55 protein-coding genes and 1 other RNA gene (1 of these 56 cut by a window edge) are annotated in these 56,896 nt (G+C 65.0%); 25 read left to right on the forward strand and 31 right to left on the reverse strand.

Annotated features, from left to right (window positions below):
• Positions 1-247: 247 nt before the first annotated feature.
• From CH289_RS20485 to CH289_RS20500, 4 genes are read left to right on the forward strand one after another with little or no spacing between them, the layout of a single operon-like run.
• Positions 248-1,141, forward strand: a complete 894-nt coding sequence (locus tag CH289_RS20485) for a LysR family transcriptional regulator (protein ID WP_019666020.1) — start codon at positions 248-250, stop codon at positions 1,139-1,141.
• Positions 1,142-1,163: 22 nt separating this feature from the next.
• Positions 1,164-1,841: a GAP family protein gene (locus CH289_RS20490; RefSeq protein ID WP_020111944.1), complete on the forward strand. Its 678-nt coding sequence runs from the start codon at positions 1,164-1,166 to the stop codon at positions 1,839-1,841.
• 25 nt (positions 1,842-1,866) lie between these two features.
• Positions 1,867-2,289: a hypothetical protein gene (locus tag CH289_RS20495; RefSeq protein ID WP_230594089.1), complete on the forward strand. Its 423-nt coding sequence runs from the start codon at positions 1,867-1,869 to the stop codon at positions 2,287-2,289.
• Between the two features lie 42 nt (positions 2,290-2,331).
• A complete protein-coding gene (locus CH289_RS20500) occupies positions 2,332-2,580 on the forward strand; it encodes a hypothetical protein (RefSeq protein WP_019666017.1) in 249 nt (82 codons plus the stop codon).
• A 4-nt stretch (positions 2,581-2,584) separates the two neighbouring features.
• On the opposite strand, the gene CH289_RS20505 is transcribed toward CH289_RS20500, so the two are convergent.
• Positions 2,585-3,148: a permease gene (locus tag CH289_RS20505; protein WP_094728438.1), complete on the reverse strand. Its 564-nt coding sequence runs from the start codon at positions 3,146-3,148 to the stop codon at positions 2,585-2,587.
• 329 nt (positions 3,149-3,477) lie between these two features.
• Between CH289_RS20505 and CH289_RS20510 the strand changes: the two genes are divergently transcribed.
• Positions 3,478-4,461 carry a cobalamin biosynthesis protein gene (locus tag CH289_RS20510; RefSeq protein ID WP_094723699.1) on the forward strand — a complete coding sequence of 328 codons (984 nt, stop codon included), beginning with the start codon at positions 3,478-3,480 and terminating at the stop codon, positions 4,459-4,461.
• Here the strand turns inward: CH289_RS20510 and CH289_RS20515 are convergent.
• Genes CH289_RS20515 through CH289_RS20525 form a run of 3 tightly spaced genes read right to left on the reverse strand, consistent with a single transcriptional unit; the run spans position 4,402 to position 6,595 of the window.
• The gene (locus tag CH289_RS20515; protein WP_020111948.1) at positions 4,402-5,391 is read right to left on the reverse strand and encodes an SURF1 family cytochrome oxidase biogenesis protein; all 990 of its coding nucleotides are present in this window, start codon (positions 5,389-5,391) and stop codon (positions 4,402-4,404) included. The genes CH289_RS20510 and CH289_RS20515 overlap by 60 nt on opposite strands.
• A gap of 33 nt (positions 5,392-5,424) precedes the next feature.
• Positions 5,425-5,913: a low molecular weight protein-tyrosine-phosphatase gene (locus tag CH289_RS20520; RefSeq protein ID WP_255183008.1), complete on the reverse strand. Its 489-nt coding sequence runs from the start codon at positions 5,911-5,913 to the stop codon at positions 5,425-5,427.
• The gene (locus CH289_RS20525) at positions 5,900-6,595 is read right to left on the reverse strand and encodes an HAD-IA family hydrolase (RefSeq protein WP_019666011.1); all 696 of its coding nucleotides are present in this window, start codon (positions 6,593-6,595) and stop codon (positions 5,900-5,902) included. Before CH289_RS20525 ends, CH289_RS20520 begins: the two co-directional genes overlap by 14 nt.
• Before the next feature lie 103 nt (positions 6,596-6,698).
• On the opposite strand from CH289_RS20525, the gene cobC reads away from it, so the two are divergent.
• The 4 genes from cobC to CH289_RS20545 are packed head-to-tail and all read left to right on the forward strand — an operon-like array spanning position 6,699 to position 10,762.
• Complete coding sequence (gene cobC, locus CH289_RS20530) at positions 6,699-7,757, forward strand: Rv2231c family pyridoxal phosphate-dependent protein CobC (protein ID WP_094728440.1); 1,059 nt, start codon at positions 6,699-6,701, stop codon at positions 7,755-7,757.
• Positions 7,754-8,899, forward strand: coding sequence for a Nif3-like dinuclear metal center hexameric protein (locus CH289_RS20535; RefSeq protein ID WP_094728442.1), 1,146 nt, complete (start codon positions 7,754-7,756; stop codon positions 8,897-8,899). The genes cobC and CH289_RS20535 overlap by 4 nt, the downstream gene beginning before the upstream one ends.
• Before the next feature lie 43 nt (positions 8,900-8,942).
• A complete protein-coding gene (locus tag CH289_RS20540) occupies positions 8,943-9,680 on the forward strand; it encodes a zinc ribbon domain-containing protein (RefSeq protein ID WP_026347932.1) in 738 nt (245 codons plus the stop codon).
• The gene (locus tag CH289_RS20545; protein ID WP_179276850.1) at positions 9,668-10,762 is read left to right on the forward strand and encodes a bifunctional RNase H/acid phosphatase; all 1,095 of its coding nucleotides are present in this window, start codon (positions 9,668-9,670) and stop codon (positions 10,760-10,762) included. Before CH289_RS20540 ends, CH289_RS20545 begins: the two co-directional genes overlap by 13 nt.
• Here CH289_RS20545 and CH289_RS20550 read toward each other — a convergent pair.
• Together CH289_RS20550 and CH289_RS20555 are read right to left on the reverse strand one after the other, a co-directional pair.
• Positions 10,751-11,995 (reverse strand): SLC13 family permease, encoded by a 1,245-nt coding sequence (locus tag CH289_RS20550; protein WP_019666006.1) that lies wholly within the window; start codon positions 11,993-11,995, stop codon positions 10,751-10,753. The genes CH289_RS20545 and CH289_RS20550 overlap by 12 nt on opposite strands.
• Positions 11,992-12,513: a DUF1697 domain-containing protein gene (locus CH289_RS20555; protein ID WP_019666005.1), complete on the reverse strand. Its 522-nt coding sequence runs from the start codon at positions 12,511-12,513 to the stop codon at positions 11,992-11,994. The genes CH289_RS20550 and CH289_RS20555 overlap by 4 nt, the downstream gene beginning before the upstream one ends.
• A 52-nt stretch (positions 12,514-12,565) precedes the next feature.
• Here CH289_RS20555 and rnpB point away from each other — a divergent pair.
• From rnpB to CH289_RS20570, 3 genes are all read left to right on the forward strand, one after another.
• Positions 12,566-13,007: RNase P RNA component class A (rnpB, locus tag CH289_RS20560), an RNA gene on the forward strand.
• A 17-nt stretch (positions 13,008-13,024) separates the two neighbouring features.
• Positions 13,025-13,210, forward strand: coding sequence for a hypothetical protein (locus CH289_RS20565; RefSeq protein ID WP_019666004.1), 186 nt, complete (start codon positions 13,025-13,027; stop codon positions 13,208-13,210).
• Positions 13,211-13,212: 2 nt separating this feature from the next.
• Entirely contained in the window at positions 13,213-14,679 is a 1,467-nt protein-coding gene (locus CH289_RS20570) for an RNB domain-containing ribonuclease (protein WP_037180807.1), read from the forward strand.
• Here CH289_RS20570 and pip read toward each other — a convergent pair.
• The 4 genes from pip to CH289_RS20590 all read right to left on the reverse strand — a co-directional run bounded on the left by pip (position 14,607) and on the right by CH289_RS20590 (position 18,793).
• Positions 14,607-15,641: a prolyl aminopeptidase gene (gene pip, locus CH289_RS20575; protein ID WP_019666002.1), complete on the reverse strand. Its 1,035-nt coding sequence runs from the start codon at positions 15,639-15,641 to the stop codon at positions 14,607-14,609. The two genes, CH289_RS20570 and pip, sit on opposite strands and share 73 nt — an antisense overlap.
• A 1-nt stretch (position 15,642) precedes the next feature.
• A complete protein-coding gene (locus tag CH289_RS20580) occupies positions 15,643-16,086 on the reverse strand; it encodes a hypothetical protein (RefSeq protein ID WP_019666001.1) in 444 nt (147 codons plus the stop codon).
• A gap of 31 nt (positions 16,087-16,117) precedes the next feature.
• Positions 16,118-16,963 carry a 3-methyl-2-oxobutanoate hydroxymethyltransferase gene (panB, locus tag CH289_RS20585; protein WP_019666000.1) on the reverse strand — a complete coding sequence of 282 codons (846 nt, stop codon included), beginning with the start codon at positions 16,961-16,963 and terminating at the stop codon, positions 16,118-16,120.
• A gap of 117 nt (positions 16,964-17,080) precedes the next feature.
• Positions 17,081-18,793 (reverse strand): NAD+ synthase, encoded by a 1,713-nt coding sequence (locus CH289_RS20590; protein ID WP_256977396.1) that lies wholly within the window; start codon positions 18,791-18,793, stop codon positions 17,081-17,083.
• Between the two features lie 58 nt (positions 18,794-18,851).
• Here CH289_RS20590 and CH289_RS20595 point away from each other — a divergent pair, with 58 nt between their 5' ends.
• From CH289_RS20595 to CH289_RS20605, 3 genes are all read left to right on the forward strand, one after another.
• Positions 18,852-20,456, forward strand: coding sequence for an alpha/beta hydrolase (locus CH289_RS20595; RefSeq protein ID WP_179276843.1), 1,605 nt, complete (start codon positions 18,852-18,854; stop codon positions 20,454-20,456).
• Between the two features lie 101 nt (positions 20,457-20,557).
• Positions 20,558-21,898: a type I glutamate--ammonia ligase gene (gene glnA, locus CH289_RS20600; RefSeq protein ID WP_019665997.1), complete on the forward strand. Its 1,341-nt coding sequence runs from the start codon at positions 20,558-20,560 to the stop codon at positions 21,896-21,898.
• Positions 21,899-21,997: 99 nt separating this feature from the next.
• The gene (locus CH289_RS20605; RefSeq protein WP_019665996.1) at positions 21,998-25,033 is read left to right on the forward strand and encodes a bifunctional [glutamine synthetase] adenylyltransferase/[glutamine synthetase]-adenylyl-L-tyrosine phosphorylase; all 3,036 of its coding nucleotides are present in this window, start codon (positions 21,998-22,000) and stop codon (positions 25,031-25,033) included.
• A gap of 15 nt (positions 25,034-25,048) precedes the next feature.
• On the opposite strand, the gene CH289_RS20610 is transcribed toward CH289_RS20605, so the two are convergent.
• The 5 genes from CH289_RS20610 to glnA (CH289_RS20630) all read right to left on the reverse strand — a co-directional run bounded on the left by CH289_RS20610 (position 25,049) and on the right by glnA (CH289_RS20630) (position 30,320).
• On the reverse strand, positions 25,049-26,017 hold the full coding sequence (locus CH289_RS20610) for a glycine betaine ABC transporter substrate-binding protein (RefSeq protein ID WP_037160278.1): 969 nt from the start codon (positions 26,015-26,017) through the stop codon (positions 25,049-25,051).
• Positions 26,018-26,031: 14 nt separating this feature from the next.
• Complete coding sequence (locus CH289_RS20615; RefSeq protein WP_051104930.1) at positions 26,032-26,808, reverse strand: ABC transporter permease; 777 nt, start codon at positions 26,806-26,808, stop codon at positions 26,032-26,034.
• 41 nt (positions 26,809-26,849) lie between these two features.
• Entirely contained in the window at positions 26,850-28,040 is a 1,191-nt protein-coding gene (locus CH289_RS20620) for an ABC transporter ATP-binding protein (protein ID WP_027498843.1), read from the reverse strand.
• The gene (locus tag CH289_RS20625; RefSeq protein ID WP_019665992.1) at positions 28,033-28,683 is read right to left on the reverse strand and encodes an ABC transporter permease; all 651 of its coding nucleotides are present in this window, start codon (positions 28,681-28,683) and stop codon (positions 28,033-28,035) included. The genes CH289_RS20620 and CH289_RS20625 overlap by 8 nt, the downstream gene beginning before the upstream one ends.
• Positions 28,684-28,883: 200 nt before the next feature.
• Positions 28,884-30,320 carry a type I glutamate--ammonia ligase gene (glnA, locus tag CH289_RS20630; protein ID WP_019665991.1) on the reverse strand — a complete coding sequence of 479 codons (1,437 nt, stop codon included), beginning with the start codon at positions 30,318-30,320 and terminating at the stop codon, positions 28,884-28,886.
• Positions 30,321-30,522: 202 nt separating this feature from the next.
• On the opposite strand from glnA (CH289_RS20630), the gene CH289_RS20635 reads away from it, so the two are divergent.
• On the forward strand, positions 30,523-30,993 hold the full coding sequence (locus CH289_RS20635; RefSeq protein ID WP_019665990.1) for an RDD family protein: 471 nt from the start codon (positions 30,523-30,525) through the stop codon (positions 30,991-30,993).
• Positions 30,994-31,028: 35 nt separating this feature from the next.
• On the opposite strand, the gene CH289_RS20640 is transcribed toward CH289_RS20635, so the two are convergent.
• The 5 genes from CH289_RS20640 to sucB all read right to left on the reverse strand — a co-directional run bounded on the left by CH289_RS20640 (position 31,029) and on the right by sucB (position 36,466).
• Positions 31,029-31,784 (reverse strand): DUF4191 domain-containing protein, encoded by a 756-nt coding sequence (locus tag CH289_RS20640; protein ID WP_019665989.1) that lies wholly within the window; start codon positions 31,782-31,784, stop codon positions 31,029-31,031.
• 54 nt (positions 31,785-31,838) lie between these two features.
• Entirely contained in the window at positions 31,839-32,852 is a 1,014-nt protein-coding gene (lipA, locus tag CH289_RS20645; RefSeq protein ID WP_026347929.1) for a lipoyl synthase, read from the reverse strand.
• Between the two features lie 10 nt (positions 32,853-32,862).
• On the reverse strand, positions 32,863-33,627 hold the full coding sequence (gene lipB / locus CH289_RS20650; RefSeq protein WP_094728448.1) for a lipoyl(octanoyl) transferase LipB: 765 nt from the start codon (positions 33,625-33,627) through the stop codon (positions 32,863-32,865).
• 38 nt (positions 33,628-33,665) lie between these two features.
• The gene (locus tag CH289_RS20655; RefSeq protein WP_019665986.1) at positions 33,666-34,556 is read right to left on the reverse strand and encodes a TIGR01777 family oxidoreductase; all 891 of its coding nucleotides are present in this window, start codon (positions 34,554-34,556) and stop codon (positions 33,666-33,668) included.
• A gap of 149 nt (positions 34,557-34,705) precedes the next feature.
• A complete protein-coding gene (sucB, locus tag CH289_RS20660) occupies positions 34,706-36,466 on the reverse strand; it encodes a 2-oxoglutarate dehydrogenase, E2 component, dihydrolipoamide succinyltransferase (RefSeq protein ID WP_094728450.1) in 1,761 nt (586 codons plus the stop codon).
• A gap of 421 nt (positions 36,467-36,887) precedes the next feature.
• On the opposite strand from sucB, the gene CH289_RS20665 reads away from it, so the two are divergent.
• A complete protein-coding gene (locus tag CH289_RS20665; protein ID WP_019665984.1) occupies positions 36,888-37,220 on the forward strand; it encodes a hypothetical protein in 333 nt (110 codons plus the stop codon).
• A 64-nt stretch (positions 37,221-37,284) separates the two neighbouring features.
• Here CH289_RS20665 and CH289_RS20670 read toward each other — a convergent pair whose 3' ends face one another.
• On the reverse strand, positions 37,285-38,802 hold the full coding sequence (locus CH289_RS20670) for a leucyl aminopeptidase (protein WP_019665983.1): 1,518 nt from the start codon (positions 38,800-38,802) through the stop codon (positions 37,285-37,287).
• A gap of 108 nt (positions 38,803-38,910) precedes the next feature.
• On the opposite strand from CH289_RS20670, the gene gcvT reads away from it, so the two are divergent.
• Complete coding sequence (gcvT, locus tag CH289_RS20675; RefSeq protein ID WP_179276844.1) at positions 38,911-40,011, forward strand: glycine cleavage system aminomethyltransferase GcvT; 1,101 nt, start codon at positions 38,911-38,913, stop codon at positions 40,009-40,011.
• Between the two features lie 34 nt (positions 40,012-40,045).
• Complete coding sequence (locus CH289_RS20680) at positions 40,046-41,149, forward strand: branched-chain amino acid aminotransferase (RefSeq protein ID WP_033188543.1); 1,104 nt, start codon at positions 40,046-40,048, stop codon at positions 41,147-41,149.
• Positions 41,150-41,176: 27 nt separating this feature from the next.
• Here CH289_RS20680 and CH289_RS20685 read toward each other — a convergent pair whose 3' ends face one another.
• From CH289_RS20685 to CH289_RS20700, 4 genes are read right to left on the reverse strand one after another with little or no spacing between them, the layout of a single operon-like run.
• Positions 41,177-41,941 carry an adenosylcobinamide-GDP ribazoletransferase gene (locus CH289_RS20685; RefSeq protein WP_037180793.1) on the reverse strand — a complete coding sequence of 255 codons (765 nt, stop codon included), beginning with the start codon at positions 41,939-41,941 and terminating at the stop codon, positions 41,177-41,179.
• A complete protein-coding gene (gene cobT, locus CH289_RS20690; RefSeq protein WP_462052409.1) occupies positions 41,941-43,056 on the reverse strand; it encodes a nicotinate-nucleotide--dimethylbenzimidazole phosphoribosyltransferase in 1,116 nt (371 codons plus the stop codon). The genes CH289_RS20685 and cobT overlap by 1 nt, the downstream gene beginning before the upstream one ends.
• Positions 43,031-43,609, reverse strand: coding sequence for a bifunctional adenosylcobinamide kinase/adenosylcobinamide-phosphate guanylyltransferase (gene cobU / locus CH289_RS20695; protein WP_094628971.1), 579 nt, complete (start codon positions 43,607-43,609; stop codon positions 43,031-43,033). Before cobU ends, cobT begins: the two co-directional genes overlap by 26 nt.
• A gap of 14 nt (positions 43,610-43,623) precedes the next feature.
• Entirely contained in the window at positions 43,624-44,274 is a 651-nt protein-coding gene (locus CH289_RS20700) for a DUF3043 domain-containing protein (RefSeq protein ID WP_019665977.1), read from the reverse strand.
• Positions 44,275-44,451: 177 nt separating this feature from the next.
• Between CH289_RS20700 and CH289_RS20705 the strand changes: the two genes are divergently transcribed.
• On the forward strand, positions 44,452-44,802 hold the full coding sequence (locus CH289_RS20705) for a HesB/IscA family protein (RefSeq protein WP_019665976.1): 351 nt from the start codon (positions 44,452-44,454) through the stop codon (positions 44,800-44,802).
• Between the two features lie 147 nt (positions 44,803-44,949).
• Entirely contained in the window at positions 44,950-45,924 is a 975-nt protein-coding gene (locus CH289_RS20710) for a carbohydrate kinase family protein (protein ID WP_094728456.1), read from the forward strand.
• A 108-nt stretch (positions 45,925-46,032) separates the two neighbouring features.
• Here CH289_RS20710 and asnB read toward each other — a convergent pair whose 3' ends face one another.
• Entirely contained in the window at positions 46,033-47,958 is a 1,926-nt protein-coding gene (asnB, locus tag CH289_RS20715) for an asparagine synthase (glutamine-hydrolyzing) (protein WP_094728505.1), read from the reverse strand.
• Between the two features lie 223 nt (positions 47,959-48,181).
• On the opposite strand from asnB, the gene ctaC reads away from it, so the two are divergent.
• Entirely contained in the window at positions 48,182-49,258 is a 1,077-nt protein-coding gene (gene ctaC / locus CH289_RS20720) for an aa3-type cytochrome oxidase subunit II (protein ID WP_026347926.1), read from the forward strand.
• A gap of 18 nt (positions 49,259-49,276) precedes the next feature.
• A complete protein-coding gene (locus CH289_RS20725) occupies positions 49,277-49,693 on the forward strand; it encodes a cytochrome c oxidase subunit 4 (RefSeq protein ID WP_019665972.1) in 417 nt (138 codons plus the stop codon).
• 133 nt (positions 49,694-49,826) lie between these two features.
• Here CH289_RS20725 and CH289_RS20730 read toward each other — a convergent pair whose 3' ends face one another.
• The 5 genes from CH289_RS20730 to ctaE form a co-directional block, all read right to left on the reverse strand.
• Complete coding sequence (locus CH289_RS20730) at positions 49,827-50,093, reverse strand: helix-turn-helix domain-containing protein (RefSeq protein ID WP_080733917.1); 267 nt, start codon at positions 50,091-50,093, stop codon at positions 49,827-49,829.
• Positions 50,094-50,914: 821 nt separating this feature from the next.
• On the reverse strand, positions 50,915-52,678 hold the full coding sequence (gene qcrB, locus CH289_RS20735) for a cytochrome bc1 complex cytochrome b subunit (protein WP_094728458.1): 1,764 nt from the start codon (positions 52,676-52,678) through the stop codon (positions 50,915-50,917).
• Positions 52,675-53,877, reverse strand: a complete 1,203-nt coding sequence (gene qcrA, locus CH289_RS20740) for a cytochrome bc1 complex Rieske iron-sulfur subunit (RefSeq protein ID WP_371828572.1) — start codon at positions 53,875-53,877, stop codon at positions 52,675-52,677. Before qcrA ends, qcrB begins: the two co-directional genes overlap by 4 nt.
• On the reverse strand, positions 53,874-54,716 hold the full coding sequence (gene qcrC / locus CH289_RS20745) for a cytochrome bc1 complex diheme cytochrome c subunit (protein ID WP_019665968.1): 843 nt from the start codon (positions 54,714-54,716) through the stop codon (positions 53,874-53,876). The genes qcrA and qcrC overlap by 4 nt, the downstream gene beginning before the upstream one ends.
• A 103-nt stretch (positions 54,717-54,819) precedes the next feature.
• Complete coding sequence (ctaE, locus tag CH289_RS20750; protein ID WP_026347923.1) at positions 54,820-55,431, reverse strand: aa3-type cytochrome oxidase subunit III; 612 nt, start codon at positions 55,429-55,431, stop codon at positions 54,820-54,822.
• Positions 55,432-55,582: 151 nt separating this feature from the next.
• Here ctaE and CH289_RS20755 point away from each other — a divergent pair, with 151 nt between their 5' ends.
• Together CH289_RS20755 and trpD are read left to right on the forward strand one after the other, a co-directional pair.
• Positions 55,583-56,065, forward strand: a complete 483-nt coding sequence (locus CH289_RS20755; RefSeq protein WP_179276845.1) for a hypothetical protein — start codon at positions 55,583-55,585, stop codon at positions 56,063-56,065.
• Positions 56,066-56,144: 79 nt separating this feature from the next.
• Positions 56,145-56,896, forward strand: the 5' portion of a protein-coding gene (gene trpD / locus CH289_RS20760) for an anthranilate phosphoribosyltransferase (RefSeq protein WP_026347921.1). The gene runs 322 nt beyond the window's last position; 752 of the gene's 1,074 nt are visible here — the first part of the coding sequence; its start codon is at positions 56,145-56,147; its stop codon lies off the right edge, out of view.

A 56,896-nucleotide genomic window follows, 5' to 3' on the forward strand; every position in this document is an offset into this window, starting at 1 on the left:
TGCGTCGCCGAGGTTGGCGAGTGCGAGCTGGCCGGTGACCTCGCCGGTGGCGGGGTTGGTGACCGGTGCGGTGGTGGTGGAGGTACCAGCGAACGGCTTGTTGTCGTACCAGTGCGAAATTGTGCTCACGAAAAGGTTCCTTCGTCTCGGCGTTGTGACATCCACCTTGTCTCGCAAGTTTGCGCTAGTCAAAGGCCAATATCGCAGTGGCGCGTGCAAAAATGCACGATTCTGATAGCCTCGTCGGGTGTTCACTGCCGACCACCTGCTCTACTTCCTCGAAGTGTCCCGTCACGGCCGCCTCAACGAGGCCGCGAAGGCGCTGGGGGTCGACCACACCACCGTCGGTCGACGGATCACGAGCCTCGAGAAATCGGTCGGTCAGCGACTGTTCGATCGCACTCCTGCGGGATGGCGTCTCACCGAAGCCGGCCGACGACTGGTCGGGTACGCGGAATCCGTCGAGTCGACCTTGATCGCTGCATTCGAGGATCAGACGTCCAGCGTCGGCTCGCTCAGCGGGTCGGTTCGTATCGCCGCACCGGACGGATTCGGTGCGTTCGTGTTGACGCCCAACCTCACCACGCTGCGCCGGAAGCATCCCGACCTCGACGTCGAACTGGTCACGGCGACGGAGCACAACACCTTGAACACAAGGGAATTCGACGTCGCGATCACGTTGGAACAACCGTCGCCGCGGTTCGTCGTGTATCGGAAGCTCGCGACGTACTCGTTGTATCTGTACGCGACCGAGGAGTACCTGCAGTCCCATCCGAGAATCTCCACGAGCGACGATCTGCGAGAGCACACGCTCATCTGGTACGTCGGCGCCCTCCTCGACGTGGCTCCGCTGCGGATACTCGATTCGTTTCTGACCGACGGACGAGCGCAGATTCAGACCAACAACATCACCGGTCACTGGCTCGCCGCGCGCAGCGGTCTCGGGATCGCGCCGTTGCCCAGCTACATCGGAGAACCGGACGACACCCTCGTCCGCGTGGCCGGAGAACAGTTCTCGATCGACCGGACGTACTGGGTCGCAGTACCGCGCGAACTGGCAGGGCTGGCGAGAGTCAAAGCCGTCGACGAACTGCTTCGTGCGGTCGTGGCGGACGCGCCTCATCTCCGATCGGACGGGTGAGCGTGTATAGGCTGAGACCGACATGATCACGTTGTTCGCTGCGCTGACCGGGTTTGCACTTCTCGATTCCCTGGATGTTCTTCTGATCGGTCTGACCGCCGCGATCGCGTACGACGCCCGGATGCACAGGCGTTCACCGCTTCGAACCGGATCGGCTTTTCTCGGCGGAGTCTTCGCCGCCACGACTGCCTTCGGAATACTGGCTGTGCTCGGGATAGATTTTCTCTCCCGCATCGTCGATTTCGAGCTCACCCCGACCGTTCGGTACTGGGGCGAGGCTGCGATCGGTGCCACCTTGATCGTTCTGGCGTGTATGCCACGATCCTCGCGTCCGCCGCCGGCGTGGACGGCTCGCTTCCGGGCGAGTGTGCCGCTCCTGGCGACGACGGGATTTGCCATCGGAATCGTCCAGGCTCCTACTGCCGTACCGTATCTGGCCGGCCTCGCGATGATATCCGCGTCCGACCCGTTGCCGGCCGCGTGGCCCGTCGTCATCGTGCTCTATTGCCTCCTCGCGCTCGGTATTCCGGCGGCGGTCCTCGCATTGTCGATGGGGCGCAGTCCGTCTGCTCGTCGACGCTATCGATCCGTGGTGCGCGCTCTGACGGCCTATGGCCCCGCGACCGTGCGAGTGGTGTTCGCGGTGATCGGCTCGGTCCTCGTGATCGATGCGCTGGTTCATCACACACATCTGTGGTGAGCAGGCGGTCGGTAAGGTGGTTGCAGTGGATATCACGCGGTGGCGCAGCCGACTTCCGGTGAGGCGTCCGTCCGACGGTGAGATCGTGGGCTGGACAGTCTCGGAGAACTACGACGAGAGCTGTGTCGACGCAGTCAATCCCGTCGGCCACCTTCTCGCACAGAGCCTCCCGGTCGACGACGCCGCGGATGTATTGCTGGAGCAAGGCCTTTCGTCGTTGTCGAATCCGGTGTGGGGCCGCGCGCCCGTGCCGGTGCTCGCTCACACCGACCTCCTCGATCCGGCCGAGACCTGGACGTGGCGACGGTTCCTGCTGGTTCAGCTCGACGACACCCGCGTCTGGATTCGCCCCGCGTATCCCAGCTGGGACGAGCGGAGGGTGGAACTGGCGTTGCATCTGCCGATCGACGACGTGCTGGTCACCGATCCTCCACCCGGGCACGAGTGACTTCAGCGGCGCGCACCGCGCCGTTTCGCCTACGGTGTAGGCATGACTGTGGAAGATTTCGGTGGCCGCCGCACACTGTCCGCCGAGGAATTGCTGGTTCTGGTCGGAGATTACGCACTCGTGGACGAAACCGGAGAGCAGCGCGGACGGATCGAGTCCGTAGCGCAGGAGGGCTTGTCGGTGGTGCTCACGGTGACCGAGGAGGCCGGCCCGGCCGTTGTGTCCCTCACTCCCGAAGAGCAGGTCACCGTCGAGCCCTACGACGGTGGAAAAGCGCCCGTGGTGCCCTGACAGATCAGACCTGGGGCGATGCAGCCTGGGCAGCACTTCGCTTCTGCGCGCGACGCCTGCGTCCGCGAACGATCAAGAACCCCAAGGCAGCGAACAGGACGACTGCGATGATCGCGCCGAGTGCGGTGGCTCCACGGAAGCCGGGAGCCTCGGTGTCGAGGGTGCGCTCTCCTGCATGTGCAGCATTGCTGCTTCCGAGCACGATGGACAGTGTCAGCAGGTTCGGCACAGCAGCGGCGACGGCCAGAACTATCGAGACGATCGCGGTGACCTTGCCGCCGCGCTTCTTCCTGACGCGCCACGCCGCGGTGAAGAACAGCAGCGGCACGAGAGTGGACAGGATCCCGAAGACGAGGCCCCAGAAGATGCCTTTGCTGAACGCCTGATCCGACAGGTTGGCAACCCTGATGCTCCACCATCTCGGGAGGAATGCGGACAGGACGAGGTAGGCGATCACGAGCGCGACCACCGCGACCGCGACGACGATTGCCTTGTTGACCCAACTCGGTCGCCCCGTGGTGGTCGCTGCTGGTGTGGACTCGCTCGGGAATCCGCCTTCTACGGTCATGTGGTCGATCCTAGCCTCGGTTCTGGTCGGTGACCGTTGACACATGTGACGGCCCCCTCATCTGCATTTTCTTCTCTCTACCCGTCGGTAACAATCAAGATCATCAGGGCCCGACAGCGGGCTCTCTCGGCGATCCTTGGGGGACTCCATGGCAATGATCTTGATGGCAACGGTCGGTTTCGTCGGCATCGCAGCTGCGATGCTTCACTCGGGTCGCGATCTCGAGTTCAACAATCGCCAGATGGCAAGCGTGTACAGGTCGCGCTGGGCCTGACAATCCACGCACCCGGGCGCGCGGATCAGTCGAGAGCTTCGCTACCGTCGCTTCCATGACCTTCCGCTGGACGCGATGGGACAGTCGCGGTGCCGGCTTGGTGCTCGGGCTCGGTCTCGACCTGGCGCTGGCCGATCCTCGTCGATATCACCCGGTCGCCGGGTTCGGTAGTGCGGCAGCGGCGCTCGAACGGCACACCTACCGTGACGCCCGAGCAGCCGGTGCAGTCCACACAGTCCTCCTTGTGAGTGCCGTCGTCGCCGCCGGGTCGGTGGCGAAGACGGCTGCTGCCCGGCGTGGCGTTCTCGCGGAGGTCGCACTGACGGCCGTGGCGACCTGGACCGCACTGGGTGGAACATCGTTGGCACGGACGGGTTCCGCGATGTCCGAGCACCTCCGCCACGACCGGATCGATCAGGCACGGGCCCTGCTTCCGTCGTTGTGCGGGCGCGATCCCAGTGTCCTCGACGCCGACGGTCTCACACGTGCCTCGGTCGAATCCGTAGCCGAGAACACTTCGGATGCGACTGTGGGAGTGGTGTTCTGGGGTGCGGTCGCCGGAGTCCCCGGAATCCTCGGGTACCGCGCGGTCAACACACTGGACGCGATGATCGGCTATCGCTCGCCGCGGTATCAGCGGTTCGGATGGTTCGCCGCACGCCTCGACGACGTGATCAACCTCGCGCCGGCGCGAGTGACCGGGGTGGTGACGGCCGTTCTCGCCCCGCTCGTCGGCGGACGAACAGCCGACGCCGTGCGGGCCTGGCGGTTTGACGCCTCGCGTCACCCGAGCCCGAACGCGGGCGTGGCGGAAGCCACGGCAGCGGGCGCACTCGGAATCAGTTTGGGCGGGCGAACCGAGTACACGCACGGCGTCGAGATCCGCCCGACCCTCGGCGACGGCAGACATCCGCTACCGGCGGACCTGGACCGCGCGGCGCGCCTGTCTACTCTGGTCCAGATCGGTGCGACGGCTGTGTCAGCGGCCCTTGCCGTAGCGATCGGCAAGGCGGGCATCCTGCGCGGTCCTCGTCGATGACGCGGACTTCGCTCGCGACTTCCGTTCCCGGCGCGTCGGGAGGGTGAACTCGGGCTCCGGATCCGCCACCGTCGGTGCTGAGGAGTCAGGCGCAGGGGAGTCGGGCGCTGGGTAGTCACGCACGGTGGAATCAGGCAGAGGACTGTCCGGTTCGGGAACCAGCCGATCGTCGTCCGTCGGGTCCGCGAGATCACGGTTCGTCGCCTTGCGGCGTTCACGCCACTCGGCTCGGACGAAATAGGCGAGGCCCAGCGGTGCCATGATTCCGAACGCCAGCCATTGGAGGCCGTAGGACAGGTAGGGGCCGGAATCGGTCTGCGGCAGTTCGATCACGCCCAAGCCGCCCGGTTGGGCGTCGTCGAGCTGCAGGTATCCCTGCACGGGAGTGACGGAAAGGGCGGTCCCGATCTGGTCCGGGTTGATGTTGTAGACCTGGATGTGCCCGGCTTCCTCGATGGGCTCACGGGAGGTTCCCTCGGCTCGTCTGATGCGTGCGTCGAGCGTCACCTCACCGGTCGGAGCCGGCTCGATCGTCGGTGGCTGAGTTCCCTGGACCGGCAGCACGTACCCCCGGTTGACGAGGATCGTCTCCCCGCTGTCCAGGCGGAACGGGGTGATCACCTCGTACGCAGGTTGTTCGCGAATGCTGCGCAGTCGGACCAGCACTTCCTTGTCCGATTCGTAGGCGCCGGTGGCGACGACTCGACGCCATTCGTCGTCGTCGGCGAAGCCCGTGGGTGTCAGCAGCTCCTCGAGCGCTACGGGCTCGGCGTCCACGGACTGGTTGATCAGATCGTTTCGGTGCGACGTCGACGTGTTCTTGCCGAGCTGCCACGGCGCCAGCACCGTGAAGCACAGGTAAGCGAACAGGGCGACGACAGCAGCAACCGCCAACCAACCCGGACGCAGCAGAAATCGGAGCCTTCGCACGACAACTACGGTAGCGGCTCGCCCGACATCGATCTACGACGCCTCGTCGGAGACGGCGTTCTCGGTCCAACTCACCAACCCGGGCATGGCCGATTCGATCTGTTCGCGGACGGTGGTGAACGCGTCGTCGGACGAGTAGTACGGGTCTGCGACGGACTCGTCGTCCGCATCGTCGTCGAAGGATCTGAGCAGTGCGATCCGGTCGGCGGGCGCACCGAGACGCAGTAGTTCGCGAACGTGACCGGTGTCGAGGGCGACCAGCAGATCGGCGCCGAGGTGATCGTCGTTGACCTGTGCGGCTTCGTGGTCGCTGTCGTAACCGTGCGCGTCGAGCTCGGCAACGGTGCGCGGGTCGGCGCCCTCGCCCTCGTGCCACCCGTCGATGCCTGCACTCGACACCCGTACCGAATCCAGCCCCGCCTCCCGCAGGTGCTGCTCGAAGATCTTCTCCGCCATCGGTGACCGGCAGATGTTGCCGGTGCAGACGAACGTCACGTGGAGGGTGGGCTTACGTGTTGTCACCGAGCACCTTCGCCAGTTCGTCCATGGTCGTCACGGTGAACGCGGCGTCGTCGTTCTCACCCGCGATTCCGTAACCCCAGTCCACGTAGATCGCCGGAATGCCGAATCGAGCGGCGCCGTGCACGTCGTGATCACGATCCCCGACCATGAGGACGCCCTGGGTCCCGCCGGCCGACGCCTCGGTCGCCGTGATGCCCAGGTTGCGCAGCGAATGCGCGATCACGTCGGGCTTGGCGCGACGGGTGCCGTCGTTGCTCGCCCCTCCGATGAACTCGAAGTACTCGGCCAGTCCGAAGTGATCCAGAATCCGGTGCGCGAACCGCTCGGACTTGGACGTGGCCACTCCGAGTCGAACCCCTCGACTCTTCAACTCTGCCAACACCGGCTCGATACCCTCGAACACCGTGTTCTCCGCCCAGCCCTTGGCGTCGTATCGTTCGAAGTACGCGGCAAGCGCCCTCTGGGCGACGTCGTCGGGAAGCCCCATCGCGCCGAAAGTGTCGATCAACGGTGGCCCGATGACCAGGGCGAGTTGCTCCTCCGTCGGCTCGGGTCCGTCGACCGCGGCGAGTGCGTGCCGGAAGCCCGCGAGGATGCCCGGTGCGGAATCGGTGAGCGTGCCGTCGAGGTCGAACAGCACCACCGTGGCTCGCGGACTGCGCGCGGCGTCGAGATTTGTCATGACAAAACCATATCGGTTGGTGGCCGGGCCTTCGCATGCTCCACTCGCGGCCGGGGCGGGATACGCTCGTCGGTAACGAAAGGACAGGGAAGAATTGGACGCGATGTCGCTTCTCCGTCACCACGGTGACGCCGAAGTGGGAGCTGGACTGATCGATTTCGCAGTCAACGTCCAAGGAACAGGCCCACCTCGCTGGCTCAGCGAACGGCTGAGCCGATCGCTGGATTCGCTCGGCTCCTACCCGTCCGCCGACGCCGACCTGCGCGCGCGGGAAGCCGTCGCGCACAGACACGGCCGAGCCCCGGAAGAAGTCCTTCTGCTCGCCGGAGGTGCGGAGGGGTTCGCGATGCTGCCACAGCTGAAACCACGGCTGGCTGCACTGATTTATCCGTCGTTCACCGAGCCCGAACTCGCGTTGCGCCAAGCAGGCATAGCCGTCCGACACGTCGTGTCGGCTCCGCCGTTCCAGCTGGATCCCAGCGCGGTTCCCGAGGACGCAGACATGGTGGTCGTCGGTAACCCGACCAACCCGACCTCGGTGCTGCACGAGCGACACTCGATTCTGGGTCTGCGTCGCCCCGGACGCATCGTCGTCGTCGACGAAGCCTTCGCCGACGCAGTGCCCGGTGAAGCCGAGTCCGTTGCCTCCGACTCCCTCGACGATGTGCTGGTGCTGCGCAGTCTCACCAAGACATGGGCGCTCGCCGGACTGCGGTGCGGATACGCGCTGGGGCATCCGGACGTCCTCGCCGAACTCACCGTCGGGCGGGCGCACTGGCCGCTCGGAAGTCTGCAGATCGAGGCCATCGAAGCGTGCAGCGAACCGGACGCCGTTGCGTCGGCCGAAGCCAGGGCATCGGTCATCGCAGCCGAACGCGAGGACATGACGCGACGTCTGACCGCGCTCGGGATCGATGTGCACGGGCCCGCGCGCGGACCGTTCCTGCTTCTGTCCGTTCCGGACGCGGAGGGGGTGCGTCGGCGGTTGCGTGACCACGGTGTCGCGGTTCGCCGGTGCGACACCTTCCCGGGACTGGCGCCGGGTCACCTGCGGGTGGCCGTTCGCCCGTCCGCGCAGGTGGATGTCCTCGTCGATGCCCTGACGAAATCTTTGCCGAAGAATTCACCGCCACAGCACGCACGATCGAAAGGTGAACAGTGACAGTCCTTCTCGCCGACGTCATCGCGGTACTCGAGGCGCATTATCCGCCGCGGCTCGCCGAGAGCTGGGATTCGGTCGGATTGGTGTGCGGTGACCCGGCCGATCGCGTCGGCACAGTTCTCTACGCCGTCGACGCGACCGAGGAGGTCGTCGCCGAAGCCATCGACATGGGCGCCGACCTACTGGTGGTGCACCATCCACTCCTGCTCCGCGGCGTGGACACCGTCGCCGCGAACACACCCAAGGGCGCACTCATCCACCGTCTCGTCAAGGCCGGGTGCGCACTGTTCACCGCGCACACCAATGCCGACAGCGCCAACCCAGGCGTGTCCGACGCCCTGGCGGATGCGCTCGGCGTGACCGACACGCGCCCCCTCGATCCGATCGACGGACCGCGAGTGGACAAGTGGGTCGTGTTCACTCCGACGTCGCACAGCGACGCCGTCAGGGACGCGCTGTTCGACGCCGGCGCAGGAGCGATCGGACAGTACAGCCGTTGCAGTTGGAGCACCCGAGGGCTCGGCCAGTTCCTGCCCGGCGTCGGATCGACGCCGACGATCGGCGACCACAGTGTGCTCGAGAAAGTCGACGAGGACCGCATAGAGGTGGTGGCGCCTGCGTCGAAGCGGGCGGACATTCTGGACGCCGTGACGCGAGCACACCCCTACGAGGAACCGGCGATCGACGTGTTCGAGGAAGTCAGGCTCCCGAGCTGCACGGGCCTCGGACGGATCGGGGTGCTGGACAGACCCACCACCTTGCGCGAGTTCACACGAACAGTGCGCGCGGTGTTGCCGGAGACGGTGTGGGGCGTACGGGCGGCAGGCGATCCCGACACCGAGATCCGCACGGTCGCGCTGTGCGGGGGAGCGGGCGACGGTTATCTGAGTGCAGTGACATCCCTCGGAGCCGACGTCTACGTCACCTCGGACCTGCGGCATCACGTCGTCGACGAGCACCTTCGCGCCGGAGGCGCAGCCGTGGTCGACGTCGCGCACTGGGCGTCGGAGTGGCCGTGGTGCGAGCAGGCCCGACACATCGTCGACGCAGAGTTCGGCGACGAGGGGGGATGGAGCAGCCGCGTCAGTACCCGCAGGACCGATCCGTGGACAGTGGGTTCGGTGGACGATCGGAGCCGGTAGGCTTGGCCGAATATTTCTTCCATAGTCGCAGGAGTCATCACGCGTGAATGTCGATCCCCGAGTGCAGGCCTCACTTCTCGAACTGGCCGCAGTGGACACCGAGCTGACGCAGATCTCGCACCGTCGTAAAAGTCTTCCCGAGCAGGCCGAGGTGGAGAAGCTCGAGGCCGAGCGCATCGCCCGCAAGGACGCAGCCGTCACGGTCCAGATGGCGATGGACGACCTCGACCGTGACATCAAGAAGCTCGAAGGCGAGGTCGACGCGGTCCGCCAACGTGAAGACCGCGACCGCTCGCTCCTCGACAGCGGCACCGTCGCAGCGAAACAGATGTCCGAGCTCCAGCACGAACTCGCCAGCCTCGAACGTCGGCAGGGAATCCTCGAAGAGGAACTTCTCGAGGTCATGGAGCGGCGCGAGGCGTCGGAGACCGATTACAACCACGCCGGGGCGCAGCTGACCCAGATCGAGGACGAGCTCGTCGACGCCGGACGTCGGCGAGACGACGCCGTGGCCGATGTCGATTCCGCGGAGCAGCGCGCCACCGCACGGCGATCGGAACTGGCGAGCACGTTCCCGGACGAGCTGTTGGCAGTCTACGAGAAGCAGCGCGCTCTCACCGGCCGCGGCGCCGCGCTACTGCAGGCCCGACGCTGCGGCGCCTGCCGGATCGAACTCGATCGAGGCGAGATCTCGCGCATCGCGGCGAAGCCCGCCGACGAGCTGGTGCGATGCTCGGAGTGCAACGCCATTCTGGTGCGCACCAAGGAATCCGGTCTGTGAGGGTTGTCGTCGAGGCGGACGGTGGATCTCGGGGCAACCCGGGCCCGGCAGGGTACGGCGCCGTGGTGCTGTCCGCCGACCGCTCCGAGGTGCTCGCAGAACGCCGTCTCGCGTTGGGCGTCGCGACCAACAACGTCGCCGAGTACCGCGGCCTCGTCGCCGGGTTGACTGCTGCAGGCGAGGTCGGTGCGCGCGAGGTCGACGTGCGGATGGATTCCAAGCTCGTCGTCGAGCAGATGTCCGGGCGCTGGAAGGTCAAGCACCCGGACATGATTCCGCTCAACCGTGAGGCCGCCGACCTGGTCCGCGGTTTCGACCGCGTCACGTTCCAGTGGATTCCACGGGCACAGAATTCGCACGCGGACAGGTTGGCGAACGAGGCGATGGATGCCGCGGCCGACGGTCGGGAACTGGAGCCCCCGAAGGACCGCGATGTCAAGCCGGCCGCACCCGGATGGACCGGAGCGACGGGTGAGCCCACGCGGCTGCTTCTGCTGCGGCACGGACAGACTCCGCTGTCGGTGGAGCGTCGCTACTCGGGCCGAGGAAACCCGCCACTGACCGAGATCGGCGAGGGTCAGGCGGCCGCAGCGGCCGCCCGTCTGGCGCAGCGAGACGACATCGCGGCCATCGTCGCCTCGCCGCTGGGCCGGGCGCAGCAGACGGCAGGCGCGCTCGCCCGGAAGGTAGGCCTCGAGGTCTCCACGCTGGACGAACTGACCGAGACCGACTTCGGTGACTGGGAAGGCCTCACGTTCAAGGAAGCGTTCGAGAAGTACCCGGACGTCCACCAGAAGTGGCGCGGTGACACCTCGGTCGCCGCACCGGGAGGCGAAAGCTTCGACACCGTCCTGGAGCGGGTCATCGTGGCCCGCGACAAGCTGGTCGCGTCGTACGCGGGGTCGACGGTCGTCGTGGTCAGCCACGTGACCCCGATCAAGATGCTGCTGCAGCTCGCTCTCGATGTCGGGCCGTCGTTGCTGTACCGGCTGCATCTGGATCTGGCGTCGCTCAGCATCGCCGAGTTCTATCCCGACGGCGGTGCCTCGGTCCGACTCGTCAACGACACGTCATATCTGTAGGGCGAGCCAGAGGGCGGCGACGGCACCGAGGATCGTCAGCGGTGTGCTGATCAGACCGAGGACGGTGAAGGTGCGCAACGACGCCGGTTCGTCGTGTGCCGCGCCGACCTTGCGCCACAACATGATCGCGAGCGAGCCCACGTAGGTCAGGTTGGGCCCGAGGTTGACGCCCACGACCATCGCGAGAAGCAGACCGGGGGGAGCGGACGAGCCGAACGCGGCGAGCAGCATCAGCGTCGCGGGCAGATTGTTGACGACGTTCGACGCGACCGCTGCGATGGCGGCGGTCGTCAACAGGCCGAGGAACGACGCCTCGCCGGGCAGGATGCTCGCGAGCCAGTCGCCGATAGGCCCTGCCGTGACGCCCTCGACGACAATTCCCAGCAACAGCACGAATCCGCAGAATGTGAGGTCGGCGGCCCGCAGCATGCGCGACGGCACGGTGTAACCCTGCTTCAGTGCGGGCACGGCGAGAGCGCACGCGCCCACGGCCGCGACCCAGAACGGTTCGACGTGGAAGAACCCTGCCACGGCGAAGCCCAGCAACGTTGCGCCCAGAACCACCAGCGCCGCCGTGGGCGCGACGATGGGTTCCGTCACCGAGTGCTGCTCGGATCGCGTGGCACCGTGCCGAAGGTCGGCGCGGAAGAACACCCAGAACACCGCGAACTCGATCACGATCGACACGATCCACGGCAGCGCCATCAGCGCGGCGAAATGCACGAACGTCAGGCCCGTCGCGGTGAACGCCAGAAGGTTCGTCAGGTTCGACACCGGCAGCAACGTCGACGCGGAGTTCGACAGGTGCGCTGTCGCATAACTGTGCGGCCGAGGCGACATACGCAGAGCCCGCGCCGCGCCGATCACCGCCGGCGTCAACAGCACGACAGTCGCGTCGAGGCTCAGCACGGCTGTGGTGACGGCGGCGGCCACGAACACCGAACCGAGAAGCCGATGCGGATTGCCGCGGGCAGATCTGCCCATGATCGAAGCCGTCCACCGGAAGACACCCAGTGCGTCGGCGAGATGGGCGAGAACGAGGATGAACGCCAGGAACACGACGGTCGGGAGCAGTTCCAGCACCTGCGAGCGTGCGTCGGACAGGGTGACGAGCCCGAGCAGTAGTGCCGCCACTGCGGCCGGGAGTGCCGCGACGATCTCCGGCAGACCGCGGGGCCGGACGATCGCGAAGATCAGCACCGCCGCAACGAGTGCGGCCGCTACGACGCTCACGCCAGCATCTTGACGAGGGTGCGTAGGTTCCGGGTAGTGGTGGTGGGCTTGTACTTTGCTTTCGCCGTGAACTTTCCGACGATGCTGTCGGTGGTGTTTCCTTTCACGACCTCCCAGTAGACGACGCCCCGGCCGAGGGAGACTCGCTCGAGCTGCGGATCGAGCGTTTCGGCCGTCCGCGCCAGTTCCGCGAGATGCTCGTCGTTGTTTCCGAAGATCACGTACGGGTGCCAACCGTCGCGTTCGGCGTCGAACGGATAGTCGTCGACGATGGCGCTCAGGGTGGCCGGATCGAGGACGATCACCCACGCCTCGTATCCGAATGTGTCGGCGAGGGTCTTCTCGATCGCGGGCTTCAGTTCCGCGGGGGACAGCGGCGACGACAGCAGCACGTTGCCGGTCGCGAGGACCGTGCGCACCGGCTCGAACCCGGCCTGCGAGAGCGCCTGGCGAAGGTCGACCATCTTGATGTTGATTCCGCCGACGTTGATTCCGCGCAGCAGGACGACGTGATCCATGAGGTGAACTCTAGTTCCAGCCGTACGACCGGGTAGAGTTCCATCCTGCGAACGAGTCGGTTGGACGGCTGCGGCACGGGGAACTGGCGGAGCGATTCCGCCAAGCTTCGAGCCGAGGAAAGTCCGGACTCCACAGAGCAGGGCGGTTGCTAACGGCAACCCGAGGTGACTCGCGGGACAGTGCCACAGAAAACAGACCGCCCGCGCTCGTTCTGTCTTCGGACAGCACGACGCGGGTCAGGGTGAAACGGTGCGGTAAGAGCGCACCAGCACCCCAGGTGACTGGGGTGGCTAGGTAAACCCCGCCCGGAGCAAGGTCGAAGGTCGCATTCCCTCGGGAGTGCGACTGCGCAGGTGTTCGAGGGCTGCTCGCCCGAGCCTGCGGGTGGACTGCTCGAGGTACCCGGCGACGGTGTGCCCAGATGGATGGTCGTCGTTCCGTCCCGTTTCGGCGGGCCGGTTCACAGGATCCGGCTTACATGCCGACTCGTTCGCACCTAGGCTTGCTCTCATGAGTACAGAAGACGACGCCTGGTACTACGACGTACGCACCAAGACGGTTTCGCAGGGCAAGGAATCCGGGGCACTCGACCGGATGGGCCCGTATCCGGACCGTGCCACCGCCGAGCGCGCCATTCAGATCGCAGCCGAGCGCAACAAAGCTGCGGACAAGGCCGACGACGACTGGAACAACTGACGGTGGTCTCGGCGCGACTGTCCGCGACCGCCTTCGACTTCGACCCCATCCGTTCCGAGTTCGACCTGCCCGAGCACTTCTCGGCGGACGCACTCGCCGAGGCCGAGTCCGCCCAGGACAGATACGCGTCCGAGAGGGAAGACCGCACCGACCTTGCCTTGGTGACCATCGATCCGCCCGGTTCGATGGATCTGGATCAGGCGGTGCACGTCGAGAAACTCGCCAGTGGATTCGTCGTGCATTACGCGATCGCGGATGTCGGGTCCATCGTGACGCCTGCGGGCCGGCTCGACACCGAGACTCGTCAGCGCGGGCAGACGTTCTACCTGCCCGACGGTTCGGTACCGCTTCACCCGCGGGTGCTGTCGGAAGGCTCGGCCAGTCTGCTGCCGAACGAGATTCGCCCGGCAGCGCTGTGGCGGATCGAACTCGACGAATCCGGTGACGCAGTCGCGTGGACGGTGTCGAGAGCGACGGTGAAATCCGTTGCCCGCTTCGATTACGCGGGTGTCCAAGCCGAGTTCGATGCAGGTTCCCCGCATCCGTCGATCGCCGCTCTCGGCGACTTCGGTCGCCTGCGTGCGCAGGCCGCGTTGCGCCGAGGTGCACTGGACATCACCTTGCCGGAGCAGGACGTGGTAGCCGACGGCGCAGGGTGGCGCATCGAATTGCAGGCGCGGACCGCCGTGGACGCGTGGAACGCCGAGGTGTCGCTGCTGACGGGGATGTGCGCAGCGTCGATCATGCTCGACGCCGGAATCGGACTGCTCCGCACTTTGCCGCCGGCCCCGGAGGACGCCGTCGACTCGTTGAAGAAGACAGCGGAGATGCTCGGAATCGAATGGCCCGCAGGTGCATCGGCTGGAGCCGTGCTCGCCGGGCTACCGGGTGACGAACCTACGACGCTGGCCATGATGACTCAGGCAACGAGTCTGCTGCGAGGCGCGGATTACGTGGCGTTCGACGGGGAAATCCCCGAATCGCCCGAGCACGCCGGAATCGCAGCACCCTACGCTCACGTCACGGCGCCGCTTCGCCGGCTGTCGGACAGGTTCGCCACCGAAGTATGCCTCGCGGTGGTTGCTGGCACGGACATCCCCGAGTGGGCGCGGACTGCGCTCCCTGATCTGCCCGCGATCATGCGCGGATCGGATTCCGTTGCGTCCAAAGTGGATCGAGCGTGCATCGACCTGACCGAAGCGCACGTTCTGAACGACCGCGTCGGCGAGGCGTTCTCCGCTCTCGTTCTGCGTGGGGCGGAAGGAAAGAAGACCGCCGAGGTGTTCGTGGCCGATCCGATCGTCATCGGCAAATGCGTGGGGGATCCGCCGGAAGGGCAAGCGGTGTCGGTGACGTTGACCGTCGCCGACACCGCCTCCCGCCGTGTCGAGTTCGCTTACGAGGCGGACGGTGGCACGGCGCCGGGTGACGCTGTCGAGGCGAAACGGTCGGTCGCCTCGACGAGATGATGGATGATGCCGGGCTCGGACGCGGAATGCCCGGCATCGTCCACGATCGTCAATTCCGCATCCGGCCACGACCGATGAAGGGCCCAGGCACTCGTGGCCGGGCACACCACGTCGTACCGGCCCTGAACGATGACGCCGGGGATTCCGGCCAGGAGGTGCGCGTCCTCCAGCAACTGGTTCTCGCGCAGGAATCCGTCGTTGCGGAAGTAATGGTTCTCGATCCCTGCGAAGGCCAGGGCGAATCGCGGGTCCTCGTTGGAGGCGATCTGCTCCGGGCGGGGAATGAGATAACTCGTCGCGGCCTCCCACGACGACCAGGCGATGGCCGCCGCGGTGGCGACGTCGCGGTCGTCGGAGTTCAGCAGCCGGTGGTAGACCTCGACCAGATCCAAGTGTCGTTCTGCATCCGGGACAGGTGCCAGGAACTTCTCCCACTGTTCGGGGAAGAGATGGCCCGCGCCGCCGTTGTAGTACCAGTCGATCTCACTGCGGCGGAGCAGAAAGATGCCGCGCAGGATCAGGCCGGTGACCCGGTCGCGGTGGGTCTGTGCGTAGACGAGGGACAGCGTCGAACCCCACGAACCACCGAACACGAGCCAGGTGTCGACGCCGAGATGAGTCCGCAACTTCTCGATGTCGCCGACAAGCTTTCCAGTCGTGTTCACCGCCCAGTCGACCCTCATGTCCCACCCCTTGGTCGTTCCGCCGGCTCCACTCCTGTCCGCGATATGAGGTCGGGACTTGCCACAGCCACGCTGGTCGAACAGCACGATTCGATACTTTTCGGGGTCGAAGTAGCGGCGCTGCGCAGGTCCGGTTCCACCGCCGGGCCCTCCGTGGACGAACAGGACGGGGAGTCCGTCCGGATTACCGCTGGTCTCCCAGTAGATCTGTTGGCCGTCACCGACGTCGAGGTGGCCACTGGCGTAGGGCTCGATGGCCGGGTAGAGATCACGTGCCACGTCAGAAGCCCACCAGTCCCGATGCCAAGTCGGGGATGTCGAGTGATCGCAGGGCTTCGTCACGGACGTCGGAGCAGTTGTCGATGGTGATGTCGTCGATGATCGAGCGGTTCTGCACCACCTGCAGGTTGATGACTCCGCTCTGCGCCGCCCATGTCTGCACGACGATGTTGAGCCCACCGCGGCCGAGCGTCGGCCCCTGGATTCGCCATTCCTGCAGTTGCTCACCGAGATCGGTGCACAGCTGCTGCTTCTGTTGGTCGGTGATCGTGTCACCGGCAGCAGCCGCATCGGTGGTGGTGACCGGGGCCGTGGTCGTGGTGGTCAGCGACGCGGACGATCCGGTATTGGCGGAGTCGGTGCCGCACGCTGCCAGACCGACGACGGCAGCCGCCCCCAGGACGGCGGCGGCTGCACGGCGAGAACTACGAAGACCAGGTTTCATGGCACCGAGTGTGCCACCTGCAGGTGACCGATCAGTAGCTGTGCTCGGGACCGGGGAAGACTCCGCCGCGAACCTCGGCGAGATACGTCGCAGCGGCGGTCCGCAGTTCGTCTCCGACGTTGCCGAACTTCTTGACGAACTTGGCGGTCTTGCCGTTGGTGTAGCCCGCCATGTCTTGCCAGACCAGCACCTGGGCGTCGGTTTCGTTGCCCGCTCCGATGCCGATGGTCGGGATGGTGAGCTTGCGGGTCACCTGGCCCGCGATGTCGGCGGGCACCATCTCCATGACGACGGAGAATGCTCCTGCCTCCTGGACGGCGATGGCGTCGGCGACGAGCTGCTCGGAACCGTCACCGCGGCCCTGCACGCGGAAGCCGCCGAGGCCGTTCACGCTCTGCGGTGTGAAGCCGATGTGCGCCATGACCGGGATGCCGGCCGCGGAGATCGCGGCGATCTGATCTGCGACGCGTTCGCCGCCCTCGAGCTTCACGGCGTGCGCGAGGCCTTCCTTCATGAATCGGGTGGCCGTCGCGAGTGCCTGCTGAGGCGAGGACTCGTAGGTGCCGAACGGGAGGTCGGCGACGACGAGTGCGTTGGGAGCTCCGCGGACGACGCCGCGAACCAGAGGCAGCAGTTCGTCGATGGTGATCGGCACCGTCGTGTCGTAGCCGTAGACGACGTTCGCTGCCGAGTCGCCGACGAGGAGGACCGGAATGCCCGCTTCCTCGAAGATACGGGCGCTCGAGTAGTCGTACGCGGTGAGCATGGCCCACCGCTCGCCGTCGGCCTTCATCTGCAGCAGGTGATGGGTGCGAGTCTTGCGGGTCAAACCGGAGACGGACGCATCGGACGAGCCGTACACAGAATCGTTGGACATCTTTGTCCCTTTCGGTTCCTCGAGGCCCGCCGTGCGGGTCCCCGGGATGGGGTTGATGACGACCTCAGTCTGCCACCGGCACGACCGACGCCGAAGCGCACCCGGACGTGCAATTCGTCACACTCTCCGTCTGCCGTCGGTGATCGGCATGCGTCGATCCCGACCGAACGCCTTCGACGTCACCTTGGTTCCGATCGGATACTGCCTCCGTTTGTGTTCGGCCGAGTCGACCTTGGCCACGATGTCGGCGACGTCCACGGGATCGAAGCCTGCCGCCACGATGTCGTCCTCACCCTGATCGCAGTCGACGTAGCGGAACAGGATCGCGTCGAGCCGGTCGTACTCCGGGAGCGAATCGGTGTCGAGTTGATCCGGGCGCAACTCTGCCGACGGAGGCTTGTCGATGCTCGCCTCCGGAATCGGGGGCACCTCGCCGCGTCCGACCGCTGCGTCGTTACGCCACCGCGCCAGCTCCCACACCATGGATTTCGGTACGTCCTTGATGGGGGCGAACCCGCCGACGGCGTCGCCGTAGATGGTCGAATAGCCAACGGCAAGTTCGGATTTGTTGCCGGTGGCGAGAATCAGATGTCCGGCCGAGTTGGAGAGCGCCATCAGAACGATGCCGCGGCACCGCGCCTGAACGTTCTCCTCCGCGACGCCGGAGAGGCCGAGCTGGTCCGTCACCGACCGCACCATGTCGACGATCGACTCGATGCCGAAATGCAGCCCGGTGCGCGACGCAAGATCGTTCGCGTCCGCGAGCGAGTGGTCCGAGGAGTACTGCGAAGGCATCGCGACGCCGTACACGGACTCCGCTCCGAGAGCGTCCACGGCGATCGCCGCGACCACAGCGGAGTCGATGCCACCGGACAGGCCGAGCGCCACCGAGGCGAACCCGTTCTTGTGGACGTAATCGCGCAACCCGGTGACGAGTGCCGCCCACGTCGACGCCAGGTCGTCCGAGGGTTCTGCCACCGATCGAGGTAGCCGATCCCACCCGCGGACGAGGAGATCCGGCACGGTGTTCCGGTCGATGGACCATCCCGGCGGTGGGCCGCCGTCGGGACGTCGTGCGTCGGAGACGTCGAGGTCCACGCACAGCAGGTGTTCGGTGAACGCCGGGGCACGGCCGATGATGGCTCCATCGGCGGCGACGACCATGCTGCCGCCGTCGAACACGAGCTCGTCCTGACCACCGACCAGATTGGCGTAGACGACGGGTACCCCAGCCTCGGCTGCCCGCCGCTGGACCACCGACAAGCGGACCTCCGCTTTGCCGCGCTCGAACGGACTCGCATTCAGGCACAGCAGCACGTCGACTCCGGCCGCCGCGTACGCGGGAACCGGCCCGCCGGGCTGCCAGATGTCTTCGCAGACAACGATTCCCAGGCGAACATCGTTCACCTCGGTGATGCTCAACCGCGTTCCGGGGGCGAAGTATCGGAGCTCGTCGAAGACTCGGTAGGTGGGAAGCGCGTGCTTGTCGTACCGCGACACGACGTCGCCACGGAACAGAACGGCGGCGCTGTTTCTCGATCCCACCGCATCGCGGTCGAGGTACCCGACGACGGCGACGACGTCACCGCATCCGGCTCGGTCGAGTGCATCGGCGAGGTCGCGCAGAGCGTCGCGCGACGCGTGCGCGAACTCCGGGCGAAGCGCGAGGTCCTCCACCGGATAACCGGTCAGGGCCATCTCCGGAAACACCACGACCTGGGCGCCTTCCTGGGCGGCGCGCGACGTCCAATCCACGATCAGCTCGGAATTCGCGGTGAGGTCACCGACTGTCGGGTTGATCTGGGCAAGGGCTGTTCGCAGTGCCTGCACGACTGGAAACACTAGTGCCGCAGACTGCACCTCGCCCGCTCTGGCACGATTTCACCTCATGAGCGTCTCCTCGGATCCGACAGCACGTACCCGCCACGGACGGCGTCACGGACTAACGGTGGCGACAGCCCTCGGTGCTGTCGCGGTGACGGTGGCTGCCGGCTGCGGGAGCGCCGACGTCGAGTCGGGCACGCCGCTGCCGGAGAACACTGCGTCGGCGTCGCCAGGTGCCGGCGTGATCCCAGCAGGTCTCGAGCGTTATTACACGCAGGAACTCGACTGGGGATCGTGCGACGACTACAACACCGATGGAACCGTGCTCGGAAGTTCCGTCGAGTGCGCCCGTGTGACCGTTCCGCTCGACTACCAGGACCCGGACGGCCCGACAGCACAGATCGCGGTGTCCCGCGTGCAGGCGTCGGGTGAGCGCACCGGATCCATACTCTTCAACCCGGGCGGACCCGGGTCGTCCGGTTTGTACCTCGCCACCCAGGCCGAGGACACCGCACTCGCGGAGAACTTCGACCGAATCGGCTTCGACCCCCGCGGAATCGGCGCGTCGACGCCCGCAGTTCGGTGCCTCACCGCGGAAGAAACCGACCTCGAACGCGCCGAGCCGGACGTCGACGTCTCGCCCGAAGGCATCGCCGCAGTGGAGAACGATCATCGCGAGTACGCCGCGAAATGCGTCGAGCGAACAGGTGCCGACGTACTCGAACACGTCGGTACCCGTGAGGTCGTGCAGGACATGGACGTCATCCGATCGGTTCTGGGCGACGAGAAGCTCACCTACCTCGGCTATTCGTACGGAACGCGGATCGGCGCCGCCTACGCGGAAGCGTTCCCGGACAGAGTCCGCGCCATGGTTCTCGACGGTGCACTCGATCCCGAGCAGAGCCCCGTCGACGAGGCCGTCGAGCAAGGAGCTGCGTTCCAAGGCGCATTCGAGGCGTTCGCCGAGGACTGCGCACAGAGCGAGGCGTGCCCTCTCGGGCCGGACCCGGCCGCCGCGGACCGGACGTTCAGGGAGCTCGTCGACCCACTGATCCAAACGCCCGCCGCCACCACGGATCCGCGCGGACTCGGTTACGACGACGCGATCACCGGAACGCAGCAAGCCCTGTACTCGCAGAGCCTGTGGCGGATCCTGCGTGTGGGCCTGGCGGAACTGCAGGAGGGCAGGGGAGACACCTTGCTCCGCCTTGCCGACACCTACAGTGGCCGTCTCGACGACGGCACCTACTCCAATCTGGACGACGCGTTCAACGCCATCCGCTGCGTCGACGATCCACCGACCACCGACCGCGCCGAGGCCGGAGAAGCAGACCGACGGTATCGGGAAGCTGCTCCTTTCCTCGACGACGGACGCGGAACCGGAAACGCACCGCTCGATGTCTGCGCGTTCTGGCCCGTCCCCAACACCAGCACTCCCTACACGATCTCGGCCGAGGGACTTCCGAAACTGGTCGTGATCTCGACGACCTTCGACCCGGCGACGCCGTACCAGGCAGGCGTCGAACTTGCCCGTCAACTGGACGCGGACCTGATCACGTTCGACGGGGCCCAGCACACGGTTGCGTTCTCCGGCGAGAACTGCGTCGACGAACCGGTGGTCGACTACCTCGTCGATCTGACCCCGCCAGGTAACGATTTGGTGTGCTGACGGAACTTCACGGGTGTTCTTCCCCAGGTGAGAGCTCCCCGCAGTGAGACCGAATTCACGATGTAACACAGATTTAACGCGGTTTGCTTAGTCTCGCGGACATGGATCGCCAAAAGGAATTCGTGCTCCGGACACTGGAGGAGCGGGACATCCGTTTCGTCCGCCTGTGGTTCACCGACGTTCTGGGGTACCTGAAATCCGTCGCGATCGCGCCGGCGGAACTCGAAGGAGCGTTCGACGAAGGCATCGGCTTCGACGGCAGCGCCATCGAAGGCTTCGCACGCGTCTCGGAGGCCGACACCGTCGCCAAGCCGGATCCGTCGACGTTCCAGATCCTGCCGTGGTCCACGAGCAAGGGTCACCAGCACTCCGCGCGCATGTTCTGCGACATCGCGATGCCCGACGGCTCGCCGTCCTGGGCCGATTCGCGCCACGTGCTGCGCCGTCAGCTGAGCAAGGCCGCCGACCTCGGGTTCAGTTGCTACGTGCACCCCGAGATCGAGTTCTTCCTCCTCAAGGACAGCCCCGAAGACGGGTCTCCGCCCACGCCTGCGGACAACGGCGGCTACTTCGACCAGGCCGTGCACGACTCGGCGCCGAACTTCCGTCGCCACGCCATCGACGCGCTCGAGTCGATGGGTATCTCGGTCGAGTTCAGCCACCACGAGGCAGCGCCCGGTCAGCAGGAGATCGATCTCCGCTACGCCGACGCGCTGTCGATGGCCGACAACATCATGACGTTCCGCTACGTGGTCAAAGAGGTCGCGATCGAAGAGGGCGTCCGCGCGACGTTCATGCCCAAGCCGTTCAGCGACCAGGCCGGCTCGGCGATGCACACTCACATGAGTCTCTTCGAGGGAGACGCCAACGCGTTCCACAACCCGGACGATCCGATGCAGTTGTCGGAGACCGGCAAGTCGTTCATCGCAGGCATTCTCGAGCACGCCAACGAGATCAGTGCCGTGACCAACCAGTGGGTCAACTCCTACAAGCGTCTGGTCCGCGGCGGTGAGGCACCGACGGCGGCGTCGTGGGGCCCGGCGAACCGATCCGCTCTCATTCGCGTCCCGATGTACACGCCCAACAAGGCGTCCTCGCGTCGCGTCGAGATCCGAAGCCCTGATTCTGCGTGCAACCCGTACCTGGCCTTCGCGGTGTTGCTCGCTGCCGGTCTGCGCGGCATCGAGAAGGGCTACACGTTGCCCCCCGAGGCCGAGGAAGACGTGTGGGCACTGACGTCCGCCGAACGGCGTGCGATGGGCTACAAGGAGCTTCCGGGCAATCTCGATCAGGCCCTCAACGCGATGGAGAACTCGGAGCTCGTCGCCGAGGCTCTCGGCGAGCACGTCTTCGACTTCTTCCTCCGCAACAAACGTCGCGAGTGGGAGGAATACCGCAGTCATGTCACCCCGTACGAATTGAAGGCGTACCTGGGGTTGTGAATCGGACGGGCGCCGATGGGCTAGGTTTTACCCGTTCGAGGTAGTTTCCCCCCGCGGTGAGGTGAATCAGGTGTCACGCCAGAGTCGAGGTGTTCGCTGATGGTGCGTCCACCGACGTCACGTTCGGTTGTTCCCGGCGCAGGACGGCTGGGACTGGTCGAATCCACCGCGCCCACCGACCTCCGCACGCTCGGATGGGTGGACGAGGACAGCCTCGAACTGTTGTGGTCGCTCTCGCGGGCAGCCAACGCCGACCTCGCGCTCCGCACCGTCGTCCGGTTGAACGATGCACTCGGTGACAAGTTCGCCGAGTTGGACTCCGCACTGCGGACGGACAAGGGTCTTCGCGGTCGGCTCTTCGGGTTGGTGGGTGCGTCGAGCGCCCTCGCGGACCACCTCGTCTCCGATCCGCAGTCGTGGCGCCTGCTCGCCTCGCCCGACGGCAAGTCCACCGGTCGGATAGACCTGCCGAGCAAGCAGCAGCTCACCGAACAGTTGCTCGCAGCGGTGCAGGCTAGCCCGGAGACCGGGGAACATGCGTCCCCCGAACTGTATCGAGCGTCCGTCACCGGACCGGAAGCCGTTGTCGCGCTGAGGAAGACCTACCGCGACCAGGTGATGGTGCTGGCGGCCGCCGATCTGGCCGCCACCGTCGAGAACGAACCCGTTCTGCCGTACCAGCTCGTCGGCAATCAACTCTCGGACATGGCCGACGCCGCCCTCACCGCAGCTCTCGCCGTGGCCATCGCCACCGCCTGCCCGGACAAACCGTGCCCCAGCCGCATCGCCGTCATCGCGATGGGCAAATGCGGTGCCCGAGAACTGAACTACGTCTCCGACGTCGACGTCGTGTTCGTCGCCGAACCCGCGGATGCGACCGCCAGCCGGATCGCAGGCGAAATGATGCGAATCGGCTCGTCCGCGTTCTTCGAGGTCGACGCTGCGCTGCGCCCCGAGGGCAAACGTGGCGAACTGGTGCGGACACTGGATTCGCACGTCGCCTACTACAAGCGCTGGGCCAAGACGTGGGAGTTCCAGGCGTTGCTCAAGGCACGTCCGATGACCGGAGACATGGAACTCGGGCACAGCTACGTCGCCGCGTTGAATCCGATGGTCTGGCTGGCGTCGCAGCGAGAGGACTTCGTTCCCGAGGTTCGGGCGATGCGCCGTCGGGTCGAGGAAATGGTCCCACCGGAACTGCGCGAACGAGAGATCAAACTCGGACGTGGCAGCCTTCGCGATGTCGAGTTCGCCGTGCAGTTGCTCCAACTCGTGCACGGCCGCACCGACGAGTCGTTGCGCGTGCTGGGGACGACCGATGCGCTGACGGCGTTGACCGACGGCGGGTACATCGGCCGCGACGATGCGGCCAATCTCACTGCGTCCTACGAGTTCCTGCGCCTCATCGAGCATCGCCTGCAACTGCAGCGGATGAAGCGAACACACACCTTGCCTCCGCCCGACGACGAGGAAGCATTGAGGTGGCTGGCACGGGCCGCGCACATGCGGCCCGACGGCAATCGAGATGCGCTCGGTGTGCTGGCCGCGGAGATCAAGCGCAACGCGCAGCGGATCCGCAGGCTCCACGCGAAACTGTTCTACCGGCCGTTGCTCGACTCGGTGGTCCGATTCGACTCCGACACGGTGCGGTTGACGCCCGACGCCGCGATTCGGCAGCTCGCAGCGCTCGGATACGCGGCACCGGAAAATGCACTCGGGCACCTTCGCGCGTTGGTCGGTGGGGGAGCGCGGCGCGGTCAGATCCAAGCGGTGCTGTTGCCGACGTTGTTGGAATGGCTCGCCGACACCCCGGACCCGGACGCTGGGTTGCTCAACTATCGTCGACTGTCCGAGGCGGCGAGCGAGCAGACGTGGTTCCTGCGCACTCTGCGCGACGAGGGTGCTGTGGCGCAGCGTCTGATGATCGTGCTCGGTTCGTCCGCATACGTCCCGGAACTGCTGATCAAGGCGCCCGAGGTCATCCGTCTGTACGCGGACGGTCCCAGCGGACCACGTCTGCTCGACGCCGAACCCGAGGAGACGTATCGCGCGATCCTGTCGTCGTCGGGACGCTACGAGGACCCGGTCCGTGCAATCAACGCCGCACGCGCTCTGCGCCGTCACGAACTCGCTCGCGTCGCCTCCGCGGACATTCTCGGCATGCTCGACGTGCCGCAGGTCTGCCGGGCACTGTCGTCGGTGTGGGCAGCAGTCATCAACGCGGCTCTCGCCGCGGCCGTTCGGTCCAGCGTCGCCGAGCGGGGCGAGCCGGCACCGGCAACGCTCGCGGTCATCGGAATGGGGCGACTCGGCGGCGGTGAACTCGGGTACGGCAGCGACGCCGACGTGTTGTTCGTGTGCGAGCCGGCGGAAGGTGCCGACGACAGCGCTGCCGTCAAGTGGGCCAACGGCATCGCCGACAAGATCCGCAAACTGCTCGGAGCGCCGAGCACCGACCCGCCGCTCGAGGTCGACACCGGCCTTCGTCCCGAAGGTCGCAACGGCCCCGTGGTTCGTACGCTCGCCTCCTACGAGGCGTACTACGCCCAGTGGGCGCAGGCATGGGAAGTTCAGGCGCTTCTGCGTGCTCACCAGGTCGCGGGTGACGAGGACCTCGGCATCCGGTTCCTGCTGATGGTGGACAGGATTCGCTACCCGGAAGGCGGGGTGTCTCAGGACGCTGTCCGCGAGATCCGACGGATCAAGGCGCGCATCGACTCCGAGAGACTGCCCAAGGGCGCCGACCCTGCCACACACACCAAACTGGGCCGCGGCGGGCTGGCAGACATCGAGTGGACCGTGCAGCTGATCCAGCTGCGACATGCACACGACGTCAAGTCATTGCACAACACGTCCACGCTGCAGAGCCTGGACGCCATCGGTGCAGCAGAGCTGATGAGCGAAACCGATGTCGAATTGCTGCGCGAAGCATGGATTCTCGCGACGAAGGCCCGCAACGCGCTCGTCCTCGTCCGTGGCAAACCGACCGACCAGCTGCCTCGACCGGGCCACGTGCTCTCCGCGGTGGCCAAGGTCGCCGGCTGGGACAACGGCGACGCCGGAGCCTTCCTCGACAACTACCTGCGAGTGACGCGTCGCGCCAAGGCAGTGGTGGAGCGGACCTTCGGAGCGTGAAGGCCCGCCCGTCCGTCACTGCGCGGTGACGAAGCCCTCCGACACCAACCAGTCGCGGGCGGCGTCGGCGGGCTCGATGCCCTCGACGTCGACCTGCCGGTTGAGTTCGGTCATCACCTGATCGGTCAATTTCTCCGAGATCGGTGCCATGACCTCGGCGACCTGTGGGTGCGCGTCGGCGAAGGCCTTTTTCATCACCAGGGCCGGATTGTACTTGGGGAAGAACGCTCGATCGTCCTCGAGCAGAACCAGATCGAGGGCGATGATGCGCCCGTCGGTGGTGAACACCTCACCGAACTTGCACTGTGTTCCGTCTGCGGTGGCCTGGTAGATGATGCCGGTTTGCAGGATCTGGCGCGGCGCGGCACCGGGGTCGAACTCGTACTTCGCGGCCATGCCCGGATATCCGTCCTGACGGACGTTGAATTCGGTTTCGACGCACGTGGTTGCCGCTGCCGGGTCGGTGCGGACCAACTCCGCGTAATCCGACAGGGTGCGGATCCCGGTCTGCTCGGCTGTCTGCCTGTTCATCGCGAGGGCATAGGTGTTGTTCATCGGGGCGGGCACGGCCCACACCATGTCGTTCGCTTCCAAGTCGGCATCGCGGACTGCTTCGTACTGCTGCTGCGAGTCGGGAAGCGGAGTTTCGTTGCCCAGGTAGTTGATCCACCCCGTTCCCGTGTACTCGTACGTCAGATCGATCTGACCGGCGAGCTGCGCCTCCCGGGTGCTGTTGGACCCTTGGATGTTGGTGAGGTCACGGACATCGGCGCCTGCCGCGGACAGTGCGAATTCGATGATGTAGCCGAGGGTGATCTGCTCCGTGAAGTCCTTGGATCCCACAGTGACCTTGACGCCGTCCAGCTCCGGGACGGGCTCGATACTGCCGGGGCCGACGGCCAGAGGCAGAGCGCCTCCGGATTCGAGGCCGCACCCGGTCATCAGTGCGCCGCACAGGGCGACGGCAACGGCGGTCCGTCTCATGCTCGTCGTTCTTCTCATCGCAGTCCCCGAGGTCCGAGGAACTGCTCCGCCAATGCGCCCAGCCAGTCGATGAACAACGCGAGCGATACCGCCAGCACTGCACCGACGACGAGAGTCACGTTGTCGCGCAACTTGTATCCGGTGTCGATGAGAATTCCCAACCCACCTGCGCTGACGAGGAAACACAGCGTCGCGGTGCCGACCGCCAGGACCAGCGACGTACGAAGACCAGCCAGAATGTAGGGAACGGCCAACGGGAACTCGATTCTGCGCAGCACCGTCATCGGCGACATGCCCTGGCCTCGACCGGCGTCGATCAACGTCCGGTCCACTTCCTGATAACCCAGAATCGTGTTGCGCAGCACCGGAAGCAACGAATAGAAGGCGATGGGCAGCACACCGATCCAGAATCCGGTCTGTCGCGTGGCGAGATAGAACAGGACGAGCAGGCCGATGGCAGGAGCGGCGGCACCGATGTTGGCGATGCCGACGAAGAACGGGGCAAGCTTGGTGTACCCCGGTCGAGTGAGTACCGTGCCCAACGGAACTGCCAACGCAACGACGATGACGACCACGGCCGCCGTGATCAGGATGTGCTGCCAGGTCAGAGTGAGAATGTTCGAGACGCTGATACTGCCCTGCTGCGTCGCCGTGAGATCACGACTGAAGGCCCAGATCAGCACGCCCGCGACCAGCACCACGACGAGCGCCGGTTGGACCAGCAGCCGAATGCGCTCGGCGCGTTTGGATGCGCCGCGCTCCGAGGCACCCTCGTCGGGTTCCGTTTCCATGTCCGGCGCCTCGGGCGTGGACGTCGTCCGTTCTGCCGTGGTCATGACTGGCTGACCTGTTCTTCCTGGTCGTCGTGATCGTGCTCGTGCGCTTCGCGCATCTTCTGCAGATGCCCGACGAGCGTGTCGATGGAGATCAGACCGACGTATTCCCCGCGTGGGCCGGTGACCACCGTGGACGCCGTGCTCTCGGCGAGCAGTGCTTCCAGTCCGTCCTGCAACGTCGACTGGATGGAGACGAGTTCGCCGATCGGAACGCCGACGCCGCGCAGCGACGATGCCGTCGCCAGATGACCGGGGGAGACCCACCGGAGCGGGCGGTTCCGGTCGTCGAGAATCAATCCCCACTGCCACTTTCGTGACGAGATCTTGGTGCGAATGTCGTCGACCGGATCGGATTCCCTGGCCGTCGGGCATTGCAGCAAGCGGACGTCACGAATTCTGGTCAGTGTCAACTGTTTCAGGGAAGCATCCGCACCGACGAATCCGGCGACCGTGTCGTTCGCAGGGTTGGCGAGAATGGCCTCGGGCGTGTCGTACTGCATGATCGACGACTGGTTTCCGAGTACCGCGATCCTGTCGCCGAGCTTGACCGCCTCGTTGAAGTCGTGCGTGACGAACACGATGGTCTTGCCCAGCTCACTCTGCAAACGCATCAACTCGTCCTGCAGCAGACCTCGGGTGATGGGGTCTACCGCACCGAACGGTTCGTCCATCAGCAGTACCGGGGGATCGGCGGCCAACGCGCGTGCGACGCCGACACGTTGCTGCTGGCCACCGGACAACTGCCGCGGGTACCTGTTTCGGTACGTGTCCGGGTCGAGTCCCACGAGATCCAGCATCTCGTCGGTGCGCTCGGAGATGCGTTTCTTGTCCCAGCCGATCAGGCCAGGGACTGTCGCAACGTTCTTCGCGATGGTCATGTGTGGAAAGAGACCGGCCTGCTGGATCGAATAGCCGATTCCGCGTCGCAGTTCGTCGGCGTCGATGCTCAAGGCGTCCTTGCCGTCGATGGTGATGGTTCCCGACGACGGCTCGATCAAGCGGTTGATCATCCGCATGGTCGTCGTCTTACCGCATCCCGACGGACCGACGAACACGACGGTCTCGCCGGCGGGAACCGTCAGCGACACGTTGTCGACGGCGGCCGTGTCCTGACCGGGGTATCGCTTGCTGACCGAGTCGAGCACGATGTCGACTCCCGAGACGTGCTGGTTGGTTGAGTTAGACACGAAGACCCCTCGAGGTGGTGAGCTTGCCGACCAGGACGAGGATGCCGTCGAGGATCAGAGCAAGGATGACGATCAGAACTGTTCCGACCAGTGCTTGCGGGACAGCGTTGGGGCTGCCGACGCGCGAAAGTCCGGAGAAGATGAGGTTCCCGAGCCCCGGGCCCTTCGCGTACGCAGCGATCGCGAGGATGCCGAAGATCATCTGGGTGCTCACGCGCATACCCGCGAGGATCGACGGCCAGGCCAGTGGCATCTCGATTCGTGCCAGAACTCGCCCTCGGTTCAATCCGACGCCCTTGGCGGCGTCCGTGACCGCCGGGTCCACCGAAGCGAGCCCGATGATGGTGTTCCTGATGATGGGAAGCAGTGCGTACAGCACCAGTGCGGTGATCGTCGGCGCGACGCCGAGACCCAGGATAGGAATCAACAGGCCCAGGAGGGCGAACGAAGGAATGGTGAGCACGGTGCTCGCCAGTGCTGTGGCGATTGCCGAGCCTGCAGGGGAGCGGTACACGAGCACACCGATCGCGACCGCAAGAATCGTTGCGATGACGATGGATTGCACCACCGCCGAGACGTGAAGGTACGAGTCGGTCAGCAATTGTTGCCGCCTGACCGATACGAAATTCCAGAGCGTGTCCATTGTGGTGCTGCCACCCTCTTTTCCCGTTCACCGGTCTTTTTCGGTGACGACGGACAATCCGACCCATCGAGAATGGCTTGACGAGCGTGATGGCAAACCTTTTTTCAGAAAGTCGTTACCTTCCGTACACACGAAACCGCCCGCCCTGCGTGAACGCAGGACGGGCGGTTCGGTGTTCTGGACGAGCGCTTACGCGCAGATCACACGTCGTAGTAGAGCTGGAACTCGTACGGGTGCGGGCGCAGGTTGACCGGAGCGATTTCCTGCTCACGCTTGAGCGAGATCCAGGTCTCGATGAGGTCGGTGGTGAAGACGCCACCCTCGGTCAGGTACTCGTGATCGGACTCGAGGCGATCGATGACGGCGTTCAGCGACGTCGGTGCCTGAGGAATGTTCTTGGCCTCCTCGGGCGGCAACTCGTAGAGATCCTTGTCGACGGGAGCGAGCGGCTCGATCTTGTTCTTGATTCCGTCGAGACCGGCCATCATCTGCGCGGCGAAGTTGAGGTACGGGTTGCCCGAGCTGTCCGGTGCACGGAACTCGAGGCGCTTGGCCTTCGGGTTGTTGCCCGTGATCGGGATACGCACGGCGGCGGAGCGGTTGCGCTGGCTGTACACGAGGTTGATGGGAGCCTCGTAGCCCGGCACCAGGCGGTGGTAGGAGTTGATCGTCGGGTTGGTGAAGGCCAACAGCGACGGAGCGTGGTGCAGGATGCCGCCGATGTAGTGGCGAGCCAGGTCCGACAGTCCGGCGTATCCGGCCTCGTCGTGGAACAGCGGCTTGCCGTCCTTCCACAGCGACTGGTGAACGTGCATGCCCGAGCCGTTGTCACCGAAGAGAGGCTTCGGCATGAACGTCGCCGACTTGCCGTGCTTCCATGCGGTGTTCTTCACGATGTACTTGAACAGCTGCAGGTCGTCCGCGGCTGCGAGCAGCGTGTTGAACTTGTAGTTGATCTCGGCCTGGCCACCGGTGCCGACCTCGTGGTGACCGCGCTCGAGTTCGAAGCCTGCGTTCTGCAGGTTGGTCGAGATCTCGTCGCGCAGGTCGACGTAGTGGTCGTACGGTGCAACGGGGAAGTATCCGCCCTTGGGGCGAACCTTGTAGCCGAGGTTGGGGCTGCCGTCGGCGTTGGCCTCGACACCGGTGTTCCAGGAGCCCGACACCGAATCGAGCTCGTAGAACGCACCGTTGATGCCGGAGTCGTAGCGAACCGAGTCGAAGATGTAGAACTCGGCCTCGGCGCCGAAGTAGGCGGTGTCGGCGATGCCGGTGGAGACCAAGTACTCCTCGGCCTTGCGTGCGACGTTGCGCGGGTCGCGGCTGTAGCTCTCACGCGTGAACGGGTCGTGCACGAAGAAGTCGATGTTCAGAGTCTTCGCGGCGCGGAACGGATCGACCTGCGCGGTCGTCACGTCGGGGAGAAGCATCATGTCCGACTCGTGGATGGACTGGAAGCCGCGGACGGACGAACCGTCGAAGGCCAGACCGTCTTCGAAGACATCCTTGTTGAACGCCGACGCCGGGATGGAGAAGTGCTGCTGGGTGCCGGGGAGATCCGTGAAACGGATGTCCACGTACTCGATGTTCTCGTCGGCGATGAACTTGATGACCTCTTCGGCCGTGGTGAACGCCACGCTTTTACTCCTTTGTCGAATTCCGTCGACCTGCACGTTATGGACCTGGTGTTGCCCACCAGTCAAGGCTGTGTTTCGCCCGTGTTACACGTCGTGCTCTCTGCATGTAACCGTGAGCGACGACGCACTGCGTCGTGCTCTCCCGAACACACTACGGTGACGGTGTCCGGGTCGGTCCCGCGCGGCGCCTATCCTGGAGTGCATGGCACGAATGACAGGTTCCTGGTTGTCCGGCCCGAACGCGGCGATGCCCGACGACGGAACCGAACAGAACTTCCCCGGGGAACGCCTCGGTCTCCCGCAGGACGGACCGGGTGCGGTTGCGGGACTCGGTCGACGAACTCTCGCGCTCCTGGTCGACTGGTTCATGTCGATGGGCATTTCCGCACTGATCATCAGCGTCACCGGTATCGGACAGTCGATGTCCACCATCACGCTTCTGGTGTGGTTCGTCCTCGGTGTTGCGTCCGTCAGCATCTTCTCGTTCACACCTGGACAGTTGATCGTCGGGATTCAGGTGGCCCGCGTCGACGCCTCTGCTCGAGTCGGCTTCGTCCGAGCCCTCGTCCGCACGTTCTTTCTCCTGTTCGTGTTCCCGGCCATCATTTCCGACCACGACGGCCGGGGCATGCATGATCGCGCCACCGGAACAGCGATGCTGCGCGGTCGGTGACCGCGCAGCATCGTCTTGGAGATATTGTTCGATCGTCAGCGGCGCTTGATGGTGCGCTGAACGCCCTTCATCTTCGCTCCACCGGGAATCGGGCCCTTCGGCATCGCCGGCCCACCCTTCGTTCCCAACGCCGACAGACGCGATTCGATGGTGTCCATGCGCTTGCTGTCGATGTTGTTGGGAAGCTTCGCCAGGTACTTCTGCAGGCCCGACAGCGGAATCTGATTGTCCCCGTTGCCGATGACGATGTCGTAGATCGGGGTGTCTCCGACGAGGCGGGCAGTCTTCTTCTTCTCCTGAGCGAGAAGTGACTTCACGCGCTGAGGGGCGCCTTCGGCGACGAGAATGACACCCGGCTTGCCGATCACCCGGTGGACAGCGTCCAGCTGGGTGGTCCCGGCGATCGCGTTGGTGACGCGCCACGAGCCACGAAGGTTGTCGAGCGCCCAGGCAGCCGCACCGGCCTGGCCGTCGGCCTTCTTGTACACCGACTTCTGGACACGACGCCCGAAGATGATGAACGCGGCGAGCACGCCGAGGAGCAGACCGAACGGCAGCAGGAACCATTCGATACCGATGATCAAACCGATCAGAAACGCGATGACCGTGATTCCCACGATCGCGCCGATCATCAGCGGAAGAAGAGCCTTGTCTTCCTTCCGCTGCATCTGGAACGCCTGCCACAACTGACTGCGACGTTCTTTCGACGCCTGCTTCCGAGCGGCCTTCGCTGCTGCTTTCGCTTCTTTGCTGGGCTTACCTGCTTTGCCCGCTTTACTGCCGTTCGCCATGCTTCACAGGATACGTCCCGACATCCCGTCGTCATGCATCGCGCCGGGAGTGGATCAGCGAGCCGCCAGACGCGCCATCAGAGAACTGGCTTCCTGCGACGCTTCGCCGCCCTCGACCAGGTGCGCCATGCTCGCCGGCAGCTCACGTCCATGGTGCTGCATGGCCTGCGCGTACAGACGCCCGGCGCGGTACGACGAACGGACCAACGGACCGGCGAGAACACCGGCGAAACCGATCTCGGTGGCGTAATCGGAGTGCTCGACGAACTCCTCCGGCTTGACCCAACGCTCGACCGGGTGGTGCCGCGGGGAGGGACGCAGGTACTGCGTGATCGTCAGGATGTCGCATCCGGCCTCGTGGAGGTCGCGGATCGCTTCCTGGACCTCTTCCGGGGTCTCACCCATGCCGAGGATCAGGTTGGACTTGGTGACGAGGCCGTCGTTGCGCGCCGCGGTGATGACGTCCATCGACCGCTGGTACCGGAACGCGGGCCGGATTCGCTTGAAGATGCGGGGGACCGTCTCGACGTTGTGCGCGAGCACCTCGGGACGTGAGGAGAACACCTCGGCCAACTGCTCGGGGCGAGCGTTGAAATCCGGAATCAAGAGCTCGACGCCGGTGTTCGGGTTCAGCTTCTTGATGTAGCGGACCGTCTCCGCGTACAGCCATGCGCCGCCGTCGGCCAGATCGTCACGAGCGACGCCGGTGATGGTCGAGTACCGCAGACCCATCGCCTGGACACTTTCCGCGACGCGGCGGGGTTCGTCGCGGTCGAGATCCTCCGGCTTGCCGGTGTCGATCTGGCAGAAGTCGCAGCGGCGGGTGCACTGCTCACCGCCGATCAGGAACGTCGCCTCGCGGTCTTCCCAGCATTCGTAGATGTTGGGGCATCCGGCTTCCTCGCACACCGTGTGCAAGCCCTCGCGTTTGACCAGCCCCTTGAGTTCGGAATACTCCGGACCCATCTTGGCCTTGGTCTTGATCCAGTTGGGCTTGCGCTCGATCGGGGTCTCCGCGTTTCGGATCTCGAGGCGGAGTAATTTGCGTCCTTCTGGGGCCACAGTCACGGTTTCGATGCTACGCGCCGAACTTCACGGTGGTGAACTGCGGGTTGGTGGAGACTTGTACCACATCGGGGCGCGCTACTGGGTGTTCGCTGACCAGCAGAGACCCGTCGAGAGCAGCGGTGACCGCGTCCACGACCGCAGCAATCACGTCGTCGACGGTCACCTCGCGGCCCAGCTCGCTCGTGAGGGACGTGACGCCCGCGTCGGCAATGCCACACGGGACGATGGCGTCGAACCCGGACGTCGAGGAATTGCAGTTCAACGAGAACCCGTGCAGCGTGACGCCGCGCTGCACGCGAACGCCGATGGCCGCGATCTTGCGCTCGGGCAGAAGAATTCCGTCTCGGACCTCGGAGGCGAGCCACACACCCGATCGCCCGTCGATGCGTCCGCAGTCGATGCCCAGATCCGTGCACACGGCGATCAGAGCCTCCTCGACACGACGGACGTACCGCACGACGTCGATCGGCTGCGCCAACTTCACGATCGGATAGCCGACGAGTTGGCCCGGGCCGTGCCAGGTGATCTTGCCGCCGCGGTCGACCTCGATGACCGGCGTACCGTCTTTCGGGCGATCCTCGGGCGACGTGCGCCGTCCCGCGGTGTACACCGACGGATGTTCCAGCAGCAGCAACGTGTCGCGTCCGACACCCTCGGCGCGCATGTCCGCGAGTGCGCGCTGGCGATCCCACGCGACGAGATAATCGACCGTTCCGAGCCGGGACACCTCGATGGAGTCGGAACTTTCGCGTGCGGACACAACACCTTCGGTCATAACCGTCGACGTTACGCCGACCCTGCGCGCGAACGGAATCAGCTCCCGACGGCCGCGCGCAGCGCCTCGCCGACAGTGTTGTGTTCGAACGTGAACCCGGTGTCCTCGAGGACCTTCGGGATGGCTCGCGGGCCGGTGAGGATAGCTTCCTCGGCGAACTCGCCGATCACCAGACGAAGCGCGAATCCGGGAACCACCCAGGGTGCCGGTCGCTTGATCGCTCGCGCAAAGGCGCTGTTGAACTGAGCATTGGTGACCGGAGCCGGACCCACCATGTTCACCGGACCGCGCACGGCGTCGTTCTCGATGCTGTGGATGATCCCGCCGATCTCGTCCTTCAACGAGATCCACGGAAAGTACTGACGCCCGCTACCCAGACGACCGCCGAGCGCGAGCAGATACAGCGGGCGCAGTTTGCCCATCATCCCGCCGCGGCGCGACAGGACCACTCCGCTCCGGAGCATCACCGTCCGTACCCCGCCGGCGACGGCATCGGCCGTCGCGAGTTCCCAGTCGCGGCACACTTCGGCGAGGAACCCCTCGCCGACACCGTCCGATTCGTCGACGATGCGATCGCCGGTGTCGCCGTAGAAGTTGATGCCACTGGCGTTGACGAGAGTCGGGATCCCGTGCTCCGCACAGGCACCCGCCAACACCTCGGTGGGCGTGATCCGGCTGTCGCGGACCTCCTGCTTGTACGCACCGGACCACCGCTTGTCACCGATGCCGACTCCGCAAAGATTCACCACGGCGTCACACGAGCGAAGTGCACGCTCGTCGACCGTTCCCGCCGGAGGATCCCACTGGAATTCGTCCGGCCCTGCCGGTGCGCGACGCACGAGGCGGGACACCTCGTGACCTCGTCCGCGCAACGACGCCACCAGGGCGGTACCGATCAATCCCGAAGAACCTGCAATGACGACGCGCATGGTGTTCGACGCCCCTCTCGACGGTTTCGGGGCGCCACCCGCAGTGCGAGTGGCGCCCCGATTGTGTGGTCTACCCCGATTGTTCGAGGACGATCACGTCCGGAATGTCTGGTACCTCACGATACAGACACAGCCGCGCTCGTGTCGGATCAGATACCCAGGTCCGCCTCGAACGAAGCATCTTCCAGACGCTGCTTGATCGTCGTCAGGAAACGACCGGCATCCGCACCGTCGACCAGGCGGTGATCGTAGGTCAGCGGCAGGTAGACCATCGAACGAACACCGATGGACTCGTTGCCCGCCGCATCCTTCACGACGACCGGACGCTTGACGATCGCGCCGGTACCGAGCATCGCAGCCTGCGGCGGAACCAGAATCGGCGTGTCGAACAACGCGCCCTGGCTACCGATGTTGGTGATGGTGAACGTGCCACCGGACAGCTCGTCGGGCTTGAGGCCACCGGAGCGTGCACGCGACGCGATGTCGGCGATGGCGCGAGCCAAGCCGGCCAGCGACAGATCGCCCGCGTTGTGAATGACGGGCGAGAGCAGACCCTGATCGGTGTCCACGGCGATACCGAGGTGGACATCGGCGTGGTACGTGATCTCCTTCTTGTCCTCGTCGATGCTGGCATTGACGTTCGGGTGCGCCTTGAGTGCCTCGACGACCGCCTTCGCGAAGAACGGCAGGTACGTCAGGTTGACACCCTCGTTCTTGGAGAACGTCGACTTCGCCTTCGTGCGGAGCGCAGCGATCGTCGTGACATCGACCTCGAACGTCTGCGTGAGCTGAGCCGTGGTCTGCAGCGACTCACGCGTCTTCTTCGCCGTGATCTGACGGATGCGGTTGATCTTCTGAGTCGTACCGCGAAGGTGAGCGAGCTCGGGGCGAACGCCTGCGGTAGCCGGAGCCGCCGGAGCGGACGCGGCAGCGGGAGCCGCGGCCGGCGCCTCGGCCTGAGCGGGAGCCTTCTTCGCTTCCGCTGCGGCGAGCACATCCTGCTTGCGGATACGCCCGCCGACACCGGTGCCCTTGACCTCGGAGAGGTCGACATCGTTGTCCGCGGCGAGCTTGCGCACGAGAGGAGTCACGTACGGAGTCGCGTCACCGGACGGTGCGGACTCCTGCTTCTTCGGAGCTTCCTGCTTGGGAGCTTCCTGCTTGGGAGCTTCTGCCTTCGGGGCTTCCTGCTTTGGGGCTTCCTTGGGTGCTTCCTGCTTGGGTGCTTCCGCGACCGGCTCGGGCTTCTTCTCCGGCTCGGGAGCCTTCTCGGGCTCGGGGGCCTTCTCCGCCGGTGCACCGGACCCGATCACCGCGAGCTGACCACCGATCTCGACGGTGTCGTCTTCCTCGGCGTTGATCTCGAGCAGCGTGCCTGCGACGGGGGACGGAATCTCGGTGTCGACCTTGTCGGTGGAGACCTCGAGCAGTGGCTCGTCGACCGCAACCTCGTCGCCGACCGCCTTCAGCCACCGCGTGACGGTTCCTTCGGTCACGGACTCGCCCAGCTCGGGCATCTTCACCGGGGTGCCCGAGCCGCTCGAGTCGGACTTCGCAGCGGGAGCCGCGTCCTCTGCCGGTGCCTCTTCCTCGGCCTGAGGCTCGGGCTCGGCGGCCGGTGTGGGCTCTTCCTCGGCTGCCTCGGGCTCTGCAGCGGGCGCGGACTCTTCGCCTGCGTCGCCGATCTGCGCGAGCTCGCCACCGATCTCGACGGTGTCGTCTTCCTGAGCCACGATCTTCGTCAGAACGCCAGCAGCGGGGGACGGGATTTCGGTATCGACTTTGTCCGTCGATACTTCGAGCAACGGTTCGTCGACCTCGACGGTGTCGCCCTCCTGCTTGAGCCACCTCGTGACAGTTCCCTCGGTGACGCTCTCACCAAGAGCTGGCATCTGGACGGAGAAGGCCATGTCTGTTGACTCCTCGACAGTTGTATGCGGGTAAATTCAGTTCCTACGACTTGTGGTCGCAGAACAGTGTGTGGAAACCAGTGCTGAAACTATTGTGCTGGCGCTGCAAGGTTCGCGGACGATACTTGCGTTAATTGCGACGAGGTGGTCGACGGACGTCCGCGCCAGGGCGCCCGAACCGGATGTGGCGAGACGGTTGGCCGAAGACGATCGGCTGACTCCAGCTGGCACCTCTACGCCCTTCCATCCGCGATCGGCAATCTTTCTCGACAACGAGAGAGTTGAACCCTCTACCTTCATCCTTCCATCCCTCGGCGTCGCATGTTCCCCGAGGGCTGATCTCGGACTGGCAAACTGGTGAGTAACACGAAGTGCGTGATCCGCGACGACAGAATGACGCACCGATGACAGGAGTCAAGCAGTGGGCTTGTTCGATCGTTTCTCTCGACGCGGCACTGGAGGTAGACGAGCCAAGGAGGGCTCGACCGCGCAGTACCTCGCGGACTGGACCGCGGCCAGGATCGGCGTCGAGGCGTACGTGGAACCGAAGACGACAGTGACTCCTGTCACTGTGGTTCTGGTAGCCAACGACGGCGAGTGGACGCGCCGTGCCGTCGACGAGCGCGATATCCGAAAGATCGGCCCGGACCTGAAGATTCCCGTCTACGACGTCCGCAAGACCCGCTACCCCCAGCGCATGCGTGACTACGACGCGCGGCAGAAGATCCTGCGCAAGCGAGCCGAAGGTATGTGAGTGGAAATGTAGGCGGTCTCAAGCCGTAGGCCAGGGCCTACATTTCCACTCACATAGCCGGGGGCTAGCCGTTCTCGACGATGTCTTCGAGTACTGCGAACATCGTCCGCACCGGCACACCCGTGCCGCCCTTGCCGATGTAACCGAACGGCCCACCCGTGTTGTAGGCAGGACCGGCGACGTCGATGTGCGCCCACTCGACACCCTCGGCGACGAACTCCTTCAGGAACAGTGCCGCCGCCAACATTCCGCCCGCACGACCGTTGGTGACGTTCGCCAGATCCGCGACCTTGGAATCCAGTTCGCGGCGAATCTCCTTCGGCAACGGCATAGCCCAACCGTCCTCGCCGACGGCCTGCGACAGCGCCGCGACGCGGTCACGGAACGCGTCCGTGCCCATGACGCCAGGCGTGCGGTTGCCGAGCGCGACGACCTGCGCGCCGGTCAGCGTCGCCGTGTCGATCAGGTAATCCGGGTCGTCCTCACAGGCACGCACGATGGCGTCGGCGAGAACAAGACGTCCTTCGGCGTCGGTGTTGATGACCTCGACGGTGATGCCGCCGTACTGGGTCAACACGTCACCGGGACGCTGCGCGGTCCCGGACGGCATGTTCTCCGCCATCGGAACGGTAGCGACGACGTCGAGCGCGAGACCGACTTTGGCGGCGAGGATGACCGTCGCGATGACGGCGGCGGCGCCGGCCATGTCGGACGTCATGTTCTCCATGCCCGCGGCAGGCTTGATGGAGATGCCGCCGGTGTCGAACGTGATGCCCTTGCCGACGAGCGCGACCTTCTTCGACTTTCGCTTGCCTCCCGAATGGCTCAGCCGAACAAGCCGCGGCAGCCTCGACGAGCCCTTGCCGACGCCGTGGATGCCGCCGTACCCACCCTTTTCCAGCGCTTTGTCGTCGAGAATCTGGACACTCAGACCCGCCGCGGTGCCCAGTTCCTTGGCGCGCGCCGCGAACTCCTCGGGGTAGAGGTGGCTCGGGGGAGTGTTGACGAAGTCACGCGCGAGCGCGACGGACTCGGCAATGGCCAGTGACCGCGCCAGCTCCGACTTCGGCTCACGCGCACGAGGATTCGCCACGAGAAGTTCGACCCGAGCGACCGGGCCTGCGTCCGGACCCGGTGCGGACAGTGCGGACTTGAACTCGGTGAACGTGTACGCGCCGAGGTAGAAACCCTCGGCGGTCGCACCGAGATCCAGCGAGGACAGAGTGGTGGCAACGGTTCCCGTACCGCTCAGTGCGCGAGCCGCGGTGCCGGCCGACCGCCGGATGCGCTCGTCGTCGATGTCCGCCGACGCGCCGAGGCCCACACCGAGAACACTGGAGACACCCAGTGCGGAGGGCGCGGGAATGCGCGTGAGTTCGTCCGCCTTGCCCGTTGCGCCGACGCTGTCGAACGCGTCGAACAACGTCGTCGCGACGGCGTCGTCGAAGACGTCCTCGTCGGTGTGCAGTTCCAGCCCTTCGTCACTCGTGCTGAGTGCGACGACGAGCACGTCGACGTTCTTGCCGATTCGGCCGGCCAGCGCCAGCTCGGGTCCGAGAGTGCGGGATGAAGTCGAGGGCACGTGGCAGCTCCTACAGAGGGATCGATTGTGTCGGTCGGCTTCGATGGTAGTGACCCCCTCGGTGATGATCACCGCCGCGAGGGCTGTTGTCCGCTAGCGTTGGCGACCATGAGTGAAGCCGAGCTCGTTCGAGGTCCCGCGCACACCGTTCACGTCGAACTCGGTGCCACGTTCGCACCGTTCGGTGGTTGGGAGATGCCGGTGTCCTACGCCGGGGTCGTCGCCGAACACAAGGCCGTTCGAGAATCCGTCGGCGTCTTCGACGTCAGCCACCTCGGCAAGGCGATCGTCAGTGGACCGGGTGCAGCAGCATACGTCGACGCGACGTTGACCAACGATCTCGGCCGCATCCGGCCGGGCAAAGCCCAGTACACGTTGTGCTGCACCGAGTCCGGCGGGGTCGTCGACGACCTCATCGCCTACTACGTGAGCGACGAAGAGGTGTTCCTCGTTCCGAATGCCGCCAACACCGCAGCGGTAGTCGCGGCGCTGGCGGCGCAGGCACCCGACGATGTCACCGTCGCCGATCTGCACCGAGACTTCGGCGTGCTCGCCGTCCAGGGTCCGGGATCACGCGCAGTCGTGGAGAAGCTGGGCCTCCCGGCGAACATGGAATACATGGCCTTCGCGGACGCGACGTGGCAGGGGAAGTCGGTGAGGGTGTGCCGTACCGGCTACACCGGAGAACACGGGTACGAACTGATCCCCGCGTGGTCCGACACGGAAGCCCTGCTGCGCGCGCTGGCCGACGAGGTTCGAGGCGCCGGCGGGCAGGTCGCCGGACTCGGTGCCCGAGACACCTTGCGCACCGAGATGGGTTACCCACTGCACGGCCACGAACTGTCGCTGGACATATCCCCGCTCCAGGCCCGCTGCGGGTGGGCGATCGGCTGGAAGAAGGAACAGTTCTGGGGCAAGAACGCTCTCGCCGCGGAGAAGGCAGCAGGCCCCGTGCGCGTGCTCCGTGGAGTCAAGGCACTCGACCGAGGTGTCCTTCGCCCCGGCCTCACCGTCACACACGGCGGAGAGCAGATCGGAATCACCACGTCCGGCACTTTCTCGCCCTCGCTCGGAGTCGGAATCGCTCTTGCATTGCTCGATTCGAGCGCCGCGGTGACACCGGGAGACACTGTGGAGGTCGACGTGCGTGGCCGCGCCCTGGCGTGCGAGGTAGTCGCTCCACCCTTCGTCTCCGCCAACACCAAGTGAATAGCCGTGTGCGCGGAGGATTAAGATTCCACACATGACAGGCACTCCCGAATTCACCCGCGTGCAGCACCCCTCTCCGGCGCCGTCGGAAGCCAGAGAAGCAGTACTGGCCGCGCCCGGGTTCGGGAAGTTCTTCACCGACCACATGGCCATCATCGACTACACCGCCGAGAAGGGCTGGTACCAGCCGACGATCGCGCCGTACGGTCCCATCGAGCTCGACCCTGCCGCGATGGTTCTTCACTACGGCCAAGCCATCTTCGAAGGCCTGAAGGTGTACCGCCAGCCGAGTGGAGAATTCGCGTCGTTCCGAGTGCTGTCCAACGCGGAGCGCTTCCGTACGTCGGCGAAGCGGCTCGCGATGCCGGAACTACCCGACGAACTTTTCCTCGGATCGATCGAGCAACTGCTCGCTGTCGATCACGAGTGGGTTCCCGAGGCCGGCGGCGAAGACGCTCTGTACCTGCGTCCGTACATGTTCTCCACCGAGGCAGGCCTCGGAGTCCGGCCGGCGGACGATTACCGCTACATGCTCATCGCGTCACCCGCAGGCGCCTACTTCCCACGTGGCGTCAAGCCCGTCAAGGTGTGGCTCTCGACCGAGTACGTTCGGGCCGCGCCAGGAGGCACCGGTGCAGCCAAGTTCGCGGGCAACTACGCCGCGTCGCTCCTCGCACAGGCCCAGGCCAGCGACGAAGGCTGCGATCAGGTGGTCTGGCTCGACGCCATCGAGCGGCGCTACGTCGAAGAAATGGGTGGAATGAACCTGTTCTTCGTCTTCGGCTCCGGATCCGACGCCCGGCTCGTCACCCCGTCCTTGTCGGGCTCGCTTCTGCCGGGCATCACGCGCGACTCGTTGCTGACGCTGGCAACGGACTCCGGCATCCCCGTCGAGGAACGCCGGATCTCCACCGAGGAATGGCGCAAGGGCGCTGAATCGGGCGAGATCACCGAGGTCTTCGCATGCGGAACCGCCGCCGTCATCACCCCGGTCGGAACCGTGAAGTCCGCCGACGGTGAATTCGCCATCGCCGACGGCGAGCCCGGCGAAGTGACCCTCGCGCTCCGGGACACGCTGACCGGAATTCAGCGCGGCACCTTCGCCGACACGCACGGCTGGATGACCAAGCTCGGCTGACCAGTCTGCCTTCCGCGGATCGTCCGGTCAGGCGGAAGGCAGCCCCGCCAGCAACCCCACCACGACGATCGTCGTCGTCGTCTCCACAGCTGCGCCCAGAACGTCTCCGCTGACACCGCCGAACCGTCGGACACAATGCCGGACGCCCAGTGCGGCCGCGCCCAACGCGATGACGAGTACCAGCGGGCCCTGCCACCACCGACCGTCGACGGCGAGAGTCGATGCTGCAACAGCCAGTACCGCCCACGTGGACACCACGACGCGGGACTGCGAATCCGCAACCAGCGCACCGAAACCGGTGTCCGACGCGGGCCGGACGCCGCGTCGACACGCGAGAACGACGGCGACGCGCCCGGCAGCGACAGCGACGACGACAGACCACCACTGCTCGGCCGAGGCGAGAGCGCCGAACCCGGCGGCCTGAACGAGCATCACCAACCCGATGGCCGCGACGCCGAACGGGCCTGCGCTTCCGGACCGCATCACTTCACGGGCGCGCTCGGGTGGCCCATAGCACCCCAGTCCGTCAGCGGTGTCCGCCAGCCCGTCGATGTGCATGCCTCGGGTCAGCAATGCGAGCGCAGCGACGCCCAACGCCCCGGCCAGCACGGCAGGCAGAGACGCGGCAACCACGCCGATCCACAGAACGGCCGCCGCCGACACACCGAGCCCGACTCCCACCAGCGGTGTCCACCCGATCGCCGCACGGGCGTCGTCGCGACCGACCGTCTCCGGGCCGCGCACCGGCACAACCGTCAACCACGACAGTGCCAGGCGCGGTCCGATGAGCATTACGTGGTGGTGGTCTCGGTGCTGACCCCCGCGGCAGAGAACGTGGACATCTCACCGAGGGTCGCCACTGCCGCATGCACCACGTTGAGTGCAACAAGTGCACCCGAGCCTTCCCCGAGCCGCATGTCGAGTTCGAGGACCGGCTCGATACGCAAGTGGCGCAGTGCAATCGAATGAGCCGGCTCGGTCGAGCGATGACCGGCAACCCACCATTCACGCCCACCGCGAGCCGATTCCTCCGCGACCAACGCCGCAGCAGTGACGACGAGGCCGTCGAGAATCACCGGCGTACGACGGTGTGCTGCCTGCGCGAGAAAGCCCGCCATGGCCGCGATGTCGGCGCCCCCGGCGACTCGAAGCAACGCCACCGGATCCTTCACGACGGGCCGTGCCCGGCGCATCGCGTCACGGATCGCTGCGGTCTTCCTGATCCAACCTGCGTCGTCGACGCCGGTTCCCCGCCCGACCGCGGCGACGGGTTCGGTGTCGGTGAGCGCGGCGATCAACGTTGTTGCGGGAGTGGTGTTTCCGATTCCCATGTCGCCCGCGATCAGCAGATCGGCACCGCCGTCGACCTCCTCGTCCGCCACTGCGCGGCCCGCGTCGATCGCGGCGAGAACCTCGTCGGACGTCAGCGCATCCTCCCGGTCGATGGAACCGCTGGACCGGCGAACCTTGTACGCGCTCACCGTCGGATCGGTGTCGGTCGCGACCGAGATGTCCACGACCCGAACCGACGCCCCGGCAACCCCGGCAAGCGCATTGACCGCAGCGCCGCCGGCAGTGAAGTTGGCGACCATCTGCGCGGTGACCTCTGGCGGGTACGCCGACACCCCGTGCGCAGCCACACCGTGATCACCGGCGAACACCACCACTCGTGGCCTGACGATCGGCGACGGAGGGCATCGGTCCTGGCAGGCGGACACCCACTCGCCGAGCTCCTCGAGCCGCCCGAGGCTGCCCACGGGCTTGGTCAGCGATCGCTGCAGCTCCGAAGCATGCACTCGCGACTCCGCCGACGGAGGTGCCACGGGGCGCAGGGGCGTCGAGAAGTCCTCGGACTCCGAAGGGGCTGTCACAGGCGACCTTTCATCGAAAATCGGAACCGCTGTCATCGTCGGTCGTCGGGTCGTCGGACTTCAGCGGCAGCGGGAGGCCGGCGACGACCAGAACGACCGTCTCGCACGTGGCGGCCAGTCGGGAATTGAGGGTACCCATCTCGTCCTGGAACAGCCTGCCCGAGCGAGTCGCGGGAACCACGCCCCACCCCACCTCGGGACTGACGAGAACCAGATCGCCCCGGTACCGCTGCACGGCCGCACACAGCGCGTCGGTGGCTGGCGCGACGGTTCCTCGCGCCAGATCCCAGGCACCGGCGTCGTCGAGGGCGCCGGTCAACCAGGTGCCGAGATCGTCGACGATCGTCGTACCCGGATGTGCTTCGCGCAGCGTCTCCACCAACCCGTCCGACGACTCCACGGTGGACCACTCCGATGGACGACGCGCGCGGTGCGCGTCCAGACGAGCATCCCAATCCGCGTCGCCGGCGATGCGGCGTCCCGTCGCGACATATCGAACAACAGGCGCCTCGGCGGCAAGAGATTCCGCGTACGCAGACTTACCCGACCGCGTACCCCCGAGGACGAGCGTGCGCCGCACGGTACTCACGTGGGCCGCAGCGGTCAGACTGCTGCGCCGCGCTCGACGCGTGGCTTCGGCGCGCGCATCTTGCGCAACTGCGACGCGCGGACGAACGCGTACCAACCGAGGCGGAAACCACCGTCGGTGGTGTCCGGGAAACGCTCACGCACCCGATTGTTGATCTGACGGCCGATGAAGATGCCCTCGATCACCATGAACAGCATCATGACGAACATCGCGAGAGTCACGAACGCCTGAACGGCCGGGCTGAGGAACAACGCGAAGATCAGGAGTAACGCCAACGGCATGAACAAGCCGACGAGGTTGCGTCGTGCATCCACCAGATCGCGCGCAAAGGCCCGAACCGGACCCTTGTCGCGGGGGAGCAGGTACTTGTCCTCACCGGCCAGCATCCGTTCACGACGCTCGGCAGAGGCAGCACGCCGCTCGGCTGCGGCTTTCTTCCGGTCGTCCTTGGAGCCGCGGTTCGCCTTCCTGCGCTCGCGGGCTTCCTTGCTCGTCATCGGCGGTGGGGCGACCGGACCGCGGCGCCGCGCCTCGGCTTCCCGACGCTTCGGCGTCGGGCGACCCTTGCCGACGGCAGGAGCCGTCTGGTCCGTGGCGGGGGACTCGACGGACTTCGAATCGTCCCCGTCCGAATTGTCAGAGTTTCCGCGGCGTAGCAACTTCACCCTCCCAGGTTATGGGATGACGACGAAGTCCTGAACACCGGCCGCGTCGGACACGTCCGAAGTCCGGGGTTTCATACGATCGAATCGGTCTTCGACGCCCGTGGCTCGTGAGGAATAAGCGGGAGCGGAGTACGGTTGAGGCGTTCACGGGTTTGGTACGACTGACAGGGAGAGCCCATGACCGTCTCGAACGAGACCATCACGCACAAGGTCACGATGACAGAAGCCGCGTCGTCGAAGGCCAAGGCGTTGCTGGATCAAGAAGGCCGCGACGACCTCGCACTGCGCATTGCTGTGCAGCCCGGTGGTTGCGCAGGTCTGCGCTATCAGCTCTTCTTCGACGATCGAAGCCTCGACGGCGACCTCGCGGTCGACTTCAACGGCGTCACGCTCGCCGTGGACCGGATGAGTGCTCCGTACGTCGAGGGTGCGTCCATCGATTTCGTGGACACCATCGAGAAGCAGGGCTTCACGATCGACAACCCGAATGCCACAGGCTCGTGCGCCTGCGGTGATTCGTTCAACTGAGTTTTCAGCACAACCTCTGACCGGTACTCGCTCGCGGGTACCGGTCAGAGGTCTGTTCACACCCAATCGCCACGTGAGTGGAAATGTAGCCCAGGGGGCACATTTCCACTCACATAGCCCGTCTCGCCAACCGAAAGGCCCACCCACGTGACACTCGCGGTATCGGGATCGATAGCCACCGATCACCTCATGCGATTTCCGGGCAAGTTCGCCGAGCAGATCGTTGCCGATCAGCTGTCGAACATCTCGCTCAGCTTCCTCGTCGACGATCTGGTGATCCGCAAAGGCGGAGTCGGCGGGAACATCGCATACGCACTCGGTGTCCTCGGCGGATCACCGCTTCTCGTGGGAGCCGTCGGACCGGACTTCGGCGAGTACCGCGCGTGGTTGGAAGCCAACGGCGTCGACTGCGGGGGCGTGCGAGTCTCGGAGTCCGCGCACACCGCTCGATTCGTGTGCACGACCGACGAGGACATGGCTCAGATCGCCTCGTTCTACCCCGGTGCGATGAGCGAAGCTCGTGACATCACGATCGACGGATTGGTGTCCTCGAGTCCCATCGAACTCGTTCTCATCGGTGCCAACGATCCCGACGCGATGATCGCGCACACCGACCAATGCCGCGCGAGCGGAATTCCGTTCGCAGCCGATCCGTCGCAGCAGCTGGCGCGACTGACCGGCGAGCAGGCAATTGCCCTCGTCGACGGCGCGACCTACTTGTTCACGAACGAATACGAGTGGGGACTGCTGCGTCAGAAGACCGGACTGTCCGAGGCGGAAATCGCCGCGAAGGTCGGACTGCGAGTCACCACGCTCGGCAAATCCGGTGTGGAGATCGTCGCCGCTGACGGTACGAGGACGCATGTCGAGGTCGTACCGGAAACAAGCAAGGTCGACCCGACCGGCGTCGGTGACGGATTCCGCGCTGGATTCCTGCTCGCGCACCGCGCCGGTGCGACGGTCGAGCGCGCCGCCCAGCTCGGCTCGCTCGTCGCGGTTCTCGTGCTCGAGACCACCGGTACTCAGGAATGGACCTTCGTGCGCGACGACGCACTGAAACGTCTCGGCGCGGCCTACGGCTCCGTCGCGGCCGAGGCGATCGGCGCACTCCTGCCGTCGTAGGTCGCTCGGTATCGCAGTCCTCACGTCGATGGCCCGCACGCAACAGTCGAGATCGTTGCGTGCGGGCCATCGAAGTTCAGGTAGAGATTCAGACCAGCCTGTGCGCCGTCAGAGGTCCACCGGGTATGTCGGCTCCGCGATCTCCGGGACGATCCGCTTCTCCACGAAGATCCCGTGCCACACCATGAAGATCAACACGGTCCACAGCCGTCGGCTGTGATCGGACTTGCCGTCGCGGTGCTCGTTCAGCATCGCGGTGATGGCCGTCTTGTTGAGGATGTGATCGGTCTCCGACGCGGCGATCTGCTCGTGCGCCCAATCGAACAATTCGGTTCCGCGTAGCCAGTGCCGAAGAGGGACCGGGAAGCCCAGTTTCGCGCGATGCAGAACATGGCCGGGCACGATTCCTTCGAGCGCCTTCCGCAGGGCGTACTTGGTGGTGTCCTTCGTGATCTTCTGCTCCAACGGCAGCTTCTCGGCGACCGCGAACACCTCGTTGTCGAGGAACGGGACACGCAGTTCGAGGGAATTCGCCATGGTGATCTTGTCTGCCTTGACCAGAATGTCGCCGCGCAACCACGTGAACAGATCGAGGTGCTGCATTCTCGCCACCGGATCCCAGCCCTGCGACTGTGCATAGATCGGCGCCGTCACGTCCGTGTGCGTCCACTCCGGACGGAAATCGCGCAGTACCGCCCTGAGCTGAGCGTCCCCGAAACTTCGCGCATTGCCGTAATAGCGCTCCTCGAGCGACATGGATCCGCGGTGCAGCAAACTCTTACCCCGCGTACCGTCGGGAATCCTCTCGCTCAGAGCGCCCGCCGCGCGACGCAGACCCCTCGGCAGGTACTCGAACGGTTTGAGCGACAGCGGCTCCCGATAGATGGTGTAGCCACCGAAAAGCTCGTCGGCGCCTTCACCCGACAACACGACTTTGACGTGTTTGCGTGCTTCCTTCGCCACGAAGTAGAGCGGCACCAGAGCCGGATCCGCGACCGGATCGTCGAGGTACCAGACGATCTCCGGAATCGACGCTGCGAACTCCTCGGGGCCGACGACCTTGACGACATGCCGAGCCCCGATCGCGGCGGCCGACTCCGCGGCCACATCGACCTCCGAGTAGCCCTCACGCTCGAAGCCGGTGGTGAACGTGATCAGGTTCGGATTGTGGCGCATCGCCAGAGCCGCGATGGCCGTCGAGTCGATGCCGCCCGACAGGAACGATCCGACGGTGACATCGGCCCGCATGTGCTTGGCGACCGAATCCTCCAGCGCCTCGGCGATCTCCTTGTAGCGAGCCGCCTCGGAACCCGCCGCGAACGGCTTCACCGGGAACTTCGGCGTGAAGTACCGAGTGACCACCGGAGTCCCACCGGGGGAGAGGGTCGCGTAGCAACCGGACTCGAGGCGTCGGATCTCACGATGCAGCGTCTCCGGCTCGGGTACGTACTGCAACACCGTGTAGTGCTCGGTTGCTCTCGCGTCGAGGTCAGTGCCGATACCCACCAGGTCCGTCAGCTCCAGCAAGCTCTTCTTCTCGCTGCCGAACGCGGTGCCGCCCGGACCGGTCGCCATGAACAGCGGCTTGATACCGAACGGGTCACGCGCCAGAAACAGCTCGCGCGTCTCCGTGTCCCAGATGGCGAACCCGAACATGCCACGCAGCCGTCGCACAGCCGTCGGACCCCAGTAGTGGAAAGCCGCCACGATGGACTCGCCGTCGCCCTCGGTGAAGAACTCGGCGCCGTGATCGCGAGAGAGTTCCTCCCGCAGTTCGAGGTAGTTGTAGATTTCGCCGTTGAACGTCAGTGCGTAACGCGTCGGGTTCTCGGGCGGCCCCCACCGAAGCGGCTGATGTGAATGAGCGATGTCGATGATCGACAGACGATTGAATCCATAGATGATGTCGTCGTCGTGCCAGGTGCCCGGTTCGTCCGGTCCGCGGTGGCGCATGCAGTGCATGGCGGAGGACACGAGGTCGACTCCCGCAGCATCGGTGCCGGTCGACGTCAGTACACCGAGTAGTCCACACACAGCGTCTGCTACCTCGTTTCGCAGTTGGGGATTGGTCCGCTGCCACGGCGTCAGCATCCTGACGCCCCAGGCGGCACGGAAACCTCGAGTATGCCGCAGACACGGTACGCGCAACGCGGGCGACCCAAGAGTGGTGATGCGACGGCTTTGGTCTACGCTGCGTAGTACTAGGGCATCCGCATGTGGAAGCCCTCATTCTTCAGTGGTGAGCGATCAGGAAGGCGTGAACGTGGCGCAGAGTCGGATCCTTCGGCGAGCTGGGCTAACAGTATTTCTCGGCTTGGCCGCGTTGCTGTTGTCGGGTTGTTCCATCGACAACGATGTTCTGCGCTTCGGCTTTCCGTCGGGCATTACTCCCCAGGGCAAGTCGATTCGAGAATTGTGGACCTGGTCCGTGGTGGCAGCCCTGATCATGGGCATCATCGTGTGGGCCCTGATCTTCTGGGTGGTCATCTTCCACCGCAAGAAGAAGGACTCGCCCGAGTTCCCGCGTCAGACGGCATACAACGTGCCCCTGGAGCTGTTCTACACCGCAGTTCCCTTCGTCATCATCGCGGTGCTGTTCTACTTCACCGTCGTCGTGCAGAACTACGTCGACGAGAAGGAACCGAATCCGGATGTGACCGTCGACGTGACGGCGTACCAGTGGAACTGGAAGTTCGGCTACCAGACGGTGGACCTGAAGGACGGCGTCGTCAAGTACGACGGCACCGACCTCGAAGCGCAGGCTGCAGCCGAAGCCGCCGCCGATCCAGGTGAGGGTGCCGAAGGTAGCGAGGACGGCGAATTCGTTCCCGGCGCAATCCACGGTGCAAGCCCGCAGGATCTGTCCTACCTGCACTACAACAAGATCGAGACCGTCGGCACCAGCAACGAGATTCCGGTTCTGGTCCTCCCGACCGGTAAGCGCATCGAGTTCGTTCTTGCCTCCTCGGACGTCATCCACGGTTTCTGGGTTCCCGAGTTCCTCTTCAAGCGAGACGTCCTCCCGAACCCGAAGGAAAACCACTCGGACAACGTCTTCCAGATCTCCGAGATCGAACGCGAAGGCGCCTTCGTCGGCCGCTGCACCGAAATGTGCGGCACATTCCACGCCATGATGAACTTCGAGGTGCGCGCAGTATCCCCGGACGACTTCCAGGAATACATCGAGCTTCGCAAGCCCGAATCCGACGGCGGAGAAGGCCTCACCAACGCTCAGGCGCTGGAAGCAATCGGCCAGTCCCCGATCGCCACCAGCACCATCCCGTTCACCACGGACCGCTCGCAGAAGTCCGAATCCGTCGCCGAAGGCAACTGACCCAGGAAGAATGCTGAAATGAAAATCGAAGCCAAGATCTTCGAGATCCTGACTGTCTTCTTTCTTCTCGTCGGGATCGTGTACGCCCTCTTCACCGGATTCTCACGGACCGGCGTCGAATGGGCAGGTGTCACGGCCATCGCACTGTCGGTCGGTCTGACACTCATCATCGGAACGTACTTCCGATTCGTCGCCCGTCGTCTCGACACTCGTCCCGAAGACTTCGACGATGCAGAGATCAGCGACGGCGCAGGCGATCTGGGCTTCTTCAGCCCCGGAAGCTTCTGGCCGATCCTGCTCGCCGGCGCCGCATCGGTCACCGCCATCGGATTCGCGTTCTTCCTCTGGTGGCTCATCGCCTTCGGTGTCGTGCTCGTCCTGTCGGCAGCCGCCGGACTGGTGTTCGAGTACCACCTCGGACCAGAGAAGCACTGAATTCACACAGCTCACACGACGACTGACGCCGACTCCCGATTGGGGGTCGGCGTCAGTCGTTTCTGCGTGTCGTACAGCGGCCACGTAACAGTCTTTGCCCGACGGACTTCGCACGGTGGGTCCAGTGAGTCCCTCAGGACGCGTCGGCCTGACGATCGGCGTCGGCAAGGGTGGCCGCAACCTGATCGAGCGACAAGCCCAGCGTCCGGCACAGCGCCGCAACAGTGAAGAACGCAGGCGTCGGAATCCGGCCCGTCTCGATCTTGCGCAACGTCTCCACCGAAATCCCCGCCTGCGCCGCAACATCCGTCATCGTTCTCGGCCCGCGAGTAGCGCGAAGCAACTCACCCAAGCGAAGACCTCTCGACAGCTCCTCGGGGGACAACGGAATACGAACCATGTCACCAATAGTAATACCGGCCCACGCCGTCCAAGACCTCCGCCTCGCTGGGTAGCCGCACCGAACGTCACGTTCAGTCACTTGGAGTGACCGAACGCCACATTCGGTCCTACAGGTGGACTTTCCGAGGTGACCGAACGTCACGTTCAGTCACTTGGAGTGACCGAACGCCACATTCGGTCCTACAGGTGGACTTTCCGAGGTGACCGAACGTCACGTTCAGTCACTTGGAGTGACCGAACGCCACATTCGGTCCTACAGGTGGACTTTCCGAGGTGACCGAACGTCACGTTCAGTCACTTGGAGTGACCGAACGCCACGTTCGGTCCTACAGGTGGACTTTCCGAGGTGACCGAACGTCACGTTCAGTCACTTGGAGTGACCGAACGCCACATTCGGTCCTACAGGTGGACTTTCCGAGGTGACCGAACGTCACGTTCAGTCACTTGGAGTGACCGAACGCCACATTCGGTCCTACAGGTGGACTTTCCGAGGTGACCGAACGTCACGTTCAGTCACTTGGAGTGACCGAACGCCACATTCGGTCCTACAGGTGGACTTTCCGAGGTGACCGAACGTCACGTTCAGTCACTTGGAGTGACCGAACGCCACATTCGGTCCTACAGGTGGACTTTCCGAGGTGACCGAACGTCACGTTCAGTCACTTGGAGTGACCGAACGCCACGTTCGGTCCGCGAGGGAGCCGGGAGGCAGACGGGTGAAGGGTGCCGGATGCAGGAGGGTGGGGGAGGGGAGGGGGTACGACATACGACGAGGGCGGCACCGGATCGGTGCCGCCCTCGTCGTGGTTCTGCGTGTAGCTAGTGCTCGCTGTCGCTTTCCTGGCGTGCGGGTGAGTGATCACCGTTGCCGTTCGAAGCGTGGCCGTTCGAGCCGTTGCCGTTGTGACCGTTGGCCCCGTTGCCGTTGCCATTGTGGCCGTTGCCGTTGTGGCCGTTGGAACCGTTGCCGTACAGCGACGTCTGGTAGTCCTTCAGCATTTTCAGCTGCTCGAGTTCGCCGTGGTGCAGTGCTTCCTCGAGTGCCTTGCTTTCGGAGACAGGGTCGGGACGGAAGAGCGATCCGGATCCGGGCTTGCCGGCCGAGCCGAGCTTGCTCATCTTCTTCGGGACAGCTGCGCCCTGGTAAGGCAGAGCGATGGGGTGTCCGTGGTCGTCGACAGGTCCGAGCGGCTGGTGCACCTCCACGTACTGACCGTGGGGGAGACGCTTGATGATGCCGGTCTCGATTCCGTGGTCGAGTACTGCGCGGTCACTGCGCTGCAAGCCGATGCAGAAGCGGTAGGCCACGAAGTAGGCGATGGGCGGCAACACCAGTATGCCGATACGGCCGATCCACGTCATTGCGTTCAGGGAGATGTCGAGCTTGTACGCAATGATGTCGTTGATGCAGGAGAGCGTTGCCACCACGTAGAACGCCAGAGCCATGGCACCGATCGCGGTGCGGACCGGTACGTCGCGGGGACGCTGCAGCAGGTTGTGATGAGCAGTGTCTCCGGTGAGGCGCTTCTCGATCCACGGGTACGCGATCATCACGGTGAAGACGAGGCCCATGATCAGGGCGACTGCGAACACTGCGGGGATCGTGTAGCGGTTGGCGATGTAGATGTCCCATGCCGGCCACAGTCGGGCCAGTCCGTCTGTCCACATCATGTAGAAGTCGGGCTGCGAGCCGGCGGATACCTGAGCCGGGTTGTACGGGCCGAGGTTCCAGACCGGGTTGATCTGCAGCAGACCGCCCATGAGTGCGAGTACACCGAACGTGACTGCGAAGAACGCACCGGACTTGACGGCGAAGACCGGGAGAATGCGAACGCCGACGACGTTCTTCTCGGTGCGGCCGGGTCCGGGGAACTGCGTGTGCTTCTGGTACCAGACGAGTGCCAGGTGAGCCGCGATCAGCGCGAGGATGATGGCGGGCAGCAGTAGAACGTGGGCGACGTACAGGCGCGGGATGATGATCGTGCCGGGGAAGTCGCCGTCGAAGATCAGCCAGTGCAGCCACGTTCCGACGATCGGGACGCTCATCGTGATGCCGGAGAACGCGGCGCGGAGGCCGGTGCCGGAGAGCAGGTCGTCGGGGAGGGAGTATCCGAAGAAGCCTTCGAACATCGCGAGGATCAGCAGCAGGCAGCCGATGACCCAGTTGGCCTCACGGGGGCGACGGAACGCACCGGTGAAGAAGATGCGCATCATGTGGACGATGATCGACGCGGCGAACATCAGCGCTGCCCAGTGGTGGATCTGCCGCATGAACAGACCACCGCGGACCTCGAACGAGATGTCCAGTGTCGTGGCGTACGCCCGAGACATGGTCACACCGCGCAGTGGTTCGTAGATGCCGTTGTACTCGACCTCGCTGAGCGAGGGGTCGAAGAACAGCGTCAGGAAGACACCGGACAGCAACAGGATGATGAAGCTGTACAACGCGATCTCGCCGAGAAGGAACGACCAGTGCGTCGGGAACACCTTGTTGATCTGACGGCGCAGACCCGGTGCGAGGTGGTACCGACTGTCTACGTCGTTCGCCTGCTTCGCTGCGAGTGTCTGCAGTGAAGGACTCATGATTCACTCTCCGCTTCGCGGTTCGGACGCTCCCAGAAGGCAGGTCCGAGGGCTTCTATGAAGTCCCCGTTGGCAACGAGGAAGCCTTCTTCGTTCACGGTGATCGGCAGCTGTGGCAATGCGCGAGCGGCGGGGCCGAAGATCGGCTTGCCGTATTCCAGCGCGTTGAACTGCGACTGGTGGCACGGGCACAGGATGCGGTTCGTCTGCTGCTCGAACAACGAAGTCGGGCAACCCAAATGCGTGCAAATCTTGGAGTAGGCGAAGTAATCGCCGTAGTTGAAGCTTTCCTGGCCCTTGCGCTTGATGGCCGTCTCCGCGTCCTCGGTACGAAGACGAATGAGCATCACCGAGTTACGAATTCCACGCAGCGACATGAGAAGCGCGTGGTCGTCGTCGCGATCGGCCTCGCGGAACGGGAACACAGTCTCCATGGCTCCGGCATCCATATCCTCGGGGCGGACCAGAACGACGTCGTGTGGCCGTCCGGTATCGCGCCTGAGATAGATCGTCTCTCCAGGGTAGCGCGGCGTCCAGCCGGACACCCAGAGCGGAGACTTGTCACCTTCGGCCCACGGATTCTTGATCAGGCCACCGAGCGGCATCAGCGCCATGATTCCGAGTGCGCCACCGCCGAAGAACAGTGAACGCTTGATGACCTTGCGACGACCGATCGTCGACGTCTCCAGCGAATCGCCGAGCTCGGCGACGACGGTCTTGCGGTCGACCTCGGACGAACCACCGTCGTGGCGGTCCTGGATGGACACCTCTTCGGGGATGAACTTCTTGGTGAACTGGACTGCGCCGACGCCGACACCGAGGATCGCCAGACCCATGGTGAGGCCGATCAACGGGGTGTACAGCGAGTAGGCGCCGTAGTTCTCTTCGCCCATGCCAGCGTACTGCCAGGGCCAGAACAGGTAGATCGCGATGAACGCGACCGCGGACACGCCGGCGAGAGTGAACCAGGCAGCAACGCTGCGCTCGGCCCGCTTCTCTGCGCGGGTGCCCTTCACAGCCCAACGGTCGCGACGGTACGCGACGTCCACGTGGTCGAGGTTGGTGCCGAGTTCGACCAACTGCTCACGTGTCATACCGGCGAGTTCCTCGTCGGTGTACTTCTTGTTCAGATCCACCTTGTCGACCTTCGCGCTGTCATCGTGGCCATGGCTTGTGCGTTCGGGATCGGCTTCGCTCATGACCGTGATCCGATCCACATCGTCGCGCCGACGACGGCAGCGATTCCGACAACCCAGATAGCAATCATTTCCGTACCGGGTCCGAAGCCGCCGAGTCCCCACCCACCGGGAGCCTTGGTCTCCTGAGCGGACTTCACGTAGGAGATGATGTCGATCTTCTCTTCCTGCGTCAGCTGACGGTCGGAGAATTTCGGCATGTTCTGTGGGCCGCTGATCATGGCCGCGTAGATCTCCTGCTCCGATGCAGGTCCGAGCGGGGGAGCGAACTTACCGGAGGACAGTGCGCCGCCCTCACCGGTGAAGTTGTGGCACGACGCACAGTTCAAGCGGAACAGTTCGCTACCGCGAGCGACGTCGCCGCTGGCGAGCGAGGACTGCGCGATTTCGCCGTTGCTGTCGCGGATGACCGTGGGGCCTCCACCGTTCTCCTGGATGTACGCGCCGAGAGCGTCGATCTGCTTGTCGTCGAACTTCGGTGGCTTACGGATCGCCTGAGCTTCGTTACGTACGGCAGGCATACGTCCCGAGGAGACCTGGAAGTAGACGGCAGCTTCGCCGACGCCGATGAGGCTCGGGCCGCGGTCCTGCACACCCTGCAGGTTGACGCCGTGGCACGTGACGCACGAGGTGTCGTACAACTGCTTGCCTTCGCGGATCAGAGCGGCCGAATCCTGATCGGCCGTCGCGACCTGCGGGGTGGGGGTCAGAGCCGATGCGAGAAATCCTGCACTCAGGAGTCCCATCATCAGCACGAGCGCACCGGTCACACGGCGACGAGTCTTGCGCTTGCGCCTGTTCTTGGCTGCGGCATCGGATGCTGCTGGGGGAGATGAACTCATCTTCTATCCCTTGTCGTGTCGGGACGGACCGAACGGCCTGGGGCTGATACAGGTCGTTCGCTGCGGTTGGCGAAGTGAAAACACTTGATCTGCTTTATGTCTACTAGCGGATGAAGTAAATGGTGGCGAACAACGCGATCCACACGATGTCGACGAAGTGCCAGTAGTAGGACACGACGATCGCGGCGGTGGCCTGTGCCGGCGTGAACTTACTGACAAGCGTTCGAGTAATGAGGAAGACGAATGCGATCAGACCGCCGATGACGTGCAGTCCGTGGAATCCGGTCGTGATGTAGAAGACCGATCCGTAGACGCTCGAGGAGAGCGTCGTGCCTTCGTGAACCATGTGGTAGTACTCGTAGCCCTGTCCGGCCACGAAGAAGATGCCCATCGCCAGGGTGATGACGTACCAGCGTCGCAGTCCGAAGACGTCACCGCGCTCGGCGGCGAAGACCCCGAGCTGGCAGGTGAACGACGACGCGATCAACACGGCGGTGACCGGAACGGCGAGCGCGAGGTTGAGCTCGGTCGGTTCCGGTGGCCAGTTTCCGTTTGCCTGCGCCCTCGCGACGAAGTACATCGCAAAAAGTCCAGCGAAGAACATGAGTTCGCTCGACAGCCACACGATGGTGCCGACGCTGACCATATTGGGACGGTTCAGCGAGTGCACGCGTTGGGTGATTGCCGATCCTTGAGTCCCTACAGCGCTCGTCACAGAAAGAAGTATGACTGCTCGTAGTACCGGAGGCATACTCGGGTCCGGTCTTGGCGCGTCGCCGACGCAGGGGTGATTGCCGGCTCCCGCGTATGGCCAGGTCAAGGGCATCGACCACGCTGCGCATAGGTTGTCGTGCAAGGCTCGCCTCATGGCAACGAACGGTGGCGCATCATGGTTCCGGCGGTTGTTCGGAGGGACGAAGACTGTTCCTCTCGACCCCGCCAGGGACGATTTGGTGGTAGTGGCATTTTCCTTCGACGACGCCGAATCGTGTTCGACGGCGCTCGGTCGCGGAGCGGCTGCGGGATGGGTCGACACAGCGGAGGCGGTGTTCCGTCATCACCTGGTGTTGCCGCCGGACCAGATCGAGGACGCGACGTCCGTCGCCGCGCAGGACGGGTACGAGCCGGTGATGGATCCGCGCCCGCGCCCGGAGATTCCGACCATCGGTTACCGCCCGAGTGTCGAGGGCGGTGTCGGCCTGACGCTGCAGCGGGTGCAGGTGATCGACGCGTTGCACTGCTCACAGGAACGCTCGCGAATGGCCGGTCTCGCGCAGCGGCGAGGTGGTGTGGTCGAGGGGTGGGATGCGCTGCAACCTGGAGGGGCGTCTCCGTCCGGTGCTGACTAGGCTTTCGGTCGCACGTCGCGGACTGCCGATCGAGGGCGTCGAGCTCTGGAACGGCCGAGGAAGGTATGGGGAGTAGTCGATGACAGATGCGAGCAACGGTGTGCCGAGCAGGACCTGGAAGGCCGTACTCGGTGCGCTGACGTCGAACGTCGATCTCTCCGCCGACGACACGGCCTGGGCGATGGACGAGATCATGTCCGACAACGCCACTGCCGCTCAGATCGCGGCCTTCGGTGTCGCTCTGAAGATGAAGGGTCCGACTCCGGAGGAAGTGAGCGGACTGGCGAACTCGATGCTGGGCCATGCGACCTTGGTCGACAGCGAACCGAATGCCGTCGACGTCGTCGGTACGGGTGGCGACGGCGCCGACACGGTCAACATCTCGACGATGGCCGCCCTCGTCGTGGCGTCGGCCGGAGCTCCGGTGGTCAAACACGGCAACCGTGCTGCGTCTTCGCGAAGTGGGACGACGGATGTGCTCGAGGCCCTCGGAGTGAAGTTCGGGCTCGGAGCGGACGGTGTCGCGACCACGGTCCGAGACGTGGGAATCGGGTTCTGTTTCGCGCCTGTCTACCATCCGGCGCTGCGTTTCGCGGGCCCTCCGCGGAAGGAGATCGGCATCCCGACGGTCTTCAACGTGCTCGGTCCCCTGACCAACCCGGGGCGGCCGCGGGCGGGTCTGATCGGCTGTGCGTTCGACTCGTTGCTTCCCGTCGTGGCCCGGGTGTTCGCCGGTCGTGGCACCAGCGCATTGGTCGTCCGTGGTGACGACGGCCTCGACGAGATAACGCTGTCCACGACGACGACAGTGCACATCGTGTCGGGTGGCGA

It is taken from the genome of Rhodococcus sp. RS1C4 (assembly GCF_002258225.1).
GTDB lineage: Bacteria > Actinomycetota > Actinomycetes > Mycobacteriales > Mycobacteriaceae > Rhodococcoides > Rhodococcoides fascians_E.

Excerpts from the sequence above, each read along its gene's own strand:
- CH289_RS20490 (WP_020111944.1), top strand. The coding sequence starts at position 1,164 with ATGATCACGTTGTTCGCTGCGCTGACCGGGTTTGCACTTCTCGATTCC.
- CH289_RS20500 (WP_019666017.1), top strand. The coding sequence starts at position 2,332 with ATGACTGTGGAAGATTTCGGTGGCCGCCGCACACTGTCCGCCGAGGAA.
- CH289_RS20505 (WP_094728438.1), bottom strand. The coding sequence starts at position 3,148 with ATGACCGTAGAAGGCGGATTCCCGAGCGAGTCCACACCAGCAGCGACC.
- CH289_RS20510 (WP_094723699.1), top strand. The coding sequence starts at position 3,478 with ATGACCTTCCGCTGGACGCGATGGGACAGTCGCGGTGCCGGCTTGGTG.
- CH289_RS20525 (WP_019666011.1), bottom strand. The coding sequence starts at position 6,595 with ATGACAAATCTCGACGCCGCGCGCAGTCCGCGAGCCACGGTGGTGCTG.
- cobC (WP_094728440.1), top strand. The coding sequence starts at position 6,699 with ATGTCGCTTCTCCGTCACCACGGTGACGCCGAAGTGGGAGCTGGACTG.
- CH289_RS20555 (WP_019666005.1), bottom strand. The coding sequence starts at position 12,513 with ATGGATCACGTCGTCCTGCTGCGCGGAATCAACGTCGGCGGAATCAAC.
- CH289_RS20565 (WP_019666004.1), top strand. The coding sequence starts at position 13,025 with ATGAGTACAGAAGACGACGCCTGGTACTACGACGTACGCACCAAGACG.
- CH289_RS20580 (WP_019666001.1), bottom strand. The coding sequence starts at position 16,086 with ATGAAACCTGGTCTTCGTAGTTCTCGCCGTGCAGCCGCCGCCGTCCTG.
- panB (WP_019666000.1), bottom strand. The coding sequence starts at position 16,963 with ATGTCCAACGATTCTGTGTACGGCTCGTCCGATGCGTCCGTCTCCGGT.
- CH289_RS20595 (WP_179276843.1), top strand. The coding sequence starts at position 18,852 with ATGAGCGTCTCCTCGGATCCGACAGCACGTACCCGCCACGGACGGCGT.
- glnA (WP_019665997.1), top strand. The coding sequence starts at position 20,558 with ATGGATCGCCAAAAGGAATTCGTGCTCCGGACACTGGAGGAGCGGGAC.
- CH289_RS20605 (WP_019665996.1), top strand. The coding sequence starts at position 21,998 with ATGGTGCGTCCACCGACGTCACGTTCGGTTGTTCCCGGCGCAGGACGG.
- CH289_RS20610 (WP_037160278.1), bottom strand. The coding sequence starts at position 26,017 with ATGAGACGGACCGCCGTTGCCGTCGCCCTGTGCGGCGCACTGATGACC.
- CH289_RS20615 (WP_051104930.1), bottom strand. The coding sequence starts at position 26,808 with ATGGAAACGGAACCCGACGAGGGTGCCTCGGAGCGCGGCGCATCCAAA.
- CH289_RS20625 (WP_019665992.1), bottom strand. The coding sequence starts at position 28,683 with ATGGACACGCTCTGGAATTTCGTATCGGTCAGGCGGCAACAATTGCTG.
- CH289_RS20635 (WP_019665990.1), top strand. The coding sequence starts at position 30,523 with ATGGCACGAATGACAGGTTCCTGGTTGTCCGGCCCGAACGCGGCGATG.
- CH289_RS20640 (WP_019665989.1), bottom strand. The coding sequence starts at position 31,784 with ATGGCGAACGGCAGTAAAGCGGGCAAAGCAGGTAAGCCCAGCAAAGAA.
- lipB (WP_094728448.1), bottom strand. The coding sequence starts at position 33,627 with ATGACCGAAGGTGTTGTGTCCGCACGCGAAAGTTCCGACTCCATCGAG.
- CH289_RS20655 (WP_019665986.1), bottom strand. The coding sequence starts at position 34,556 with ATGCGCGTCGTCATTGCAGGTTCTTCGGGATTGATCGGTACCGCCCTG.
- sucB (WP_094728450.1), bottom strand. The coding sequence starts at position 36,466 with ATGGCCTTCTCCGTCCAGATGCCAGCTCTTGGTGAGAGCGTCACCGAG.
- gcvT (WP_179276844.1), top strand. The coding sequence starts at position 38,911 with ATGAGTGAAGCCGAGCTCGTTCGAGGTCCCGCGCACACCGTTCACGTC.
- CH289_RS20680 (WP_033188543.1), top strand. The coding sequence starts at position 40,046 with ATGACAGGCACTCCCGAATTCACCCGCGTGCAGCACCCCTCTCCGGCG.
- CH289_RS20685 (WP_037180793.1), bottom strand. The coding sequence starts at position 41,941 with ATGCTCATCGGACCGCGCCTGGCACTGTCGTGGTTGACGGTTGTGCCG.
- cobT (WP_462052409.1), bottom strand. The coding sequence starts at position 43,056 with ATGACAGCGGTTCCGATTTTCGATGAAAGGTCGCCTGTGACAGCCCCT.
- CH289_RS20705 (WP_019665976.1), top strand. The coding sequence starts at position 44,452 with ATGACCGTCTCGAACGAGACCATCACGCACAAGGTCACGATGACAGAA.
- CH289_RS20725 (WP_019665972.1), top strand. The coding sequence starts at position 49,277 with ATGAAAATCGAAGCCAAGATCTTCGAGATCCTGACTGTCTTCTTTCTT.
- CH289_RS20730 (WP_080733917.1), bottom strand. The coding sequence starts at position 50,093 with ATGGTTCGTATTCCGTTGTCCCCCGAGGAGCTGTCGAGAGGTCTTCGC.
- qcrB (WP_094728458.1), bottom strand. The coding sequence starts at position 52,678 with ATGAGTCCTTCACTGCAGACACTCGCAGCGAAGCAGGCGAACGACGTA.
- qcrA (WP_371828572.1), bottom strand. The coding sequence starts at position 53,877 with ATGAGCGAAGCCGATCCCGAACGCACAAGCCATGGCCACGATGACAGC.
- qcrC (WP_019665968.1), bottom strand. The coding sequence starts at position 54,716 with ATGAGTTCATCTCCCCCAGCAGCATCCGATGCCGCAGCCAAGAACAGG.
- CH289_RS20755 (WP_179276845.1), top strand. The coding sequence starts at position 55,583 with ATGGCAACGAACGGTGGCGCATCATGGTTCCGGCGGTTGTTCGGAGGG.